Origin of the sequence: Nocardia sp. NPDC058666 (assembly GCF_042714895.1) — a bacterium.
In the GTDB taxonomy this organism is placed as follows: Bacteria; Actinomycetota; Actinomycetes; order Mycobacteriales; family Mycobacteriaceae; genus Nocardia.
Map to the genome: position 1 here is coordinate 45,859 of NZ_JBHXRY010000015.1, position 57,271 is coordinate 103,129.

Below are 57,271 nucleotides of genomic sequence, written 5' to 3' on the forward strand. Positions count from 1 at the left end.
GTGGGGGGGGGGGGGGGGGGGGAGGGAGGGGGGGGGGGGGGGGGAGGAAAAGGGAGACGAAAACTGAGGGCCCTGTTCGCTTCGGCGCCGGCTGGGGGGCGCCCCCCCCCCCCGCCGAGCGAATTGTCATCAGGCGTTGACCGGAAGGGCGATCACCACCTCCTGATCGTCGCCGGGCAGGTAGTGCACCTGGACGATCCGGCCGACCTGCACCGACGCGATTGCCGTTGGGGGAAGGTACTTTTCGGCACGGGTCTCGAACGTGGTCCCGTCGGGGCGGGTGACCACCAGGCCGAGTCCGATCTGGGTGTAACCGCCGCGGATGTGACCGGGGACGTCGAGGCTGCGGACCACGGCTTGGGCGGCGATCCCGCGTTCGGCGATGTCGAGCTTGCCTCGGGTGGTGATGCCCTTGCGGATCAGCGACTCGTTCATGGCGCGCTGAGCTGCGCCGTTGTCGCCGGAACGGTCGATCTCGACCTTGTCGGTGCGGCCAGGCAGGTAGCGGACCGGCAGGACCACGCCCGGCTGCAGCAGGGCCAGTTCGGTGAGCGGCACGATCATCTTGGCGTGCGAGTCGAAGACCTTTCCATCGGACCCCTCGACCCGGAAAGCGATCTTGACCTGCGGTTGGTCGTTCACCGAAACGCCGGTCTGCCGGTATGACGTGATGGTGCCGATGCCCACTTCGGCGTCGCGGAACTCGCCGCTGTTGCGGCCGGTGAAAGCCTCGAGGATGCCGTCGCCGGTGAAGGCGAAGACCATCGGGACGAGGGTGAGGGCGATGATCGGCAGGGCCATGTGCGGGCCGACCCAGCCGAGCATCGCGCCGGTGTATTCGTCGGGGGTGTAGGTGAGGCCGTAGTAGAGGTAGTAGCCGACTGCGAGGATTCCGAAGGCGACCGCGGTCGCACGGAGCTTGGATTTCATGACAGTTCTCCTTGTGCGACCGGGTCGCGGATGGGTCAGGCGCCGACGATGGTGGAGCAGGCGAAGGTGATGTCGAACTTCGCGGTCGACGGGCCTGCCAGCGGGTTGGTCATGTCGGCGCTGATGCCCTCGCCGGTGACGCGGTAGGTGTTGCCGTCCTTGGTCAGGGTGGCGGAACCGCCGGGCTGGCCATTGCCGTAGCCGACCGCGTACGGCATTCCGTTGGCGCCGCCCTGGCTGCCGCCGATGGCGACGGCCTGGACCTTGTCGCCCTCGATCGAGGCGCTGACCGAGAGGCTGCCGTAGGTGGGGTTGGCGGTGTCGGTCAGGGCGAGGGCCAGGGTGCCCGCCTGCTTGGCGCAGGTGGTGTCGAACTTCGCGGTGAATTCCTTGCCGTCGACGCTGGCGGTGGAGTTACCGGCCGGCGCGGAGGCCGACGAGCTCGGGGAGGTGGTGGCGGCGGGAGTGTCGCTGCAGCCGGTGACGACCAGTGCGGTGGCGGTGGCGGCGAGGGCGGCGATCAGCTTGGTGTTCATGGTGTTTCCGTTTCTCTGGAGTGGGTCTGGTTGGTAACCCGTTGAGAGAAAGGTAGAAACTTCGCGCCGCCTACCGATCCCAACTTTGGGGCGGTGCGAGGGTTTCGAACCGGGGCGCCGGTGGCCGGAAATACCTATAACCTGGTGCGATGCTCAGACCGCGCGCCATGGTTCTCGATGAGGTGTGGCGGGAGTTGGATGGGGTCGACGCGCTGAGCGGGGCCGCCGGTGGGCCGTTGCGGCGGACGGTGAAGTTGATTCTCGATCCGCTGGTGTTGCGGCCGATGCAGCATCCGGCGCTGGCGGCGAGCGTGCTCGATGCCGACGGGATCGCCCTGTTGACCGCGCTGGTGCACGCGCAGTCCGACACCCTGCGGGCGTGTGCGGCGTGGTTCACGGTGCTCAAGCAGGTGCGGCGGGCGTTGCGGATCACCGAGGGGAATGCGCAGGATCTGTACTTTCAGCGGTGCTTCGAGCTTGCGATCATGTGCGGTGCGCCCGGCGATGATGGACGGGCGCGGGCCGAGCAGACATTGCGCGAGGTCCACGAAAGTACGGGTGGGCGGACTACTGCCGCGCTGAAAAGCTATGTGACAGATAGTGATCGAGCGGCCGAGCTGAATGCACTGCTGGACGTCGCCTGGTCTCGACGGCCCCTCGCGCCGTATGGCGCTCGCGATCTGGCGGCCGAGCTGACCGAGCTACTCGAAGCGTGCACGCTGGCGCGCGAAGGTGATCCCGCCGATGCCGGGCCGCTGTTCGACGACATCGTCGACGACCGGGCCGGCACTCATCGCGGCATCGCCCTGTGGTTGGAGCATCCGGCTCATGGCGCCGATGACCTGGGGCTCACCATGCATTCGAGTCCGCGGCGACCCGAGTTGGGCGCGTCGGCGTCGACCTCGAATCTGGGGCTGCCGTTCGACCGGACCGTGTACGAGCGGGTGTTCACGGTGCTGCAGGGCAGTCTCGATCGGACCGACCTGCCGGAGATTCCGGAGCTGGTGACGCGGGAGATTTCGCGTAGTTGTTCGCCGTGGGGGTTGCTCGATGAGTCGCTGCGGGTCGCCGCGGCGGCGGGTTGTGAACTGGCGCTGGGACTCTCGCCCGTGCCTGGACTTACGGATCTCGTGTCGGGACGGCCCGTATCCGGAACGAGCACCGCCGATTTGCGGAACGTGAACTCATCCGGCATGACTTCGCGGGCGCACGAGGTGGTCAACAGTCGGTGGCGGCGTGAAGGGTATGTGCTGCAGGCGCGGCGGTATGCGGTGCATGGGGTCGACGGGGTGGGGCCGCTGGCGGTGGTGGCGGCGGAGTTACGGACGCCGTGGCGGCCGTATCTGCGCAGGTTGTGGGTGCGATTGCATGGGCGGGACGTGCGGGAGATGCCGGTGTACGAGCCGGGTGAGCTGTGGGATCTGCTCGACGGGGTCGCGCGGTCGGTGATGCTGGATCACCGTGCGCGGGTCAAACAGGTGCTCACCGCTGAGGCGGCTGTGGTGGAAGCGAGGGCCAGTTGATGACTGTTGTCGAACTTCGCCGTGTGGAACCTGGGTTGCTTGTGATCGGTGTCGACGGTGCGCCGTTGGTCACCGATGGTTCGCTTGGGCTCGACGTGCTGGTGCTCGAAGTTGTTGGTGGCCATTTGAGTTGGGTTCTCGATGGTGGAGACCTGCCTGCTGCGGTGCTCGATGATGTCGAGGCGGCGCAGGATTGGGTGTGGGCGGTTTATGGCGAAGCGGTCGCGTTGGCTGTGTCTGGAATTCATCCACAATCACTCACAGCCGTGCCTGCTCGGCCGGAACTTGTAGTTGCACTGCGGCGACTTGCGTATGCGCACTGGGCGAGTCGATGGTGGCCTGCGTCCACTATCGATGGGATTGCGTCGCTGGATGCTCGGTTGCTGTCGGATGAGATCGAATCGCTCAGCGAGACATGCGAGATGGTGCTCGGTGAGGACGGAGACGTTCCGCATGACGGCGCGGTGTCGCGAGAGGTGGCGCACGGTGACGATGCCGCTGATACGGGAGCCGGCGATGACGGGATCACTTCGAGCAGGCAGCCTTACGAAGGGGGCGGTTCGCGAGAGGGAGTGGCGCATCTCGGATCTCGGGGCCGTGCAGACGATTACGCACTGGCCGCGGGCGGTTCGGATCCGGTTGACGGGCTGACAGTCGCGCGTGGAAGTGGTGGATGGGATTGGCGACGTTGCCCGCCCGGAATTCTCGACGCGAGCGAGCACGCGGTGTCCTGGCTGGCGACGCGGGCGGCCGGGGTGTCGACGGTGCAGGTCAATGTGGTCGCCGCGCCCGATTGCCGGGGCGCCGTCCCCGAACACCTTCGGCCTTTCGCACGCGTGCGGTCGGTCGCGAGGTCGCATTCGTCGAACCCCGAGCGGGGTCATTCGTCCGCCCGAGATGATCACGCAGGGTCGCTCCCGTCTGCCGGCGTGGAGATCGCGTTGCTTCTGCGCGGGGACGTCTGGACGGGAACGGCCGAGATCCCCGGGACACCGGACACCTCGCTCGAGGTCACCGTTTTCGTTCCTGCGGTCGGGCCTGCAAATCCAGTGGACGATGTGGCAGCTCGCGAACAGGTTCGTGGGTTCGCCCGCCGCCGTCTCGGCGGTGTTGCGGGTGCGGGGTTGGACGCCGAGGTAGCGGCAGCCGAGTCGGATGAGGACTTCTGATGCGCCACGCTGAGCGTCCATTTCTCGCCACGTTGGTGCGAAATCCGACCATTGGCGCGAAGAATGTCCGTCCAGCGTGGGCGCTGGACGGGAGCACATAGATGGCAGCCACCGGCCGAACATCCGACCGGGACGACGCGCAGCTCACCGCGGGATACGCCGCCTACCAGCGGGGCGAGGTGGCTACCGCGCTGGAGATCTTCGAGAAGGCGGCCGACGGTGCGGCACCTCGGTTGCGTAGTGCGGCGCTGGTCAACGCGGCGAGTATGGCCGACGAGCTCGGGGATCATCGGCGGGCGGTGGCCCTGTTCCGGACTGCCCTCACCGAGATGTCCGCGGACGCCGCACACCAGCGACCTGGGGCTTTGGTGAACCTGTCGCAAGCCTTTCAGCATCTGGGTGAGTTCGACGCGGCGCAGGATGTGCTCGAGGAGGCGCGGGCACTGCTCGCGGACAGCACCGACCAAGGATTCCTGCGGGTGGCGTGCCTTTTGTCGCTGACGGCGGTGGCGTTGCATCGACAGCAGTGGGCACGCGCGGGCGAATTGGCCACCGAATCACTCGGCGTGACAGAGCGTTTCGCACCGGAGCTGGCCGGTCATCCGCTGATGAACCTGGCTGCCTGCTCGTTCGAAACCGGGCGCTGGGAACTCGCCGTCGACTTCGCTCGACAAAGTGTGGCCGCGTTCACCGCAGCGGGTGCCGACGACGCCGTCGCCGAGTCGCGGCAGAACCTGGCCACCATGCTGGTGCGGGCGGGGCGCTTCGACGAGGCCGAGGCGCCGTTGCGGGCCAGTCAGGCGTTCTTCGAGGCGGCTGAGCTGGGGCATCGGTGTGGGATCGGAGCGAAGACGATGGGCTTTCTCGCCGAGCGTCGAGGTGAATCAGGCGCGGCCCGTGCGCATTACGAGACCGCGCTGAAGCAGTTCGACGCCACCGGTGCCGTGGTGGACGCGGCCGACGTGCGACTGCGACTCGCCACCGTCGCCTGCGCCGAGGGTGATCTCGGCGCCGCCGAAGAACTACTCGACGTGTCGTTCGCCGTCTACGCCGCACACGGACTCGGAATGCACTGCGCCCAACTCGACTACTGGCATGCGGAACTGCTGCACGACGCGATCGAGGAAGCAGCACAACCAGATCCGGCCCTCCTCAGCCGCGTGGTCTCCCTGGCCGTGCCCGCCGCCCTCGCCATCGACGCCGTTCGCCACACACTCCCCAACGGCAACCAGCGCGAACACTGGCATCGCACCGTCGCCGAACCCGCCATGCGGCTGGCCTTCCACTGCGCCGCTCTCTCCGGCAACGGCCAGCTGGTCAGCGATCTGATCGATACGCAGTGCGCGGGAACAACTCTCGATCTCACCGCCTTCACCGAGCCGGTCGCCCCGACGCTCAGCTTCGAACTACTCGACCTCACCCTGCCCGAGGAAATTGCCGCGCCCGCACTACAACTCGGCACCGCGCTCGCCGAGGTCGCCGCAGCGGCGGGCATTCCCGTCGCACCGCCACCACGCCTGGTCGACGGTGAGCGAATAGTGCTGTCGGACTTCATCACCTACGCCGAGCAACGTTACGGCCGCCCCGTCCGCGACCAGCGAATGATCGCACTGTGAACCCACAGCCGCCGAACCGCAGACCGAACGAGACCGGCACGGAATCGGCACCGCCTGACCACGCGGTCATGCCTCCGACCTCAGAGGATGCCTCCTCAGCAGTGGCTTCGACGCCAACGAACACCCTGCCATCCGGAGCGATAACCTCGCCGACTGCCTTCCTGCGGATGGCGGACGCGGGCGACGTCTACGTATCGTGGCGGTGGGCCGATGATGCCTTGGCGCGCGGTGTCGCGGTGCTGCCTCGCGACGAGGTGCGCGAAGTGCTGCGAACGCTGGCCGGCGCGGTGCCCGATCCCGCGCGACCCGAGGATCTGCGGCGGGTCATGACCGAGGGCGCCCTCGTCGATCCCACAGCGGAAAGCGCTCTGGCACAGGCATTGTCACGCGCACTGTTGCCGTACGGATTGGCCGTGCAGCTCTACGAACTGTCCCAGCGCGGCATCCGGCCGCATCTGCGAATTCAACCGTCACCACGACTCGCACAGGTTCCGTGGGAGATCATCGCGCCCGACCCCGCGATCCGTCTGCTCGATATCGCCGATGTGAGCCTGCTGGCGCCGGTATCGGTGGTTCATTCGCCGGAGCGAATAGTGCACCGCTGGAACGAAACTCGCGACCTACCCGTAGTCGCGATACTCGATCCGCGCGTGCCCGGTTTCCGCGCGGACTCCGAACTCGGCTCGGTACTAGGCCGCCCAAACGCGGAAAGCACAGTGGCCCAACACTTCAGCCGCTACGGTGCTCGCCTGCTCCCCCACGCATCAGACCCGGTCGACCTCTTCCGCCGCACCGACACCGACCGCGACTGGCTGTCCGATGTCCTCCGCCAAGGCGCGAGCCGACTCGTCTACGTCGGCCATGTCACCTCTGCCACACCGGAATCCGGCTACAGCGAACACGCCGAACTGCACCTGAGCTGCACCGCCGACACCCGCGGCTTCGCCACCCCGAACCGCACCCACCGCCCCCTCTCGGCGAAGGATCTCCTCCTTGGCACCCATTCCCTCGACCCGACGCCGACCGCAGGCCGCGACCTCTGGCCGATGCCGAGCCGAGTCGCCCTCATCGCCTGCGAAAGCGGCGGCGACCTCCGCTTCACCGAGGCCCTCGGCCTGACCACCGCCGCCCTCTCCGCAGGCGCGGAACTCGTCACCGCCACCCGCTGGCCACTCCCCACCGACCACGCCTTCCACACCCTCACCCCCACCACCACCTACCCCCTGCAAGCCGCCATCTGCGCCGTAGACACCGCACACGATTCCCCCACACCCATCCCCACCCTCCTGACCTGGCAAAGATCCCGCCTCGCCACCTGGCAAACCACCCCCACCCTCGAAAACTCCCCCCTCCTGTGGGCCGCCTTCGCCACCGTCACCGGCTGAACTATTCGGGCAGGCCGAGGCCTGACGCGAGGGTTGGCCAGGAGCGGTAGAAGGCGTCTTGCCAGTAGCCCCAGGAGTGGGTGCCGGTGGGTTGGTGGTCGAAGGTGGCGGGGATGTTCAGGGCGGTCAGGCGGGATTCCAGGTTGCGGGTGCACCAGCTGACCGCTGCTTCGATGATGCCGCCCAGGACCAGTTGGTTGGCCAGCCCGACGGGCGTGGGGTTCATCATGTTCGGGTCGTCGATGTGGTCGTGCGGGCCGGGCAGGCCGGAGGCGTCGGAGATGTACAGCCTTGTGCCGCGCAGCTTTTCGGCGTGCACGACCGGGTCGTTGGCTACCCACGCCGGGTCGTCGTCGGGGCCGTACATGTTGCGGACGTCGCCGCCGCCGTAGGTTTCCACGACCAGTTTGGTGAACTGTTTGCCGATCGGGTCGGAGATCTGCGCGCAGCCGCTGTAGCCGGCCACCGACTGGTAGAAGCCCGGCTTCGCCTGTGCCAGTTGAAGAACCGCGGTCGCGGTCATCGAGTTGGCGGCGATGGCGTTGACGCCGTTGGTGCCAAGCGCCGCGTCGACCAGGGGCGGGAGTTCATCGAGCAGGAAGGTGCGCCATTTGTTGCGGCCCAGCGCCGGGTCGTCGTGCTGCCAGTCGGTGTAGTACGCCCAGGCGCCGCCGACCGGCATCACCACATTGACGTCCTTGGTGGCCAGGAAATTGCCGACGTCGGTGTTGCGCCACCACGTCGCACGGTCCTCGCCGCCGCCCGCACCGTTCAGCAGGTACAGGACCGGGCGTGGCACGGATGCGTCCTTGGGGCGCTGAACACGGACGGTGATGCCCTTGTTCATCGACGCGGAGAACACCAGCATCGTCAGCTCTCGACCATCGACGCGGCTGGACAGGATGTTCGAACCGTTGGCGGTGGCCGTGGACGCGAACAGTTTCTTGGATTCCACGATCGGATCGCGGCCGTCGGCCAGGCTGATGCCCGCGCCGAACGTCGCGACACACGCGGCCAGCACACTGCCGACGACACCGAAAGCCAGTGCGCGCCTGATTGTTTTGCCCATCGGCGGAAATCGTCCCCATCTATCACGTGGCGGACATCACGCAGACCGCCAGAAGACAGACAGTATCGGGCGCACCGACAGTTGGTCGAGCCTGGTTACAGGACCTGATCGAGGAAACGGCGCAGGCGGGGAGTTTGCGCGTCGTCGAACAGGGCGTCGGGGGTGCCGGTCTCCACGACCACGCCCTGATCCATGAACACGACACTGTCGGAAACCTCGCGCGCGAAACCCATTTCGTGGGTGACCACGATCATCGACATGCCGCCGGAAGCCAGGTCCGCCATCAGCGCGAGCACGCCCTTGACCAGCTCCGGGTCCAGCGCGGAGGTGGCCTCGTCGAAGAACATCAGTTCCGGTTTCATCGCCAGTGCGCGCGCGATCGCCACCCGCTGTTGCTGGCCGCCCGACAGCGAACCGGGACGCGCGTCGGCCTTGTCGGCCAGGCCGACGATCTCGAGCTGCTCCATCGCGACCGCCCTTGCCTCGTCGGCGGACAGGCCGCGCAACTTGCGGGGGCCGAGCACGATGTTGTCGGCGACGGTCTTGTGCGGGAACAGGTTGAACTGCTGGAAGACCATGCCGATGCGTTGGCGCAGCTTGTCGGGGTTGTCCTTCAGCACCGATTTGCCGTCGAGGAGCACGTCGCCGGAGTCGGGTTCGTGCAGGCGGTTGAGCACGCGCAGCAGGGTCGATTTACCCGAACCGGACGGGCCGATGACGGTGGTGGCGTGGCCCGCCTCGACGTGGATGTCGACCCCGCGCAGGATGTGGTTGTTACCGAGCGTGAGGTTCAGCCCGGTGCCGGTGAGAGATGCACTCACGCGCCTCGCCCTTCTGTGATGACGGCCTGCTCGAGCGGGTCGGCGGGGGTCGGTTTGCCGGTGCGCATGCGCTGGTCGATGTAGTTGACCAGGTGGGTGAGCGGGATGGTGAGCACTAGGTACATCAGGCCCGCGGCGACCAGCGGGGACAGGTTGCCGGTCTGCGCGTTGAGGTCGCGGCCCACTGCGAACAGTTCGCGCTGGGAGGCGAGCAGGCCGAGGAAGTAGATCAGCGACGAGTCCTTGATCAACGCGATGAACTGGTTCATCAACGCGGGCAGCACCCGGCGCACACCCTGCGGGATCACCACCAGTGTCATGGCCTGGCGGTAGCCGAAACCGATCGCGCGCGCGGCTTCGAGCTGGCCGGGCTCCACCGACTGGATGCCGGAGCGGAAGATCTCGCCGATATAGGCCGACGACAGCAGGGCAAGCGCGACCGCGCCGAGCCAGTACGGGTTGCCGCCGGTGAGATTGCGGACCACCGGGCCGATGCCGAGGCCGATCAGCAGGATGATCACCACGGCGGGCAGGCCGCGGAAGATGTCGGTGTAGACGCGGGCGGGCCAGCGCAACCAGCGGGTTCTGGAGATGCCCATCACCGCCAGCAACATGCCGATCACGGTGCCGAGAATGCCCGAAACCAGCGCCAGGATAAGAGTATTCGGCAGGCCGGTCTTGATCAGGTCGGGGAAGGCCTGACGGTACAGCGACCAGTCGAAGAAGGTGTCCTTCAACTGCTGCAGGGTCGACTTCTGCGCGACTTGTTCTGTCTCCGGGGTCTTTTCGGCTGCCAGTGCTTTGAAATCCGGAAGTTGTGGTGCCGGTGCGGCTTTCGAGCCGGGCTTCCAGCCGGGCGGGAGTTCGCGGGGGACCCAGTCGGCGTAGAGGCGGGCGTAGGTGCCGTCGGCGATCACCGCGTCCAGGCCCGAGTTCAGTGCGTCGATCAGCGGCTGGTTGTTCTTGGCCACCGCGTAGCCGACGAAGTTGTCGAGGCTGAACGTGTTCTGCGAGACCACGATTCCGTCGCCGGGCTTGATCGCGCCCTCGGCCTGCGCGGACGGCGCGACCCACGCGTCGACCTGACCGGACTTCAAGTTCGCGTACGCGGTGTTGTAATCGGGGAACTTCACCGGGTCCAGCTTCAGCTGGTTCACCACGAACTCGTCCTGCACGGTGCCCTGCACCACCGCGATGCGCGAACTGCTTGTCAGGTCGCCGAAGCCCTTGACCGCGCTGTTCTGTGGGACGACCAGGGAGAAGTAGCCGAAGTCGTAGCCGTTGGTGAAGCCGACCATTTCGCGGCGGGCGTCGGTGGTGGTGATGTTGGACGAGCCGACGTCGAAACGCTTACCCGACACCTGAGCCAGCAGGCCGGCGAACTCGGTGCCCGAGAACTCCACGCGCAGACCGAGTTTCGCGGCCATCGCGGCGAGTAGTTCGTTGTCGAAGCCGGTGAACGAGCCCTTGCTGTTGACGCAGATGCTCGGCGGGGCGTCGGACAGGGTGCCGACGCTGAGCACGCCCGGGTTGAGCAGGCCGAGTTTCGAGGTGTCGATCGTGTCGACGGGGGCCGTGGTGGCGGTGGTGTAGCGGTCGGGGCCCGCGGTTTCCCCGGCGGCGAGATTGGCCGGGGCGGCGGACGCAGCGGACGCGCCCGGCGGGGAACAGAGGTCGCGTGCGGTGCTGCTGTCGGAGCCACCGCAGCCGGTCGCCGCGACGCCGACGAGGAGCAAGAGGGCGGCGATCCGCGCCTTGGTTCGTACACCTGCCATGGCGATAAACCCTAGCCGCAACCTTACGAATCGAAGGTTACGCAGCGCGGCGGTATGACGCAGGTCCTACCGGAATCGTCGGCGGCATTGCCGATCCGTGCAGATCCGGGAGTTGCCACCAGCACAGCGCGGGCGAGAGTTCCGGACCGGCTCAGGCCAGACCCTCGAGCAGTTCGGGGTTCACCTCGTCGCGCCATTCGATCGCACGGCGAACCTCCGTGAGGTCGTACTCGGGACCCGAGACACCGACGGTGAACAGCGTGACGCCGATATCGTGCAGCGCCTTCGCACTGTCGCGCCCCTGCCACTGCACCGACCGCTCGATCCGCGCCGCGTCGGTCCCGACCTGCGCCGCGTGCTGCGCCAAGACCTCGTTCTTATGCGTCAACGTCGCCACATCGGCGAACGAATGCCAGATATCGGCGTACTCGGCGACCAAGCGCAAAGTCTTCCGTTCGCCACCACCACCGATGAGAATCGGCAGTTTCCGCACCGGCGGCGGATTCAGTTTCGCCAGACGAGCATCGATGCGCGCCAAGCTCTCCTTCAACAACGCCAATCGGCTTCCCGCAGTGCCGAATTCGTACCCGTACTCGTCATAATCCCGCTCGAACCAGCCCGCCCCGATCCCCAGAATCAGCCGACCCCCACTGATGTTGTCCACCGTGCGCGCCATATCGGCCAACAGATCAGGATTGCGATACCCACCCCCGGTAACCAACGCCCCCAACTCCACCCGCTCGGTCTGCTCCGCCCACGCCCCGAGCATCGTCCAACACTCGAAGTGCGCCCCCTCGGGATCACCGGTCAACGGAAAGAAGTGATCCCAGTTGAACACGACATCAACTCCCACCTCCTCCGCCCGCAACACCGCATCCCGAATAAGCCCGTAATCAGGCGCATGCTGAGGCTGAAGCTGAACTCCGATACGCACCGGACGACTCATACCGTTAGCTCCTCGAGGGCTCGGATCGACTCCGTGCCCGAGGCTACCCGCAGGCGTTATGAGCCGCCACAGACCAACCTGCGATGGATCTGAGCAGGCTGTCGCCCCGGCGGCTAATGTGATGGCGCTCGTAAGAGTGGAGACCCTGTACTCGGATCGTCCGGCACGTTCCTGCCGGGATGGGATGTTGATCTACGCATGGCTACTGTTACTTTCGACCGCGCTACTCGGCTTTATGCCGGTGCTACCAAACCCGCGGTCGACGCGCTCGATCTCGAGATCGCTGATGGCGAGTTCCTGGTGCTCGTCGGGCCGTCGGGGTGTGGGAAGTCCACTTCGTTGCGGATGTTGGCCGGGCTCGAAGAGGTCAATGGTGGGTGTATTCGGATCGGCGATAAAGATGTGACGAACGCCGAGCCCAAGGATCGCGATATCGCGATGGTTTTCCAGAACTATGCGCTGTACCCGCATATGTCGGTGGCGGAGAACATGGGGTTCGCGCTGAAACTGGCCAAGGTGTCCAAGGCCGAGCGCGATGAGCGGGTGTTGGAGGCGGCCAAGCTGCTCGACCTCGAGCAGTACCTGGACCGCAAGCCGAAGGCGCTGTCCGGCGGGCAGCGGCAGCGGGTCGCGATGGGGCGGGCGATCGTGCGACAGCCTCGGGTGTTCCTGATGGACGAACCGCTGTCGAACCTCGACGCCAAGCTGCGCGTGCAGACCCGTACCCAGATCGCGCAGTTGCAGCGGCGGCTGGGGACCACCACGGTGTACGTGACGCACGACCAGGTCGAGGCGATGACCATGGGCGACCGGGTCGCGGTGCTCAAAGATGGTCTGCTGCAACAGTGTGCGTCGCCGCGCGACCTCTACCGGGATCCGGCGAACATGTTCGTGGCCGGGTTCATGGGGTCGCCCGCGATGAACCTGTTCACGCTGCCCGTGCACAACGGGGCCGTCACCATCGGCGGGTACCCGGTGCGGGTGCCGCGCGGGGTGGCCGACGCGGGTCAGGGTTCGGTGGTGCTCGGCATCCGGCCCGAGCATCTCGAGGTGGGTGACGGCGGGCTCGAAATGGAGGTCGACGTGGTGGAGGAGCTGGGCTCCGACGCGTACGTCTACGGGCGCGCGCTGTCCTACGGCGCCAGCGGCCAGACCGGCGAAACCATTGTGGCGCGGGTGGATTGGCGCAACCCGCCACGCAAGGGCGAACGCCTGTCCCTGACCGTGAACCCCGAACACGTGTACTTCTTCAGCGCGGACGGCCGACGTCTGCGCTGAATCACCTTGTTGGACAGTTGATCACCACGCTGTGGTGGCGGCATCGGTCGAGTGCGGTCCGCCACCACAGCGTGGTCAGCTATCCGCCTTTCGGCGCTCGGCGCGGTGGTCGAGGTAGGGCTGGTTGACTCGGACCGCCAGGCGGTCCAGTGGGACCGCGGTTCCGTCTTCGGTGCGTAGGTCGACGGTGACCGGGGCGCCGGTTTCGGCGTCCACGCGAAGCAGGGGGGCGGGGCCCGGCTGCAGGTAGGTGTCGCCCCATTGCCATAGGGCCACTACCGCGGGGAGTAGGTCCGTGCCCATTTGCGTGAGGGTGTATTCGTGGCGGGTGCGCTGGCCTTCTTCCTGGTAGGGGCGTTTTTCCAGCAGGCCGGCGGCGGTGAGTTTGCGCAGTTGGGCGGAGGCGGCGGCGTCGGTGATGCCGACGCGGCGGGCGAAACCGTCGAAGCGGCGGGTGCCGTAGTAGGCCTCGCGCAGGATCAGCATCGCGGAGCGGGTGCCGATGAGGTCCATGGCTTTGGCGATGGAACAGCCCTCGGTGTTCCATTTGTTGAGATCGGCCAGGGGTCCCTCCATCACGGCTGCCATGCCGAACATCATAGCTCTTCTGACTTGAGTTGATCATAGTTAGCGCTTACGCTGACTATTGTCAGATAGAGTCAGCGTTGTCGAAAGAGGACTTCCCATGCGAGACGCGGTCATCGTCGAAGCGGTACGCACCCCGATCGGGCGGGGCAAGCCGAACGGCGCACTTCACGACGTTCATCCTGTGGATCTGCTGGCGCACAGCCTGCGGGCGGTGGTCGAGCGCAGCGGGATCGATCCGGTGCTGATCGACGATGTGATCGGCGGGATCGTCACCCAGGCCGGCGAACAGGGGTCGAATATGACGCGGCGGGCCGCCCTCGCCGCCGGATATCCGGAATCGGTGCCCGCCACGACGGTGGATCGGCAGTGCGGTAGTAGTCAGCAGGCGATTCACTTTGCGGCACAAGGGGTTATCGCGGGCGCCTATGACATTGTGGTGGCCGCGGGTGTGGAATCGATGGGGCGAGTTCCCATGGGGGCCAATCTTGTTGGCGCCACCGATCTGTCCGGCGTTGCTTTCGCGGAGCGCTATCCCGAGGATCTTGTCCCGCAGGGGATCAGTGCCGAGCTGATCGCTGCCAAGTGGGGGCTCACTCGTACTCAGCTCGACGAGTTCGCGCTGCGAAGTCACGAAAAGGCCGCTCGGGCAACCAAAGACGGGCTCTTCGCGGATGAGCTCGCGCCGATCAACGGGCTGAGCACGGATGAGGGGATCCGGGTCGGCAGCACCCTCGATACCCTCGCGAAACTGAAGCCGGCCTATTACGACCCCGCGATGGCGGCGCGATTCCCGCAGATCGGCTGGGAGATCACCGCCGCCTCGGCCAGTCAGGTCAGCGACGGGAGTTCGGCGGTGCTGATCATGTCCGGCGAACGCGCCGAGCAGCTCGGACTGCGGCCGTTGGCGCGGCTGCACAGCTTCTCCGTCGCGGGCGACGATCCGTTGCTGATGCTCACGGCGGTTATCCCGGCGACCGAGAAGGTTTTGCGGCGAGCGGGTCTCGATATCTCCGATATCGATCTGTTCGAGATCAACGAGGCGTTTTCGCCGGTGGTGCTGGCGTGGGCCAAGGCGACCGGGGTCGATATGAGCCGGGTGAACGTCAACGGTGGGGCGATCGCGCTCGGGCATCCGCTCGGTGCGTCCGGGGCGCGGTTGATGACGACGCTGGTCCACGCCATGCAACAGCGTGGGGCGCGTTTCGGATTGCAGACGATGTGCGAAGCGGGCGGCCTCGCCAACGCCACCATCATCGAACGGTTGTGAACCGACACGGCGGCGCTCACCGCGAGCGCCGCCGTTCGGCTCGGCGGCCCCTCGATTTCGTCGAATGGGCGCCTTTCAGCGGCAGGTAGGCGGGCCGCACGCGATCGGCGCGACCTCTACGATCGGTCGGGTGGACGCCGACCTGTTTGTGTATGCGATTCCGTTGCGGACGCGGTTTCGGGGGATCACCGTGCGCGAGGGGATGTTGATTCGCGGCGAGTTGGGGTGGGGGGAGTTCTGCGCGTTTCCCGAATATGACGATCGGGAGGCGGCCGGATGGTTGGCCACTGCCGTTGAGCAGGTGACTGTGGGGTGGCCTGCTCCGGTGCGGGATCGGATTCCGGTGAATTGCACTGTGCCTGCGGTGGATGCTGTGCGGGCTGGGCGAATTGTTCGGGAATCGGGTTGTGCCACTGCGAAAGTGAAAGTGGCTGATCATCCGGATTCTCTGGCTGAGGATTTGGCGCGGGTGGCGGCGGTGCGGGAGGCGATCGGGGAATCGGGGGCTGTTCGGGTTGATGCGAATGCGGTGTGGGATGTGGAGACCGCTGTACGGAATATCGGTGAACTCGACAGGGCCGCTGGGGGTTTGGAGTATGTCGAGCAGCCGTGTCGGACAATTGAGGAATTGGCCGAGGTTCGGCGGCGGGTTTCGGTGCCTATCGCCGCCGATGAGTCGATTCGGCGGGCCGAGGATCCGATGCGAGTCGCGGTGGCGGGGGCGGCCGACGTGGCGGTGTTGAAGTGCACGCCGCTGGGTGGGGTTCGGCGCGCGTTGGCTGTTGCCGGGGCAGCAGGGTTGCCGACCGTGGTGTCTTCGGCACTCGAGACGAGCGTGGGGTTGGCAGCACAACTCGCCCTGGCCGGTGCCCTGCCCGAACTCGAATTCGCTTGTGGATTAGGCACTCTCGCCCTGTTCGAAGGCGATCTCGTGACAGATTCACTGCGCCCGGTCGATGGCTGGATGACAGTTCCCACCAGCCCCCCAGAACCGGACCCGACCCTGATGCAGAAATACCGCCACCCCGACCCGGATCGGGTCGACTGGTGGCTACGGCGCTACGCCCGCGTCAGCGAACTGCTCGAGGACAGCTGATTCGACCCCTACCCGAACCGAACCCCACACCCACCGAACGTCGCCCGAATCAACAACCCAGCCTCCGCCCCCACCACGCCCTCTACCAATTCCACATAACGCGAACAGAATTCAGGCCCGTGCGCGGCTTCCGAGGGATCGGCCGAAAAATGGTGGGCGAGCTCATGCAGAACAACCAGCTCACGAAGCGCCCAAGACCCCGTATGCAACGGAACAGCCAACACCCCATTCGCAGGCTCATAGTGAGCGGCGGATGCACCCCCACGGGCCCGAACCCGAACCGAAACCCCGGCCCGTTCCCATTGCGCCCGAACCCAATTCAGCGCCAAAACCTTATCCACATAAACCTGCACCGACTCCACAGACGCGAACCGCCGCTCCACCGGCAACGTCAACCGCGACCCGAACACCTCCACCGTCCGATGCCCGAACTCGTCAGCCCGATCGAACACCCCACGCACCAACTGCTCACCGTCATAAACCCTGCCCCGCTGACTGTCGCGCCGAACGACCGGATCAGACATCGCCGATGATCATCCCCCAGTGAGCTTTCCGCGCGCAGCAGGCAGTTCGGCCGACGTACCCAAGCGCGCAGACCGCCCGGCCCGATCCCCCGCACGCCGAGCCGCGGCCGAGTGCCCCGTAGACGTCTGCGGCCCCCGCCACGTTCCCCGGGCCTCGGAGGTCGACTTGTAGAAGTCGGTCAACGCCACCTCCTTGTCGCGCAAAGCCAACGAAGTCCCGGTCGACTCGACAGCGGATTCCTCGGCAACCACCTCGGCTTTCACCTGCGCCAACCGAGCCCCGATCCGAGCCGCGAACGCCATCTGGAAGTTCAAGCGAGCCGTCACCCCCGCCACCGGCACCTCCACCCGACGACGAACAGTGCGCCCCAACCGCTTCTCGGCAACCACCTTCACCACCGTCGCCGCACGGTAGGCACCGGATTTGATGTAGGCGTCAGAGGCCCGAACCATCTGGATGAGCAAGCTGGCGTACAGCGCTTCGCAAGCATCGATATCGGCGGCGAACCCGTAGGCGTAAACCTGCGCGGATGTGCGGGCGACATCGCAGCGAACATCGTTGGCGGTAGCGATCGCCACGAACAGCTGCACATACGTGCGCAGGCCTTTTCGGCCGGGTTCGCCGATCGGGATGATCCGCTGCACCGGCACCGACCTGCGCTCGCGCGAGGCGACATGGGAGCGGGCCACCGCGAGGTCGATCGAGGATTTGGTCGCCAGTCGCTGGGCGGCGGCGAGAAAGGCCTCGGCCTCGTGGGCGTTGTCGGTCGACTCGGCCTTGCGCAGCAAACCACCGATGCGGGTGAGCATCCGATCAGGGGTCGCGGGACTTGTCACAACCAAAGACCCTAAGCCACCCCACCGACACGAAAACTATGTAAGTCTTTGCCCGTTCTCGGCCGCCTCGATCTGGACTGACCAGAGGGTGCGACGAAGGAGTGCCCGCCGGGAGGGAAGATCGAGGCCTCAGGGCCGAGAACACGCGGGCCCCGGCCCGCAGAAAATGCTGCGGCCTCAGGGCCGAGAACACGCGGGCCCCGGCCCGCCAACAATGCTGTATGTTGCCCTTTGCACCGCACAAGGTGTGCTGCTGCTCACGTCTTGACCCTGGAGTGTCCGCGATGGCCTTGAAGTTTGTCCCCCGCGCGACGATGGCTGCTGCCTCGATCGCGTTGCTCACCGCCACGTTCGCCAGTGGGTGCTCCAGTGACGACGCTGGCAACCCACTGGATCAGAACCTGTCGGGCCGCGGCCCCATCACCTACGTCGAGGGTAAGGACACCACCGAAACCGGTGTGGTCAAGCAGCTCATCGACCGGTGGAACGCCGCGCACCCGAACGAGCAGGTGACGTTCAAGGAGCAGTCCGCGGACGGTACCCAGCAGCACGACGACCTGGCCGAGCACTTCCGTGCCAAGCAGGACGGCTACGACGTGGTCGCGCTCGATGTGCCGTGGACCGCCGAGTTCGCCGCGAAGGGCTGGGTGCAGCCGCTCGAGGGCAACTTCGCGATCGACACCGCGCCGCTGCTCGCGCCGACCGTGGCCAGCGCCACCTACAACGGCAAGCTGTACGCGGCACCGAAGAACACCAACGGCGGCCTGCTGTACTACCGCAAGGACCTGCTGCCCAACCCGCCGAAGACCTGGACCGAGATGCTCGGTCAGTGCCAGGTGGCGCGTGAGAACAACATCGGCTGCTACGCCGGTCAGCTCGCCCCGTACGAGGGCCTGACCGTGAACACCTCGGAGGTCATCAACGCGTTCGGCGGCAGCTTCGTGGGCGCCGACGGCAAAACCCCGACCGTGAACAGCCCGGAGTCCAAGGCCGGCCTGAAGGTTCTGGTCGACGCGTACAAGAACGGCGATATCCCCAAGGAAGCCATCACCTTCAAGGAGGGTGAGAGCGCCAGCGCGTTCGAGTCGGGCAAGCTGCTGTTCCTGCGCAACTGGCCGTACCTGTACGCCCAGGCCAATGCCGACGGTTCCTCGGTGAAGGACAAGTTCGGTGTCGCCCCGCTGCCGGGCAACACCGGCGTGGGCGCCTCGACGCTGGGTGGCTACAACGCCGCGATCAGCGCGTTCTCCAAGAACAAGGCCACCGCCGCGGACTTCACCCGCTACCTGGTCAGCGAAGAGGCGCAGCAGATCATCGCCTCGGGTGCGCTGCCCCCGGTGCGCGCCTCGCTGTACGACGACCCGGCCCTGATCGCGAAGATGCCGTACCTGCCCGCGCTGAAGGAATCCATCGCAGGCGCCGTGCCGCGTCCGGTCACCCCGTTCTATCCGGCAGTGTCCAAGGCCATTCAGGACAACGCCTATGCTGCACTGACCGGCGCCAAGTCTGTCGACGACGCGGTCGCCGGCATGCAAAAGGGCATCGAGACCGCCGGTTCGTAGCAGCACGCGCAGCGGACCCGACCAGACCGTAGGAGAGTAGAAACGGTGTCGGATCCTTCGGGACCCAAGCAGCGCGGGCTAGCGCTGCAACTGCGACAATCGGGCAAGGCGTGGCTGTTCGTCGCGCCTGTGCTCGTCGCACTGGCCGTGGTCATCGGATATCCGGTGGTCGAGGCGGTCTGGATGTCCACGCAGAAGGACTCCGGGATCGACGCGGCCACCGGGATGTTCGTCGAGGGCGGCGGCGCCGGATTCAGCAACTACACGCACTGGCTGTTGCAGCGGTGCGCGACGCTGAGCGGTGAGGTGTCGTGCCCGACCGGCACGCTGGGTTCGCAGTTCTGGTCCGCGGTCGGGGTCACCCTGTTCTTCACCGTGGTGACCGTGACGATCGAGGCGACCCTCGGTCTCGGCATGGCCATGGTGATGGGCAAGACCTTCCGCGGTCGGGCGCTGTTGCGCGCGGCGGTGCTGATTCCGTGGGCGATTCCGACCGCTGTCACAGCGCGGTTGTGGGAGTTCATGTTCCAGTACGACGGTGTCGTGAACCGGCTGCTGGGCACGCACATTCTGTGGACCTCGGATGTGTGGGCGTCGCGGTTCGCGGTGGTCGTGGCCGACGTGTGGAAGACCACGCCGTTCATGGCGCTGCTGATTCTTGCTGGGCTGCAAGTGATTCCGAACGATGTGTACGAGGCGGCCAGGGTCGACGGTGCGTCGGCGTGGCAGCGGTTCGTGCACATCACGCTGCCGCTGCTCAAGCCCGCGCTGCTGGTGGCGGTGCTGTTCCGCACCATGGACGCGCTGCGCATGTACGACCTGCCCGCGATCATGACGCTGGGCAACCCGTCGACCAACACGCTGTCGATCCTGGTGGTCGAGCAGGTGCGTCAAGGTCCCAATAGTGCTGCGGCACTGTCGGTGATCACCTTCTTGCTCATCTTCGGTATCGCGTTCGTGTTGGTGAAAGTGCTCGGCGCCAATGCTGTTCGCACGCAGGAAGAACAGCGGAAGGCGAACTGATGAGCATGTCGATGACCAAAGAACCCGCGTCGAATCCGCTTCCGGTGCAGCCGGTTTCGTGGCGCAAGCGAATCGGCACGGTGCGGCTGTACCTCGGTGTCGCGATCGTGCTGATCTGGGGCCTCGGCCCGTTCTACTGGATGGCCGTTGTCGCCTTCCGCGACCCGGCGCACACCTTCGACAGCACCCCGTGGCCCACCCACGTGACGCTGGAGAACTTCCGCAACGCCTTCGACACCAGCCGCGGCAACAACTTCGGCAGGGCGCTGCTCAACAGTGTGATCATCGGTTCGGCGACCACCGCGGTCGCGCTGCTGCTGGGCGTGCTCGCGGCCTACGCGTTGGCGCGCATGACCTTCGCGGGCAAGTACCTGGTGTCGGGGCTGATCCTGTCGGCGTCGATGTTCCCGGCCGTGGTGCTGGTGACGCCGCTGTTCCAGCTGTTCACCGATCTGGGCTGGATCGGCCAGTACCAGGCGATGATCATCCCGAACATCTCCTTCGTGCTGCCGATGACGGTGTACATCCTGGCGTCGTTCTTCGCCGAATTGCCGTGGGAGCTCGAAGAAGCCGCGCGCATCGACGGTGCGAGCAAGTTCCAGGCGTTCCGGTTGATCATGCTGCCGCTGGCCGCGCCCGCGGTGTTCACCACCGCGATCCTGGCCTTCATCGCCTCGATCAACGAGTACCTGCTGGCCCGGCTGCTGTCGGGCAACGACACCAAACCGGTGACCGTGGCCATCGCCAGCTTCTCGGGCAACGATCCGCTGGTGCAGCCGTACGCGGCGATCATGGCGGCGGGCGTGATCGTCACCGTGCCGCTGGTGATCATGGTGCTGATCTTCCAGCGTCGCATCATCTCCGGTCTCACCGCTGGTGGCGTCAAGAGCTGACCTACCGGGTTCTGTCACCGCCCACGGGTAGAGTCACCTGCACCGATATCGACGTCGGTGCAGGTGAGTTCCTCTGCTCGCTCCGAAAGGAGATCGTGTGGCCTCGCAGCGCGGACGCGGGCGTTCCGAACCGGACGCGCCGTATTCGTCGATAGCCGGGTTCCGCGATCCGCTGGCCAACTCGCAGCAGCCGGTCAAAGGTGCGGCGCGACGCGCGCAGGCCGCGAAACTGGCCGCCACCGACGATCCCCCGCCGCCGCGCGACAAGGGTGCGGCGCGCAGGGCGCAGGCCGAGAAAATGGGCTTCGCCGAAGATTCCCCGCAACGCGAACCCAGCACCAGAGGTCGTCGTATTCGGCGGTTGCTCCTGGCGTTGTTCGTGCTGTTCGTGTGTGTGCCCGCGCTGTTGTTCGTGGCGGTGTACTGGAGTTCGGAGATCCCCGAACCGGCGGAGGTCGCGGTCGAACAGCCCGCCACCGTGCTGGCGTCCGACGGCACCACCGTCCTGACGAAATTCATTCCGCCGCAAGGCAATCGGATCCCGATCCCGCTCACCGATGTGCCGTACCCGGTGCGCGACGCCGTGCTGGCCGCCGAGGACCGCACCTTTTATACCAACGCCGGCTACTCCACCAGCGGCTTCCTGCGCGCCGCCCGCGACAACCTGACCGGCCAGGACAACGCCGGCGGCGGGTCCACGATCACCCAGCAGTACGTGAAGAACGCCTTCCTCAGCTCCGAACGCACCGTCACCAGGAAGATGCGCGAGCTGATCATCGCGGCGAAGATGGCGCGGCAGTGGAGCAAGGACGAGATCCTGTCCGCGTACCTGAACACCATCTACTTCGGGCGCGGGGCCTACGGGATCGCGTCCGCGGCCAAGGCCTATTTCGGCAAGCCGGTGCCGGAACTGACGCTGGCCGAAGGCGCGGTGTTGGCGGCGGTGATCCGCTCGCCCTCGGTGCTGGATCCGGAGAACCATTTCGATCAGCTGCGGGCGCGCTGGCAGTACGTGATCGACGGGATGGTCGAGATGAACGTGCTCGCGCCGGGCGACCGTGACGCGACGGTATTTCCGCCGATCATCCCGCTCGACGAGGTGGTCGAGGAAGCGGTCGCGCTCGGGCCGGAGGGGCACATTCGCACCCAGGTGCTGCGTGAGTTACGTGCGGCGGGTCTGGACGATGCCGACATCAACACTGGCGCACTGCAAATCGTCACAACTATCGACGCCGCCGCGCAGAATGGCGCGGTCAACTCTGTGCGCGAACGACTTTCGTGGCAGCCACCCCAACTGCGGTCGGCGGTGGTGTCGATCGATCCGCGCAACGGGGCGGTGCGCGCCTACTACGGCGGCGAGGACGGGACCGGCTTCGATTTCGCGCAGGCGCCACTCCAAACAGGTTCCGCGTTCAAGGTTTTCGCGTTGGTCGCCGCGCAACGGCAGGGCATTCCGGTCACGCGGGCGATGGACAGTTCGCCGATCACCGACCGCGGCACCACCATCACCAACGTCGAAGGCGAATCCTGTGGGCGCTGTTCGCTGGCCGAAGCACTCAAACGCTCACTGAACACCAGCTTCTACCGGCTGACCATGACCATGGCCGACGGGCCGCGGTCGATCGCCGAGGCCGCGCACCTGGCCGGCATCCCCGAATACATTCCGGGTGTGGAGGGCATGAGCCTGACCGAGCCCGACGGGTACCCGCTCAACGGGATCGTGCTCGGGCAGTATCTGGTGCGGCCCATCGACATGGCCTCGGCCTATGCGACGCTGGCGGCCTCGGGGATCTACCACCAGCCGTACTTCGTGCAGAAGGTGATGACCGGCGACGGGCGGGTGCTGATCGATCGCGGCGCCGAAACCAGTGTGGGCAGGCCACTTTCGGAACCCGAGCGGCGCATCACCGCCGCGATCGCCGATGCCACCACGTCGGCGATGCTGCCGATCGCCGACTACTCCAACGGGCACGGGTTGGCCGACGGCAGACCGTCGGCGGCCAAGTCGGGCACCACGCAGCTCGGGGAGAGCAAGGACAACAAGGACGCGTGGATGGTCGGGTTCACGCCGTCGCTGTCGACCGCGGTGTGGGTGGGCACCGAACACCCGCAGCCGTTGCGCACCGGACGCGGTGGGCCCATCTGGGGGTCGGGGCTGCCCGCCGACATCTGGAAGCAGACGATGGACAGCGCGCTGATGGGCAGTCCGGTCGAACAGTTCGACGTGCCGCCGCTGCCCACTCCCCCGCCGCTGATCCCGTCGCCGGGCACCAGGCGGCCACCGGGCGGGTTCGACATTCTCAATCCGCCGACCAACTCGCCGCGCAACCCGCCGCCGCTGATCATCATCCCGCCCGCGCCGACCCCGGCCGTACCCGGCGAATTGTTCCCGGGCCTGGGCGGTGAAGGGCCGCGATAGATCACGAGTTGGCGCAGCGTGGCCCGACTACCCTGCGGACATGGCAACATCGTTGCCCAGAGCACGGACCCGGCAGGGGATCCACCGATCCCGGCGCCGAACCGGTCGCACCGATGCGGGAAGATGTGCGGTCGGACCGAGCGACGAGACTAGACATAGGGGCTACGCAGGTGGATTTCAATGTCGTTGACCGTCCCGAGACGCTGATCGCGGGCACGGTGCTCCGCAGTCCCGCGCTCGCGGTGGAGGGGCCGCGCCGGGCCAAGGTGGTCGAGGCGTGGCAACACCTGCGGGCGCGGACGTTACCGGGGCCGGTCGCGACGGGTTATGTCGATTTCGCGCCGGAGATCAACTCCTACCTCACCCACATCGTCGGCTACGAGTGCAAAACGCTGGCCGACCTGCAGCCCGGCGACGTGCTGGGTCGGATACCGGCGGGACGGTACGCGCGGTTCGTGGCCAGCGGCGATGACCGCGGCGACACCATCGTGGGGCTGTGGCGCCGGATCTGGGACGCCGAAGCCTCCGGTGAATTCGTGCGCGCCTATACCGGCGACTGCGAGCAGTATCCCGACGAGCGCACCGTCGAGATCTTCGTGTCGCTGACCGAGGAGAAGGACGCCTGATGGCCGTGGATTTCGATATCGTCACCCTCGAAGACGGCCTGATCGCGGGCCTGACCGTGCCCCTGACCGGCCGCGAAGTGACCGCACGCGACCTGGACCTGGTGAACTTCACCTGGGACCGCTACCTGTCCCGCGAGAAATCGGTGCCGCGCTCGGCCGCCTACATCGGCCAGAACGATCACGCCGTGGCGGTGCTGGGCTACGAGGTCACCGGCCTGGAAGATGTCGACGAGGGCGATGTCCTCACCCGCATCCCCGCTGGCCGCTACGCCAAATTCGTAGTCTCCGACAAGCCGTACGACCTGCTGCGCACCGCATGGGCCCAGGTGATCAAAGCCGAGAACGCGGGCACCATCACCCGCTCCCACACCGCCGAACTGGAGCGCTACACCGGCCCCACCTCGGTCGAGGTCTACGTCTCTCTCGACTGAGACAAAAAGAGCCGGTGGGCACGAAAGTTCGTGCGCACCGGCTCTTTTCGTTCAGTGATTAATCGGCACCGATGATGAACGCCTCGAGCTGCGTGCGCGCGACATCGTCGGCGATCTGCTCGGGCGGGGACTTCATCAGGTAGGCCGAGGCCGGGATGACCGGTCCGCCGATGCCACGGTCCTTGGCGATCTTCGCCGCGCGCACCGCGTCGATGATGATGCCGGCCGAGTTCGGCGAATCCCACACCTCGAGCTTGTACTCCAGGCTGATCGGGGCGTCACCGAAGGCGCGACCCTCGAGGCGGACGTAGGCCCACTTGCGGTCGTCGAGCCACTCCACGTAGTCCGAGGGACCGATGTGGACGTTGCGGTCGTGGACCTTGCCGGCCAGCGAACCGGTGAGGTTCGAGGTGACGGCCTGGGTCTTGGAGACCTTCTTGGACTCGAGGCGATCGCGCTCGAGCATGTTCTTGAAGTCCATGTTGCCGCCGACATTGAGCTGGTAGGTGCGGTCAAGCACCACGCCGCGGTCTTCGAACAGTTTGGCCATCACGCGGTGGGTGATGGTCGCGCCGACCTGGGACTTGATGTCGTCGCCGACGATCGGGACACCGGCGTCGGTGAACTTCTTCGCCCAGACCGGGTCCGACGCGATGAACACCGGCAGCGCGTTGACGAACGCGACATCGGCGTCGATCGCGCACTGCGCGTAGAACTTGTCGGCCTCTTCCGAACCCACGGGCAGGTAGGAGACCAGCACGTCGACCTTGGCATCCTTGAGCGCCTTGACCACGTCCACGGCCGGAGCTTCGGACTGCTCGATGGTCATCGCGTAGTACTTGCCGATGCCGTCCAGGGTCGGGCCACGCAGGACCGTCACGCCGGTGGGCGGCACATCGGAGATCTTGATGGTGTTGTTCTCGCTGGCGAAGATGGCCTCGGCCAGGTCGAAGCCGACCTTCTTCGCGTCGACATCGAACGCGGCCACGAACTTCACGTCACGCACGTGGTAGGTACCGAACTTCACGTGCATGAGGCCGGGGACGACCGCGTTCTCGTCGGCGTCCTGGTAGTACTGCACGCCCTGCACGAGCGACGATGCGCAGTTGCCCACACCGACGATCGCTACGCGGACTTCGCCGGATCCAACCTTGTTGTCATCACTCATGGCCGCTGCTTCCCTCTTTCTGTGGTGCCGCCTTCGTTGATTGCTCCGCCGCAATCAACTCGTTGAGCCAGCGCACTTCGCGCTCGCTTGATTCCAATCCGAGCTGGTGGAGCTGCTTGGTGTAGCGATCCAGAGACCCGCTGGCCTTCTTGATCGCTTCCCGCAGGCCCTCTCGGCGCTCCTCGACCTGACGCCGCCTGCCTTCCAGAATCCGCATTCTCGCCTCGGCGGGAGTGCGACTGAAGAAGGCCAGGTGAACGCCGAAGCCGTCATCGGTGTAGTTCTGCGGACCGGTGTCGGCAAGGAGTTCGGAGAACCGTTCCCGGCCGACCGGTGTGAGCCGGTAGACGCGGCGCGCACGACGCGCGAGCGCGCCGTCCGGAAGCTCCTCGGCGATCAACCCGTCGGACTGCATCCTGCGCAGCGTCGGGTAGAGCGAACCGTAGGAGAAGGCCCGGAACGCTCCGAGCAGGCCCGTCAACCGCTTGCGCAGCTCGTAACCGTGCATGGGCGCGTCGAGGAGCAGGCCGAGAATCGCCAATTCGAGCATGCCGACCTCACTCCCTGACTATGACGACCTGACAGGCCGAACGGACCTAACCGTGGATGCGAGTTCCCACTATATCGGAGCGATACATCTGTGGATAGGCAGATCACACAACAAGCGGCGCGAGGATGGCGCAGATCACTGACGGCGACCAAGGCACCGGCAACGGAAATCAATCCCCGCTACTCTGGTGATCGTGCGAATTCAGCGGCAGGTGGTGGACTATGCGCTCCGGCGCAGGTCACTGCTGGCCGATGTCTCCGCGGGGCGGGTCGGTGTCGCGGAAGTGTGCGACGCCAATCCCTATCTGCTCAAGGCCGCGAAATTTCACGGCCGGGGCAGTGAGGTGACCTGCCCGATCTGTCGAAAAGAGCAGCTGACGTTGGTTTCCTGGGTGTTCGGCGACGGGCTGGGCCAAGCGGCCGGGTCGGCGCGCACACCCGAGGAATTGACGCGGATGGCAGAGTCGAACGAAGAGTTCTCGGTGCACGTGGTCGAGGTCTGTCGTTCGTGCAGCTGGAACCATCTGGTGCAGTCCTACGTACTCGGCACAGCGCCGGCACCGGCTTCGCGACGAACCAGTTCACGAGTCCGGCGCTCTGCTGCCGAGTGAAGAAGTGCTCGCACAAGTGATGGTGGCCACCGCGTGCTGCGCCACTGTTCGGGGTGCACCTCATCCGCGCCGGTTCTCCGGCGCGGATGTCATGTGCGGCGTTGAACCTTACAAGTTATGGAGATCTGGTCAGTGAGTTCGCCCTACGAATCCTCCCCCCACGGCGATGATCCGCGCGGCGGCCGTCCGGCACGCGGCGCACAGCCGGGTCTCCCCCCACAGTCGGGTGATCGACGCGGTGGTCCGCCGCCGCGGCTGCCGGGCAATGGCGGTCCGCAGGGCGGGCCCGTGCAGGGTGGTCGGCCGCAGGGTGGTCCGGTGCCCGGTGGGCGTGGTCCGCAGGGGCCGCCGCCCGGGCGTGGGCAGGCCCCGCCGCCGGGTGGGGTGCCGCCGCGTCGACCTGGTCCGCCGCCACAGCGTCCGGGTGCGCCGCAGGGTGGGCCCGTGCAGGGCAGGCCGCCGCAGGGCAGGCCCGGTCAGCCGGGTCGTCCGGTGCCGCCGCCCGCTGCCGATGCCACTCAGAAACTTCCGCGTCCCGGTAGCCCCGAGGAGCCGACCGTGCGCTCGGGTGATCGAACCGTGCGCGCAGGTGGTGCGGCTGCTGCCGCGCGTGCCGGTGCGGCTCGTCGTCCCGGCGGTCCTGTCTCCGGTGAACGTCGCGCGACCGCGGGTGGTCCGACCACCGGCGAACGTCGCGCGTCCGCTGCGGGTGGTCCGCTCGCGGGCGAACGTCGTGGCACCGGTCCGGGTCGCCCCGGCGGGCCCCCGCCGAGTGGCCCACGTAACCGTCGCGACGGTGGCGGGGGCGACGATGGCTCCGGTAGTGATGGTGCGGTGAAGAAATCGCCGTGGCGACTTGTTCGCCGGACCGTCTACGTCCTGATGGCACTGGCCATCGTGGTGCCCAGCGCCGTGTTCCTGGTCGCCTACACCGCGGTGTCGGTGCCCAAGCCCGGTGATCTGCAGACCAACCAGGTCGCGACGATCTTCGCCGCCGACGGCACCACCGAGATCAGCAAAGTCGTTCCGCCGCAAGGCAACCGCACCGAGGTGTCGATCGATCAGATCCCGCCGCACGTGCGCAACGCGGTGATCGCCGCCGAGGACCGCGACTTCTACACCAACCCCGGCTTCTCGGTGTCGGGCTTCGCCCGGGCCGCGCGCGACAACATCCTCGGCAAGGAAAGCGCCGGTGGTGGTTCCACGATCACCCAGCAGTACGTGAAGAACGCGCTGGTCGGCGACGAACGGTCGATGACCCGCAAGATGCACGAGCTGGTGATCTCGGCGAAGATGGCGCGGCAGTGGAGCAAAGAAGACATCCTCGCCGCCTACCTCAACACCATCTACTTCGGTCGTGGCGCGTACGGCATCGACGCCGCCGCCAAGGCGTACTTCGGCAAGCCGGTGCAGGAACTGACCGTGTCCGAGGGCGCGGTGCTGGCCGCCACGATTCAGCTGCCGTCGCTGCTGGACCCGGAGAAGAACCCCGACGGCGCGCGGTCGCGCTGGAACTACGTGCTCGACGGCATGGTCGCGGAGAACAACCTGCCCGCCACCGAACGCGCGTCGATGCAGTACCCGCAGGTGGTCACGCTGGAATCGCTGGGCGAGAAGGCCGGTGACAGCGGGCCGGAGGGTCTGGTGAAGAACCAGGTGCTCAAGGAGCTGTCCGAAGCGGGCATCAGCGAGCAGCAGCTCAACACCGAGGGCCTGCAGATCACCACCACCATCGACAAGAAGGCGCAGGACGCCGCGATCAAGGCCGCGCAGGGCAAGCTGGAGGGTGAGCCCGAGAACCTGCGCACCGCGGTGGTGTCCATCGACCCGCGCAGCGGTGCGGTGCGTGCCTACTACGGCGGCGCCGACGGGCAGGGCTACGACTTCGCCAATGCCGGTCTGCCGACCGGTTCTTCGTTCAAGGCGATCGGTCTGGCCGCCAATCTCGAACAGGGCGTTCCGCTTTCGCAGCTGTACGACAGCTCGCCGATCACCGTCAACGGCATTCAGATCGGCAATGTCGAGGGCGAGGGTTGCGGCATGTGCACCATCGCCGAGGCGATGAAGCGCTCGCTGAACACCAGCTTCTACCGGATGCAGCTGGACATGCAGAACGGTCCGCAGAAGATCGCCGACATGGGCCACAAGCTCGGCATCGCCAAGGAACTGCCCGGCATCGGCCCCACGCTGACCGAGCCCGGCGGCGTGGGCCCCAACAACGGCATCGTGCTCGGCCAGTACCAGTCGCGCCCGCTGGATATGGCCTCGGCCTACGCCACGTTCGCGGCGTCGGGTGTCTATCACGCACCGCATTTCGTGCAGCGCGTGGTCACGGCCAAGGGTGAGGTGCTGCTCGACCGCGGCGAGCCCGCCGGTGAACAGCGCATCAGCGCGGCCGTGGCCGACAACGTCACCGCGGCGATGAAGCCGATCGCGGCCTACTCGCGCAACCACAACCTCGCGGGCGGCCGGGAGTCCGCGGCCAAGACCGGCACTCACCAGCTCGGCGACACCGGCAACAACCGCGACGCCTGGATGGTCGGGTACACCCCGTCGCTGTCGACCGCGGTGTGGATCGGTACCGAGCAGGGCGAGGCGATCAAGAACTACGGCGGCAGCATCATCTACGGTTCCGGACTGCCGTCCGATATCTGGAAGTCGGCGATGGACGGCGCGCTGTCGGGCACGCCGAACGAGTCGTTCCCCAAGCCCGCCCCGATCAAGGGCCAGGCCGGTGTGCCGGAGTGGTCGGCGCCGTACACCGCGCCCGAGACCACCGCGCCGGTGCTCGTGCCGCCGGTGATCGTGCCTTCGGAAGTGGAGATCCTGCCCGGCGTCCGGATTCCGGTGCCCGGCATCCAGCAGCCCGCCGTGCCGCAGTCGCAGCAGGCTCCCGAGACCGGTGCGGGGCCGCTGCCGGGCCAGCCGACGGCGGGACCGGGCACACCGGGCAACGGCAACGGCGGCACCCCCAGACCGGGCGGTGGCGCCACCGGCAACGACGACGAGAGCAGCGGCGCGGGAACCACACCGACCCGATCCCGGTAGCCACCGGTAGCCTCGGATGTCGTGACCGATCAGCAACTCACGGAATCCCCGGCGACCAGCAGTATCAGGCCGGGCCGTGGGGTGGGGTATGTGGCGCCTGCCCCACTGGCACCGGACCTGCGGTCGATCGACGCCCGCGACCTGCCAAGCCGCAACGACTCGCTGACCGCGCAGCTGTCCACCGTGATCGGCGGCCCGGTCGGCGAGCACGCGCTGATCGGGCGGGTGCGGTTCTGGACGCCGCTGCGGGTGCTATTCGCGTTCACGGTGATCTTCCTGGCGCTGGGCTGGACCGCCAAGGCCGGCTGCATCCAACAGACCGACGACGGCAACGGCGGGCTGACACTGGACTGGAACAACGGCCGCCAATACGTGGCCATGTGCTACTCCGACACGGTGCCGCTGTACGGCGCCGAACGGCTCAACGAGGGCGCGTTCCCGTACAAGAAGTCCTGGACCGAATCCACGCCCGACGGCGGCACCGAGACCAGATACATGGAGTATCCGGTACTTTCGGGGCTGTACCAGTACGTGGCGATGCAGATCGGCAATGTGTGGGACCACCTGCCGTTGCCGGGTGCGATGTCGGTGGTGGTGTATTTCAATGTGGTGGCGCTGGGTCTGTGCGTCGGGTGGTTGATCACGGTGTGGGCAACCTCGCGATTAGCCGGGCGGCGGGTGTGGGATGCGGCGTTGGTCGCGGTGTCGCCGTTGGTGATCGTGCACATGTTCACCAACTTCGATGCTCTCGCAACGGCTTTCGCGGCCACCGGGTTGTTGGCGTGGGCTCGGCGTAAGCCGGTGCTGGCGGGGGTGCTGCTGGGCTTGGGTGGGGCGGCGAAGTTGTATCCGCTGTTGCTGCTGGGTCCGATTGTGGTGCTGTGCTTGCGGATTTCGCCCGCGGGGCTGCGGTTGCGCGATATCGACAGTGTCGAGGCTGCGCGGACCTGGTTACGTGGGACGCCTTTAGGTGCGGCTACGTTGGCCGTGGTCGCCGCGTTGGGGACGTGGGCGGCGGTGAACCTGCCGATCGCCGCGCTGTACCCGGAAGGGTGGCGAGAGTTCTTCCGGCTCAACACCACTCGGCACGCGGACCCCGATTCGATCTACAACGTGATCACCTCGTTCACCGGGTGGGCCGGGTTCGACGGGTCGATCGGACACGGTGAACCGCCGACCATTCTCAACGCGGTGTCGTTGCTGGCCTTCCTCGCCGCCTGCCTGGGCATCGCCTATCTGGCGCTCACGGCGCCGCGTCGCCCCCGGCTGACCCAGCTCTGTTTCCTGGTGGTGGCGGCGTTCCTGCTCACCAACAAGGTGTGGAGTCCGCAGTACTCGCTATGGTTGGTGCCGCTGGCAGTACTCGCATTGCCGCATCGGCGAATTCTGTTGGCGTGGATGACTATTGACGCGCTGGTGTGGGTGCCTCGGATGTACTACTACCTCGGCGAGGACAACAAGGGGCTGCCCGAGCAGTGGTTCACCGGGACCGTTGTGCTGCGCGACCTGGCGGTGCTGGGGTTGTGCGCGCTGATCGTTTACGAGATCCTGCGCCCGCAAGATGATCTGGTGCGACGCGACTTCGTCGACGACCCCGCCGGCGGCATTCTGGATCGCGCTCCCGATCCGCTGCTGCCGTGGCTGCCGCAGTTCCTGCGGCCGAAGGAGGCCAGGGTCAGTTCGCGGCCCGCGTGCGTGCCGGACTGATGCCGCCTTACATGCGCAGGTAGCGGGCCTGTAGTTCGGGTTCGGCGGGGAGCATGTCCAGGTCGAGTTCCCAGGCGTTGCCGGTCCAGGGGTCGAACAGGGGGGTGCCGGGCATGGTGGGTAGGTGGCGGCAGGATTGGGCCAGTAGGTCTACCGGGCCGTCGCCGGAATCGCCGGTGCCGCTGCCGACGATGAGTAGGGACAGGCCGATCAGGTCGCCGCGGACCATCAGTTGGCCTAGGCGGATCACGTCGCTGGCCTGGTAGCCGTGGGGGAAGTCGGCGGCGACCAGGATGCGGTGTTCGGTCGGTGGGACGGCTTGTCCACTGTTGTAAGCGATTTCGGCCAGTTCGGCGGCGTGGGACAGTGCGCCCAGGCGGGCGGAGATGTCGCCGTGGTCGGTGATCACCGGGCCCGCCAGCAGCGGGGTCAAGGGGGTGGCGATGGCGCGTAGGCCGCCGGTGAGGTCGATCAGGTCGACCCTGGTCGGCTTGTCGGGGATGGCGGCGACCAGGCGGGCAACCAGTGCGCCGACCACGCGCGAGGCCGCGGCGGAGGATTCGGTGTCGACCCACAGTGGCCGATTCAGCGGTACCGGAACGCAATACGGCACACGAAGGCCGCCGCGGTCCATGGCGTGCAGCTCGCCGAGACGGATGCCGTCGCTGCGGGCGGCGCGGGCGGTCCAGGCGGGGGCCAGCCAGGAAGCCAACGCGGCGGGCATGACGGCGTCGGCTTCGGCGATCTCGTGGCCTAGGTGGTCACTGTCGCGGCGGTGGTCGGCGTCGGCCACGGCTACCAGTTCGTCGTGGCGGCGCTGGGCGGCGGCGCGGGCCGCGTCGGCGGCGGGGGTGTTGCGGGTGGCCGGGTTCGACACCGCTTCGGACAGTTCTTGATCCAGGCGTTTGGTCGCGTAGTCGCGCGCGGAGACCAGCGCGGCGGCGGAGCGGGCGGCGTCTTCGAAGATCATCCACATGCGCTGCAGGCCGTGGTCGACTTCCAGTGGTGCGCCCGATGCGGGAACGGGTCGCGCGACCGTCTCCGTGGGTGCGCTCGCCGGCGCCAGTGGTGCGGGCTGCCATGCCTGTGCCGGAACAGGTTCGGGGGCGGTGACGCCGTGCGTGGTCAGCAGCTGTGTCGCCCCGCCCGCGTAGCCCTGGCCCAGTGCGCGCAACTTCCAGCCGCCGTTGCGGCGGTACACCTCGAGGCAGATCAGCGCGCTCTCACCCGCGGTCGGCGCGATCACGAATTCTGCTGTGGCCCTGCCGTTTTCGAACAGTGATGCGGTGACGGCGGGAAGTGTTCTGCCCGCCGTCACGAACAACAGCACAGCGTGCGCGTCCGAACGCACCTGCGACAGCGTCAGATCCACCGCGGCGCCGGCGAAACTCACCCCCGGCGCCGCGGGTCGCGACGCGCACACGTGATCGTGCACGTCGCGAACCCGCAGATCCTCGCCGACCACCAGCGCCGCCAGTTCGACGGTGCCGGTGGTCTGCGCGGTGAAGCGCACGGAATCAGCGGTCAGAGCAGTGTTCTGCCCGGCCTTCAGGTGAATCACGGTGTCTGCCCTGCTCTGTCGCGCGTTCGGAGTGTGGTGCCTTGTTCAGTTGCCGCCGAGGAACCGGCCCAGCTGCGGCACCGCTTCGCCGGGATGCTTGGCGTTGAAACCCTCGCCCAGCGCCTGCATCTTCCAGTCACCGCCCACCCGGTAGACCTTCGCCATCGCCATCGCGGTGAACGGCATACCGCCCGCGAGGGTGTAGCGGGCCAGTTCGGCGTTGGTGGTGCCGTCGATCAGGCGGCTGAACGCGTTCTGCACCTGTTCGAAGGAATGGCCCTTGTACGAGGTGACGATGAACAGCAGCGTGGTGATGTGCGCGGGGATCCGGGTCAGGTCGACCAGGATCATCTCGTCGTCGCCGTCGCCTTCGCCGGTGAGGTTGTCACCCTGGTGGCGCACGGAACCGTCCTTCGACGACAGCTGGCCGTAGTAGGCCACGTCGACGAGGTTCTGGTCGGCGAACAGGCAGACCGAGGCGTCCAGGTCGATGTCGACGGTGCGGTTGCCGAACATGCCGCGCGTGCGCACCGGGTCCCAGCCCAGGCCCATCTTCACGAAGGTCAGCGCGGCGCCGCCCTCCTTGCGCAGCGTGACGCGCTGGCCCTTCTGCAGGCTGACCGGGCGATCCTTGCTCAGGCTGATCTCACCGGCGGGCTGCGGCGGCGCGGGCGGCGCGTAGCCGGGCGCGCCCTGGGCGGCCGGATAGGCCGGTCCGGGCGGCGGTGGCGGGTACCCACCGGCGGGCTGTGGCGGCGGCGGGTAGCCACCGAAGGCGGGCGCGGGCGGCGGGTAGTTCGGCGCGGGCGGCGGCGGGGGCGGCGGAGCCTGCTGCGGGGCGGCGGCCTGGGCGGGCGAATCATCCACCTGCACACCGTGATCGGTGACCAGCGCGGCGAAACCACCCGCGTAACCCTGACCGACCGCACGCACCTTCCAGCTGCCCTGACGGCGGTACAGCTCGAGCGCGATCACGATCGACTCGGTGGTCAGGCCCTCGATCGTGTAGCTGAACAGCTGATTGCCCGACGCGTCGGACACGATCGCCGTCGGCGGGGCGAAACGGCCGAAATTGCTGGTCGCGTCGTCGAGGGTGATCACCGCGCGGATCTGATCGATATCGGCAGGCACCGCCGACAACGACACCGCAAGCGACGCAGGCTGACCCGCGGGCCCGGGGCGCAAATCGACACCCGGACCGCTCGGCTGGTTGTAGAAGACGAAATCAGCGTCGGTGCGGACCTTGCCCTGCTCGGTCACGAGCAGCGCGGAAAGGTCGGCCGGGGCGGTGACCTGGAGCGAGATCACCACGTCACTGACGGCCAACGGGCCGTTCTGGCCCTTGGCGAGTGTTGCAGACAAGTTCGACCCTTCGCTTGTCGTTGTTGGTGTCGATGAGACTCGCCTGTCACTCTACGAGAAAGCGGGCCGGTGCGTCCGGGCTCTGTGACGGGAGCACAGATCGGACTACGTCGCGCGCACATTGTTTCGGTGCCGCGGGCGCGGTTTCGCCTGATCGGTTACAGCGCATCCGGAATCTCAGATGGTTTCGGATGCCGCCCTTCTCGGACGTCCCTCAGCTCACGCCACAGCAGTGACGCAAACCTCGGTTCCTGCGTCTACCAGGACGGTTTCACCAACATTGGAATGTCGGTCAGCGCCTTCCTGTCGGCGGGCATTGGTAACCCGGCCTCCTGCTGGGAGGTCCGGGGATCGTGACAAGTCTTTGTTCAAGGTGGGCCAGTGGGCGAGGTTGACCGCCGCGTTCAGGTCCCGGTCGGCCCGGTGCCCGCATCTGCACACGAACACTCGATCCGCCAACGACAACCCTGGTGTGATCGCTCCGCACGCCGAGCAGCGTTTACTCGACGGGAACCAGCGGTCAGCGACCGCGACTTCGCCGCCTCGCCACGCCTGCTTGTAAGTGAGCAAGCGGGCGAAATCCGACCACCCCACATCGGCGATCGCGCGCGCGAGACGGGGATTGCCCAGCATGCCCGCTACATTCAGGTCCTCGATCACGAGCCGGTCGTGGGTTTTGACCAACTGGTTTGCGGCCTGATGCAGACAGTGGCGACGAATATTCCGGACCCGGTGATGGTGTCGGGTCAACCGTGCCGCTGCCTGTTGATGATGGGCCGAGCCTCGCTGTTTGCGAGAAACCGCCTTCGCAAGGCGTCGTTGCCGAACCAGTCCAGCAGCTAAGGGTTTCGGGGCCTGGACGCGAGCGACTTCGGTGCCGTCGGTGGTGGCCGCGACTAGGAACGCGATCAACCCGCGATCCACACCTACCCAACCACCCTCACCGCGTTCACTGGGACGGTGATGGTGGGCGGGGTGCAGGTCGGCGGCTTGCACTGTCAGCCCGATCCACCACCGGCCCGCCCGTAGGGTGACCGTGGCCTGGACGATTTTCGCGCGGCCTCCTGCGATCATTCGCCGTAACCTGCGGGTGTCGTCGCGGACTGCGATGGTGCCTAGCCCGGGCAGGGTCACTGACCGTACGTGGACACTGTCCCCGACTCGGATTGCCGACCGCCCGTTCTTGGCATGCGTGTTGCGCAGTCGGAACGCCGGGACAGCCTTGTTCTTCTTCTTGAACCGGGGAAACCCGACCCGTTTACCAGCGCGTTTGCCGGTGCGGAAGTCAGTAAACGCGGCCAGCCCGCGTGCGCAGTCCACGGCGGCTTCTTCGAAGACCTGCTGATGAATCTGGCCACGCCAAGCCAACCCGGTCACTACGATTTCGGCGGTACCGGCGGAATCGACCGTGAACAGCCTGCCAGCGGCCTCGGTCTTCTTCCACGCGTTGAACGCGTTGATCAGGTCGAACCGGGTCCACGGAACCCGCACGTCGGGATGATTGTTGCGTTGCGTTAGTGCGATTTTCACCATGCCGAGACATTGGTTGAACGCGAAACGAGCCGCCCCGGCATGTCGGGTGAGCACGCCGGACTGGTCGACTGTGGGGTCGAGGCAGTAGCGGAATGTGGTGTGGCGGCTCATCATTGGCCATACTAGTCATAGCCGAGCAGCGTTGATAATGACTTAGGTCACATCCACTAGGTTGAGCCTGGTGCTCGGATGCGCTGTTAGGGTGGCGTCGCAGTCGCAACCGGCGGACATCCGCCCACGCAGAGGAGCCACACACCTGATGGCGCAATTGTTCGAGAAGTCCAAGAAGGTGATCGAGGCGCACCTCGCGGGGACCAGTATCCGCGCGATCTCCGGCTCGATGGTGGCCTACGAAGGCAACGTGCAGTTCAAATCGGCCGGGTTCGGCGGCGGCGAGGGCGTGCTCAACGGGCTCAAACGCCGCGCCACCGGCGAGAAGCTGTCGCTGATGGAATGCAACGGCAACGGCAAGGTGTTCTTCGCGGTCAACGGCCAGAACGTGACCGTGGTGGACCTGAACAACGACACCCTGCAGGTCGAGTCGCAGCAGTTGCTGGCCTTCGCGGGCAACCTGCGCACCGATGTGCGGTTCGCCGGTGTGGGCGGAATGTCTGCCGGCAGTGGCCTTTTCACCACCACGGTCAGCGGGCAGGGTCAGGTGGCGCTGCTGTCGGCCGGTGGGCCGCTGATCCACCTCGAGGTGTCCCCGCAGTTTCCGCTGATCGTGGATCCTGACGCGTTCGTCGCCTCGCGCGGCAACCTCAATCAGTCGTTCATCACCGATGTCTCGTGGCGCACGGCGGTCGGACAGGATGCGGGCGAAGCCTTTTCGCTGCGGTTCGACGGCCAGGGCGTGGTGTTGATCCAGCCGGCGGAACGGTAAGGGCGGGCGATGTTCGAAACTGTCAACAGCAAGGTCGTCAAGGTCGATGTCGGGCAGGCGGGCGGGGTTGTCGCGCGCTCGGGCGCGATGCTGTTCTACACCGGCCAGGTGGCGTTCGCGCCGCACCAGATCCCCGGCGGCGGTGGGGGAATGGGCGGCGGTGGGCTGATGCGGATGGCCGGATCGATGATGGCCGGTGAGCACCAGCGGACGATGCTCGCGCGCGGAAACGGTGTTGTCCATTACGGATTCGCCGGACTGGAAGTGCACGTGGTGCACATGCAGCCGGGTGCGGTGATGCGCGTGGAGGCTTCGCGGTTGCTCGCGCAAACGGCCGGATTGCAGGCTTCCGTTGTGTCCGTTGCCAGTTCGGGTGGCGGGGGTGGCGGTGGTGGCGGGCTGATGGGTGCGCTGCGCGGTGCCGCGGCGGGTGTCGCGACCGGCACCGGCATGTTCACCACGCAGCTCAGCGGTCAGGGTTCGGCGGTGCTGCTCGCGCACGGTGGTTTCCTGGAACTGCCTGTGGGAGGCGCGAATCCGATCGTGGTCGACCCGCAGGCGTTCGTCGCCGCGTACGGCAATGTGCAGACCGAACTGAAGTCGGCGATGGGGTGGCGCGACGCAGTGGGTCGCGGTGCGGGCGAGGCGATGCAATTGCATTGTCACGGACAGGGTGTGGTGTACGTGCAGGCCTCCGAAGAGAAGTTGTGAACCGATGAGCGACATCCTGTCCCCGAACAATCTCGGGCCGAGCGACAACATTCCGGGCAACAGCTACGCCTACTGCATCGACCTGACCGGGCCCTGGTTCATGCGCAAGGGCGCGATGATCGCCTACTACGGGCAGATCGAGTTCCAGATGCTCACGCACGGGCTGCAGGGCAACCTCATGCACATGGTGAGCAGCCAGTTCTCCGCGCCGCTGTTCGCCGGCGAGTACGTGGTGGCGCAGGGGCACGGGAAGCTGATCATCGGCGACCGCGGATACGACATCAACTCCTTCGACCTCGAAGACGGCAACCTCACCATTCGTGGGGCGAACCTGCTGGCCTTCGAACCGGGGCTGGCGTTGAAGCAGTCGATCGTGCCGGGGTTCCTCACACTGATCGGGACCGGGAAGTTCCTCGCGTCGTCGAACGGGCCGGTGATGTTCGCCGAACCGCCGCTGCGAGTGGACCCGGAATCGCTGGTCGGATGGGCTGATTGCCCGTCGCCTTCGCACCACTACGACCAGGGGTGGATCGGCAGTTTCCTGGCGGCAGGGGCAGCCCGGATGGGTGCCAATTCCGGTGAGGAGCGGCAGTTCGACTTCACCGGTGCGGGGACTGTGCTGATCCAGTCGACCGAGAAGATCATGAGTGACAATGCGCTGGTGCGCACCATCGAGGGGCAGTTGCAAAGTGGTGTCACTGTTGGTGGGCTGCAGCGGATTCAGGGTGTGATCGCGCAGCAGTTGGCTGGTCAGCAGCAGCACTACTGATCGCGCCGGAACCCGGGTGCCGTTGGTGCACCCGGGTTTTCGCGTGTCAGGCCGGTTCTGTGACCGGCACCGCGGCGTGGAACCAGTCGAGGATTTCCTCGCCTGCCAGGATGCCGGTGGCGGTGGTGATCGTGAGGTTGGGCGCGGTGAAGTTCAGGTCGTGCAGTTCACCGTGGGCCGGGCGGATCGCGGCGTCGGCTGCTTTCAGCATTTCGGCGTCGAGAGCGCCGTCGCCTGCGGTGAACAGTGTTGCGGTGCTGGCTAATTCGCCTGCGTCTGTCAGCCTTGTGCGGACTTCGCCTACGGCGAGACTCTTACAGACCGCGTCGGGCATCGTGTAGATCTTGCGGCCCTGTTGGGACGCGGACCAGCCGTTGGCGCGGCACCAGGTGTCCCATTCGGCGAGGAAGCCCGAGGGGACCTCGTCGGGGCGGACCACCAGGTAGCAGAACAGTTCGTCGGCCTCGCGGTACTTGGTGACCCAGGAATCGTCGATGCGCGAACGCAATTCGGCGCCGACATCGGCCAGGGTGGCACCGCTGGCGCGGACCTGGTCGTCGATGGCGAGGCGCCAGGCCGGATCGGGGATGCCGTCGACGAGGATGTTGCCGCCGTTGCTGGTGATGGCGTACTTCCACGGGGCGCCGGGCAGGGCGATGCGCTGGAACTGCTCGATGGTGCGGGTGGTCGTCGGGATCACCGGGGCGAGCGCGGCCAGCTCGCGCAGGCGGGCGAGCGCGGTGGTGGTCATGTACGACAGGGGTTCACCCTCGTAGTACTCCACGCACTCCTTCTCCACAGCCTCGGCGCCACCGAAGCCGTTGCGGGAGAAGATCATTGTTCTGTCGAGATCGGTAGCGAATAACGCCTCGGCGGTCACCGGGAAAGCTCCTTGATCAGGCCCATGCAGGAGTAGGCCAGGTCGGGAACCACTTCCACCGGGACATTGCGCGCCGCGGCGAGCAGGCGGATGTGGGCGTGCTCGGGGGCATCCGCCTCGCGAACCAGCACCCGCCACGGTACTCGGCGCAACAGCACGCGAGTGGTCTCGCCGACGCCCGGTTTCACGAAATTGACTGTGCTGATGTCGTATTCGGCGCGCACCTTCTCCACCGACGCCCAACCGGACCAGTCCGGGGTGCGGTCGGAGTTCTGGATCTGCGCTACCTCGACGGGGACCTTGTCGCCGATCTTCTCGAAAGCTGCTGCGACGGTGTCGATCAGCTTGTTCGACACGTCGACGTCGATCAGGTCGCGGTAGAACTTGGCGCCGTGGAATTCGCCGGGGCCGATCAGGGTGTCGTTGAGGACTGTTCGCGAAACCAGGCCGGAGACAGTGGAATTCAGGCAGGCGGAGGCGATGAGGAAGTCGTCGCGGGTGCCGTAGGTGCGCACACAGTTGGCCGGGTCGGCCAGCACTACGAGCTCGTCGTTGAACCTGGCGCCGCCTGCCGCGTGGTAGGCGTCCAGGGCGGCGGTGAGTTCGTGGGTGATCGCGCCCTTGCCGGTCCAGCCGTCGACGAACACGATCGAGGACGGATCGTGGTGGTGGGCAAGGTAATCCAGGGCTACGGCGTCGATGCCGCGGTCGCGCACGATCGAGACGGCGTAGTGCGGGACGTGCAGCTTCGCGCGGCCGATCCCGCTGGCGAGCCAGCGGCGCATGAGCACGCCGATGGGGGTGCCCGCCCTGGCCAGGGAGACCAGCACGATGTTCTCGCCGCGTTCGGCGACCACGAGTTCGGCCACGGTCGCCACTGCCAGTGCCAGGCGTTCGGCGCTGTCAGCGAGGACGCGGTCGAACAGCTCGCGATATTCGGCGTCGGGCTGGAACTCCACCGGGAGTGATTCGGCGTAGTGGGCCTCGCCGGCCTGGATGCGCTGCTCGCGTTCGGTCACGTCGGCTTCGAGATCGGCGTCGGAGAGATCCTTGAGCAACCACGAAACATCTTCGGGCGCATAGGAACCGAACTCGGGGCCGTGCAGGGCTGCCGGGAGTCGGATGTCGCCTGAATCGCCGCGGCCGGGGGTGTCGGTTTCCGCTACCCCTGCGGAGTCGCCGTGGGCCACCGTCGGTGCTACCGATTCGGCGGTGCGGGCGGCGTGTAATGCACGGGGGTCCGCGCCGGGCACTACGGCGATCAGCACATCGGCACCCGATGCGGTGAGTACGTCGACCAGTCCGCCGGGGGCGACGAGTTCGGGGGTGTCGGCGGGGGGATCGATGACGACCAGCAGGACCGGGTCGGCGTCGGGCCACTGCGCGTTGTAGAGGTAGCGGGCGGCGGTGGGGTCGGGCTCCGGGGCGGTGAAGCGGAAGCCTCGGCGCAGGGGGTAGCCGGGTTCGTCGAGGACGTATGCCGGTGAGCGGGTGGTGGTTTGGAAGCGGGCGGGGGTGCCTGCGTCGGCGAGGTCGGCGGCTAGGCGCACGGGCAGGTACATGAGTTCTTCGTGGCCGATGACGATCACGGGGCGGCCCGCGAACTCGACGTCGAGACGTGCGCTCACCTCGTTGGCGATCGACTTCACCGCGATATCGAAGGGCGCGTTGTCCGAACGCAGGGTGCCGTGGCGACCGCCCTCGGGAACGTCTGCGGGCCAATTCAATTCGATGCGATCGTACGAACCCGGCTGGGGCGCTACCGGATTCAGCTGCGGGTCCGGTAGGGCAGTAACGGTACCGATCAGACCGGCGGGCAGGTCGGTGCGGCCCGAGGCCAGGCAGACCGTGTCGATGCGTGCGCCGAGTTCGGCTGCGGCAGCTTCGAATTTGATTCGATCGGCGGGGGTTCGCATGTCCACCAGGGAGGCCAGGACGTAGTGCGAGCGGGGCGCGAAGGCGTGCAGGGCGCGCACGGCGTCGATGGCGGTGTCGCCGGTGGAGATCTCGTCGTCGACCAGCACCAGCGGCAGGTCGTTGGCGAAGATCGCGGCGGGCGCGGGCTGCAGCAGGTGGGAAGTGGCGTGTGAGTGGCCCTCTTCGAAACCGGTCAGCGTGGTGGCGCGCGGCTCGTGGCGGCGGGTGGAGTGCAGGTAGACGCCCGCGTCGATGCGCGCGGCCACACAGTGACCCAAACCTGTTGCGGTCTCGGCGAATCCGAGCACGACGGCTTCCTGATCGCCGAGCACCTCGCGCACGAGATCGGCGAGTCGGTTACCCGCACCGATCACCACGCGCGGGTCGGTCGGCAGGTGCTTGCCCAACACCGTGGACACCAGCAGATGGGCCCGGCGCGGATTGCGACGCAGACCCGGCTGCACCAGCTCACCGATCGAAAGTTGGCCCGTCAGAACACTTTCAGCGGACAGCACCGAGAACCCGCCGTCGACGAAGGCGCCCTCAGTCGCCGTCACGTCCGCATTGGACGTCGGGGCGACCACCGCAGCCAGCAAGTCACCCTCGGCCGAGCGTGCACCGAAGGACTCACCGTGATGCAGCTCGATGCCCAGATTCACCGTCGCCCAAGGCTTTACGAACGCATTCATTCGGCGATCATCGCTGTCAGCAAATCCACGAAGGACACTCCCTTGTTCGCGACCCCGAACGCACGAGCCCGAACCAGCGTCTGGCGGGCCCAACTGCGGTGCGGGCGCATCTCGTTCATCTTGTTGCGGTATTCCGAGGCGGCCACGCCACCGACATCGGCGGACAGGATGTCCAGCGCGTCGGCGTACTCCTCGTGCGTGACCACCTGCAGCGCGTGCACCACCGGCACGTGCGACGGGTGGATCACCGTTTTGCCCTGGATGCCGTTGGCGCGGTCGAGGGTGATCTCGCGCAGCAGACCGTCCAGGTCGCGGCTGACCAGGTACTGGCGGAACTTCACCGCGTCGGATTCCTCGAACGGCGCGCTGCGCAGTTGCGGGCGGAACATCCGCTCGTGGTCGGCGAAGTACTCCCAGACCGGGCCGGTGATGATGAAACCGGTGCCGTCCACGCGGCCGAGGTAGTTGACGATGTCGGCGATCACGTCGGCGATCACTCGCACGTCGTAGATCGTGAGGTCACGGTCGCGGCGGATGCCGAACGTGGAGCACATGTCGGTGGCGCCGATGCGCACGGCCAGCACGTGTTCGCGGCGGGCGGCGAGCATGTCGGCGATGCGCGACAACTGCTCGTCGCGGGTCTGCCGGTGCACCAGGTTCGCCGATTCCAGCACCGGCATCGCGTAGACGGGACGGCCGAGCACGCGGTTCGCGTCGTCGAGCGCGTCGAGGTAGGCGGGGCCGGTGTCGGCGTCGAACTTGGGGAACACGAAGCCGGTGAGCACGTCGGCGCCGGGGCCCAGCGCTGCGACCAGCTCGGCGACCGAGGCGGCGTCGCGCACCCGGATGAACAGCAGCGGGTTGGCGTCGTCGCTGCGCGCGAGCAGGTCCAGGGCGGCCACCGCGTGCTGCTTGGCGGCTTCGACCTGGTGATCGGCGACGGCGTCCTCGAGGTCGATCACCATCGAGCAGACCCCGCGCGCGGCGCGTCGGCGGATGGTCTCGGTGAGATCGGGGCGGGTCGCGGGCACGTACAGCGTGGCGCCCAGCGCGGTGGCCAGCAGCTCACGGTCGAGGTGTCCCTGGATGGGTTCGGGCTCGACCAGGAACAGCTCCCGGCTGCGCGGACCCTGTAGCTGTTGAAAATGACGCAACGGTGTCTGCTTGCGCATACACACTTGCGTCGCGACGGCGTAGCCCGCGGTCATTGCCCCCACCTCATCTGTCGACCCATGTCATTTCTACTTCTCTGCGACGTTTTTTCTGATCCGCTCGACCACCCCGGCGATGAACTGCGCGACAGTGTCCAACTCCGTCACGTATGCCCAATAATCCGGATGTCTACCTGTCAGTCCCGCGGTGATGCGGTCGAGGCGTTCTGCTTGTGCATCGAGAACCGAGCCCCACTCGGCGACCAGTCCTCGGTCGACCGCGAGCATCTGCGCGTCCCGCAGCCGGAATCGTACGGTGCGCGCTCGAGCGTCGGGATCGGTGCGTACCTCTCGCAACAATTCCAGGCGCGCGGTGACGGCGTCGACCAGCTGCTCGGCCTGCGCGAGATGCTCGCGTGCGGTGGCGGTCAAGTCAAGGGCGGTCTCCGGATTCCGATCGGCTGCCGCGACGCGCGCGCCGACCAGCGCCTCGTCGGCGGCGTCTATGCCGCGACGGCTTTCCCGCTCATTGTTGGTCAAGTCCGCTGAACTCGCAGCGCTGAACTCCCGCAGCAGACTCGAGTAGGCGGGTCCGAGGGCATCGGCGCGGTTGCGCACCGCGGCCAGCCGGGTGGTCACCGAGGCGATCGCGTTCTTCGCCGCCGACACTCGAGAAGGGGCCTGCGCCAACGCATTCGACAGTTCCGCGGTGGTCTCCTGCACCAGGTTCGCCGCCTCGCGCGCGCGGGCGACAGCAGTGCCCGGATCCACCGAAGACGCTGTGATCAGAGCCTCATTCAGGGCCCTTACACCCCCCTCGATCGAGGGGTAATGCGCGAAATCCGACGACGCCGCCGCGACCAGCACCTGTTCGGCCTCGGCGCGCACGTGAGTGAGCAACTGCGGCACGGTATTTCGCACCGTCGCCGCTTCGGCCAGACCTTCGCGGTGCGCGTGATAGAACTCGTCCACCCCGCGAGCGGCGTCGTCGAGCTGCCTGACCAGCGCGTCCGCCCGCGCCGGACCATCCGCGATCGGCGTGCCCGCGGCTTCGGCGGCATCGAGCTGCTCGGTGAAACTCAGGTACGCACCCGCCGCGGCATAGCACCGTGCGCGCACCGGCTCCCAGAGCGCGCCGACGCGGCGGTCGGGGAACACCGCCGTACTGGCCACCACACCCGCCTCCGCTGCCGATTGCCGTCGATCCATGTCGAGAAAGGCCGCCGACGTCGCGGCCCTTGCCCCGCTGATCCACTCATGATCCGCCCCCGATCTGAACCATCCGCGTCTGCGAGGTGTCACCGGCACGTCCCCTTTCCGAACCGCGCTACCCGCCGCCCGTGCATGTGGTCGATGGTAGGAGATTCCCCCGGTTAACCTGGGCTGCAGACCGTTCCTACGCAAGATCCACGAAACCTATTACTGTCGTAGCGGTACCCGGCGATTCGGACATGCTTTCGGATATGCCGGGAAACGACACACCGGACTAACCGAAGGGATTCCCGCATGGGTGTCAGTCTGTCCAAGGGCGGCAACGTCTCGCTGACCAAAGAGGCCCCGAACCTGACCGCGGTCGCGGTCGGCCTGGGCTGGGACGTGCGTTCCACCACCGGCACCGACTTCGACCTCGACGCGAGCGCGATCGCGACCGGCGCCGACAAGAAGGTCGTGTCGGACAAGCACTTCGTGTTCTTCAACAACCTCAAGTCCCCCGAAGGTGCCATCGAGCACACCGGCGACAACACCACCGGTGAGGGCGACGGCGACGACGAGGTCATCAAGGTCGACCTCGCCAACACCCCGCCGACCATCGAGAGCATCTTCTTCCCGGTCTCGATCTACGACGCCGAGACCAGGGCGCAGTCGTTCGGCCAGGTGCGCAACGCGTACATCCGCGTGGTCGACCAGGCCAACGGCACCGAGCTCGCCCGCTACGACCTGTCCGAGGACGCCTCGACCGAGACCGCGATGGTGTTCGGCGAGCTGTACCGCAACGGTGCAGAATGGAAGTTCCGCGCTGTCGGTCAGGGCTACGCCTCCGGACTGAGCGGCATCGCCCGCGACTACGGCGTCAACGTCTAGTCATCATCGCGAACAGGGGGCTGCGCACATCGAGCCCCCTGTTTGTGCGAAACAGAAAGGTCCCTCCGCGTGATAACGCGCATCTTCGGCCTGTCCATCGTCATCACGGTGGTCTCGCTGGTCGTGGCCTACCTCTACGGCGGCCTGACCGCACTCGCGCTGTGCGCGATCCTCGGCATCCTCGAGGTGTCGCTGTCGTTCGACAACGCCGTCATCAATGCCACCGTCCTGGAACGGATGAGCGAGTTCTGGCAGCGGATCTTCCTGACCATCGGCGTGCTGATCGCCGTGTTCGGTATGCGTCTGGTGTTCCCGCTCGCGATCGTGTGGGTCACCGCCGGACTGAATCCGGTGCAGGCGTTCGACCTGGCACTGAACCCGCCGGCCAACGACGCGGCGACCTTCCCCGACGGCAGCCCCAGCTACGAGACCCTGCTCACCGACGCGCACCCGCAGATCGCGGCGTTCGGTGGCATGTTCCTGGCGCTGCTGTTCCTGAACTTCATCTTCGAAGAGCGTGACATCACCTGGCTGAGCTGGCTCGAGAAGCCACTGGCCAAGGCCGGCAAGCTCGACATGCTGTCGGTGGTCGTGTCCGGTACCGGTCTGGTGCTGGTCGCGGAGTTCCTGGCCAAGGACGCGGATCGTTCGACCGTGCTGGTCGCGGGTCTGCTCGGCATGATCGTCTACATCCTGGTCGACGGCCTCGGCTCGATGTTCCACACCGAGGAATTCGAAGACGGCCCGCAGGGTGGCCCGTCCACGCTGGTCAAGGCCACCGGTAAGGCCGCGTTCTTCCTGTTCCTGTACCTGGAAGTGCTCGACGCCTCGTTCTCCTTCGACGGTGTCATCGGCGCGTTCGCGATCACCTCGGACCCGATCATCATCGCGTTGGGCCTTGGCCTGATCGGTGCGATGTTCGTTCGATCCATCACGGTGTACCTGGTTCGCCAGGGCACGCTGTCGGATTACGTCTACCTCGAGCACGGCGCCCACTGGGCGATCGGTGCGCTGGCGGCGATCCTGCTGGTGTCGATCGGCGTGCACGTCAACGAGCTCATCACGGGCCTGGTCGGCGTGGCGTTCATCGGCGCGGCGCTGATCTCCAGCATCCTGCGCAACCGCAAGGCTGAGCCGGACGCGGTGGCCGACGCCAAGGAGACCACTCCGGTCGGCTGATCCACTTCCGCTTCACCGGCGGCGAGTCCTCTTTTCGAGGGTTCGCCGCCGTTGTCGTTTACGCGGGTTGTAGCTGGCGCACCGGCGCGGTGATCGGTTCGGTCCTGCGCGCTCTCGCCCGCAGGAAAACGAAGAACAGGGCCACGAGCAGCGCCGTTCGAAGCCACACGCCGAACTGGACGATGCCCTCCATCAGGTCCACGCCCTCCCCCTCGCCCAACGCCGCGAAGTACCGGAACACCCCGACACCCACCGCCGCGTCGGCCACCAGGTACGCCGCGACCATCGACCACGGCACCTCCAGCAGCACCAGGAACGGGATGATCCACAGGGTGTACTGGGGTGAATGGACCTTGTGGAACAGCATGAACACCGCCAACATCGCCGCACTCACCCCCACCCACGGGTACGCCGACGTCGGGGTCCAGCGTCGCCAACCCAGCCACAGCGCCAGCGCGAAACCGCCGAAGATCAACGCGGGCGACACGATCGCGACCGCGTCATGCCAGGTCTGGGTCGTTTCCGCGGCGCGACCGAAGATCGCCTGGTGACCCCAGTACCAGATCGAGTTGGTGGTGATGTCGGCCTGACGCAACTGCTGGAAGGTGATCGAAGCCCGCCAGCCCTCCACTCCGGCCAGCACGAACGGCGCGTTGATCGCCGCGACCGTGCCCATCGCGGCCAGCAAAGTCTGTGCGGCACCGGCGATATCGAGTTCGCTGATCCGTCGTCGATCGCGCGGGACACCCTCGGTGAGCACGTAAAGGGCCAGCGGCAGCACGAAGATTCCCGGATACAGCTTGAGACAGAAACCCAGCGCGAGCAGCACCGCGGCGATGATCCCGCGGGTGCGCACCGACAGCCCGGTCAGCATCGCCATCACATAGACCGCGGCCACCGCCGTGCACACCACCGGCAGTTCCCAGTTGTGGAACGCGTAGAACACCAGCGGCGGACCGATCGCCCACAGCAGGGCCGCCGGGCCCGCGAGTCTGGCCAGCATCCACGCGGTGAGCAGGGCGAACGGTGCCAGCAGCAGGGCCGAACGCCACAGGAAGTCGGCGTCGTTGTCGACCCCGATCGCACCCGCCCACATCAGCACACCCGACAGCACCGGGTATTCCACCGCGCCGCCGGTCAGCGCGCCGTCGGCGGTGATGTCGCCGTCCACATACGGGAACACGTGATTGTCGATATCGCGGCCCAGCCACAGGAATTGGATGTCGGAGTAGCAGACATCGGTGTCCTTACGCTGCTCGAAGACCAGGCTGCGACCCGATTCGTCGATCGCGCCACCGGCGCACCTGGCCTTGTTCGCGTAGGCCAGCGCCAAGGTGAAACCGCACAGCAGCAGCACCAACACGGCCAGCGCCGCGCCGCGTCGGGTCGCGTGCCGCTGCGGGCCGCCGGTGGTCATGGCGACCACATTAAGCGGCGACACCGACAACACCCGCGCACACCCGCGGCAGGCATCGATTTCGCTGGTCACCACCGGCTCATGTAGCCTTGGCGGGTTGCTGACGCAACGAACCCTCCTGCCATGGAGAGTCCATGGCCGTTTCCTAGTCCACAGGAGGTGATTGGTCCGTGCGTCAATATGAAGTAATGGTCATCCTCGACCCGAGCCTGGACGAGCGCATCGTCGGGCAGTCCCTGGATACTCTGCTCACGGTCGTCAAGACCGAGGGCGGCAACGTCGACAAGGTCGACATCTGGGGCCGCCGCCGGCTCGCCTACGAAATCGCCAAGCAGGCCGAAGGTATCTACGCGATCGTCAACCTGACCGCGACCCCGGCCACCGTGAGCGAACTCGACCGCCAGCTGGGCCTGAACGAGACGGTGCTGCGCACCAAGGTTCTGCGCAACGACAAGTAGTCCACACCTCGTATTTGTCAGAGCCTGGCTTTAGGCTCGTGCGCAAATCCCGAGGATGCGGACTGCACCCCGAGCAGGAGGAACCCCATGGCAGGCGACACGGTCATTACCGTCATCGGAAACTTGACGGCAGACCCCGAGCTTCGTTTCACGCCCGCAGGCGCAGCGGTGGCTAATTTCACCGTCGCGTCGACTCCCCGTGTGTTCGATCGCAATTCGAACGAATGGAAAGACGGCGAGGCACTGTTCCTGCGCTGCAATATCTGGCGCGAAGCAGCGGAAAACGTCGCCGAGTCTCTGACCCGAGGCGCCCGCGTGATCGTCAGCGGTCGGCTCAAGCAGCGCTCTTACGAAACCCGCGAGGGCGAGAAGCGCACTGTGGTCGAGCTCGAAGTCGATGAGGTCGGTCCCTCGTTGCGTTACGCAACCGCGAAGGTCTCCAAGGCCGGTCGTGGTGGCGGAGGCGGCGGTGGCGGCTTCAGTGGTGGTTCCGGCAATGCCGGTGGTGGGTCAAGCGCAGGCGGCTACAACGCCAACGCCAACAATGGCGGCGGACGTCCGGCCGGTGGCAGCAATGCCGGTGGCGAAGACGATCCGTGGGGTAGCGCGCCCGCGGCCGGCTCCTTCGGGGGCGGCGGCCGCATGGATGACGAACCGCCGTTCTGATCGAACGGCACTCATAGTACGGAGAGAAACACCATGCCTAAAGCGCCCGCGCGCGAAAAGGTACTGAAGAAGAAGGCCTGTGCTTTCTGCAAGGAAGCAAAGTCCGGAATCGTCAATATCGATTACAAGGACACCACGCTGCTGCGTAAGTACGTCAGCGATCGCGGCAAGATCCGTGCTCGCCGCGTCACCGGCAACTGCGTCCAGCACCAGCGTGACATCGCTGTCGCCGTCAAGAACTCGCGTGAGGTGGCTCTGCTTCCTTACGTGTCGACCGCTCGCTGAGAAAGGGAGTCACACAGATGAAGCTCATCCTCACCGCTGATGTCGACAACCTCGGCGCCCCCGGCGACCTCGTCGAGGTCAAGGACGGCTACGGCCGCAACTTCCTGCTGCCCCGCGGAATGGCCATCCCGGCCACCCGTGGCGCCCAGAAGCAGGTCGAAGGAATCCGTCGCGCACAGGACACCCGCAAGGTGCGCGACCTCGATCACGCCAACGAACTGAAGCAGGCCATCGAGGGCCTCGCCGCGGTCTCGCTGGCCGTGAAGACCGCCGACAGCGGCAAGCTGTTCGGTTCGGTCACCGCCTCCGACGTGGCCTCGGCCATCAAGGCGGCCGGTGGTCCGGTGGTCGACAAGCGCAGCATCGAGCTGCCGAAGTCGCACATCAAGGCGACCGGCAAGCACGGCATCGTGGTGCACCTGCACCCCGATGTGGTTGCCAAGTTCGACCTCGTGGTCGCTGCGAACTGAGTTCGTAAGAAACCACCCCTGTGCGTGCACAGGGGTGGTTTCTGCTTGCCCTTTTACAGCTTGTTGTGCCGATAACTGATCGGTAGCCGACTTTTCGGTTCCCGCAGGTCGTGTTACGTGGCTCACTGCCGGTAACTGCTTGACCTCCGGTTATTCACCCTGTGGATGACCGACGAAACCGACCGGCAGATTTGTGACTCCACGTCATAGCGTGCACCATCGCCGTTTACCGAACACGCCCGGTTGTTCACCTTGGCCGACACGCCGCAACTTCTTTTATCCACAGGGTGAAAGTTGGATAAATCACCGCCTAGCAGGGCGTTCCACGGCACTGACCTGGGTTTTCCCCATGTTTTCCACAGGTAGTGCACAACAACAGGTGAACTACTCCCAAGTTATCCACAGTTGTGTGCACATGTCGGCTTGGCGAGTCCCGAAAACGTCGCCTAGGTTCGTCGCAACGCCGCGCGTACGCCCCCCGGAATCACGCAGGCAACCGATTGCTGACGTTGCTGTCGGTGCCCGGGAGTACAACGAGTACATCGATGTGTAACCCCCGGTTCTGCGGGCAGAGAGGACTCCCCTGGTGACAACCACCGGTGACCGCGCGCAAACCGAGTTCACGCCTGAACCCCCCGGCGAGGACTTCGGTCGGCAGCCCCCGCACGACATGGCCGCTGAGCAGTCCGTTCTCGGCGGCATGCTGCTGAGCAAGGACGCCATCGCCGACGTGATCGAGGTGCTGCGCCCCGGCGATTTCTACCGCCCCGCGCACCAGGCCGTCTACGACACGATCCTGGATCTCTACAGCCGTGGCGAACCCGCCGACCCCGTCACCGTCTCCGCGGGGCTGGACCGTCGCGGCGAGCTCAAGCGCATCGGTGGCCCGCCCTACCTGGTCACTCTCACCCAAACCGTGCCCACCGCGGCCAATGCCGGCTTCTACGCCGAGATCGTCGCGGAAAAGGCGATCCTGCGCCGCCTGGTCGAAGCGGGCACCCGCATCGTCCAGTTCGGTTACGCCGGTGCCGACGGCCAGGATGTGGCCGAGGTGGTCGACCGCGCGCAGGCCGAGATCTACGAGGTCACCGAACGTCGCACCACCGAGGACTTCACCCCGCTGGAAGAACTGTTGCAGCCCACGATGGACGAGATCGACTCCATCGCCTCGCGCGGCGGCATCTCGCTCGGCGTGCCCACCGGGTTCACCGAACTCGACGAACTCACCAACGGTCTGCACCCCGGCCAGATGATCATCGTCGCGGCGCGACCCGGTGTGGGTAAGGCGCTGGCGCTGGACACTCCCCTGCCCACGCCCGGCGCGTGGACCACCATGGGTGAGGTCCGGGTCGGCGACGAACTGCTCGGCGCCGACGGCAGGCCCACCAGGGTCGTCGCGGCCACCGAGGAAATGATCGACCGGCCTTGCTACGAGGTCGAATTCTCCGACGGCACCGTCATCACCGCCGACGAAGAACATCAGTGGACCACCTTCGCGCCCACCCTGGCACCGCACCCGGTGGTGCGCACCACCGGCGAGATCGCCCACAGCCTGCGCACCCCCCGCGACAATTTCGCCCACATGGTGCCCAGGTCCGTCCGCTCGGCCGCCCGCCAGATCGTCGACGTCCGCAAGATCGACCCGGTGCCCGTGCGCTGCGTCGAGGTGGACAACGCCGATCACATGTACCTGGCAGGTCGCACGATGGTCCCCACCCACAACTCCACGCTGGGCATGGATTTCATGCGCAGCTGCTCGATCAAACACGGCATGGCCAGCGTCATCTTCTCGCTGGAAATGAGCCGCACCGAAATCGTCATGCGCCTGCTGTCCGCCGAAGCGAAGATCAAACTCGGCGACATGCGCTCGGGCCGCATGAGCGACGACGACTGGACCAAACTGGCCCGCCGCATGAGCGAGATCAGCGAAGCACCGCTGTTCGTCGACGATTCCCCGAACTTGACGATGATGGAAATCCGCGCCAAGGCCCGCCGCCTCAAGCAACGCCACGACCTGAAACTCGTTGTGGTGGACTACCTGCAGCTGATGAGCTCGGGCAAAAAGGTCGAATCGCGTCAGCAGGAAGTTTCGGAATTCTCCCGTCATCTGAAACTGCTGGCCAAGGAACTCGAAGTTCCCGTCATCGCGATCTCCCAGCTGAACCGTGGTCCGGAACAGCGAACCGACAAGCGACCGATGGTCTCCGACCTTCGCGAGTCGGGCAGCCTCGAGCAGGATGCGGACATGGTCATCCTGCTGCACCGCCCCGACGCCATCGAACGCGACGACCCCCGCGGCGGCGAGGCCGACCTCATCGTCGGCAAACACCGTAACGGCCCGACCGCCACGATCACCGTCGCGCACCAGCTGCATTTGAGCCGGTTCGTGGACATGGCCCGCGGCTGACGCCAGGAAAGCGGATACAGATCGGAATCAGGGTGGGGAAGAAGTCGGGGATGTTGGTCAATCCCGTGGTGTTCGTTTACTGGGTGGTGTCGGCGGTGGCGGCCGTGCTGTATTTCTCGGGCACGATGCGGGCGGGGGTCTTCGGCGTTTCCTTGGTCGATGAATCCTTGGGGCCGGTGTTCGGTTTGCTCGGTGGGGTGCTGCTCGGGCTCGTCACGTGGCCGTTCGTGTTGATGGTGGTGTGGTGGGGTCGGCGGGCGTATCTGCGGAGGGTCGGGACGCCGGTTACCGCGACGGTGATCGAGTCCGGGCGTCGTGTGACGACAACGGAGAACAATCCGTTCGCCACTCATCGGGTGCGCCTGAAGGTGACATTCACGCACCCGAGTACCGGGGTCGAGTACTGGGCGAAAAAGGAATTCGCGATGGCGGAGTTCCGCCGATCCACGGCGAAAGCGATGCTGCACCAGTTCCCGATCGGCGCCGAGATGCCGATGCTGGTGCGTGGACGGGCCGGCGGATTCGACGTGCAACATCGACCGCAATGGGTCGAACTGTGGTGAGGACGGCGATGCTCCGGGTGCCCGTGGTTCTGATGGTGTTGGCAATTGTCACCTCCTGCGGAACGTCGTCGATCGAACAACCACCGACCACCACCACCTCGCCGTCGACAAGTAGCCAGCCCCGAGCCGGCTACTCGTGCGATGCGAGGGGAGCGACCGGGCGGGTGTTCACCCTCGACCGCTCCGGCGAGTACCCGTTCGATGTGCATCTGCCGGAATTGCCGGGCTGGGTACGCAACGAGGTCCCTGGCGTGCGGTCCGGCGGTCTGTCGCTGTGGCGCCGCGACCAGCTTCCGAACGATTTCCGCAAGCCGACGGCGATGATCACCGTCACGGCTTCCAGCCGGTTCCCGACGGAGGCAGACGCGCTGGAAAGCCTACGTCGCAACCGGCATGACGTGCACGACTGGCGATCCCGCGTCGACGAACAACTGACCGCCTGCGGTCGGAGCAGTCGGCGCGTCGTCGGCACTTTCACCAGCTCCACGCAGGAATGGTGGGAAGACCGCCGCGAAGTCATGTGTGTCTGCGGCGGCTCTGTTTATACGGTCCAGGTGGCGGGGCGAGCCGAGGTGATCGACCTGAACAGGCTGGGGCCCGACCTCACCGCCATCCTCGACGGGCTGCAGATCATTGCGTGACGCCTTCTGCGTCAGGCCGACACGGCCTACAGACACGTGGTCAGACCCACAGCCCACCGACGCCGACCGCCCCGTCCGCGCCAGTGAAATCGATCCGCAAATCATCGCGAGTTGCCGTATACGGCACCAATACATCGATCGGCGGAGTTCCGCCGATCGACGGCGAAAGCGATGCTGCACCAGTTCCCGATCGGCGCCGAGATGCCGATGCTGGTGCGTGGACGGGCCAGCGGATTCGACGTGCAACATCGACCGCAATGGGTCGAACTGTGGTGAGAACGGACCGCCGAGATTATCCGCGCGGGTCCGAAAGTCGGGCGCGGGCGACGTGGTGGAAACGGTCCGCCGGTGTCAGCTCGCGTTTCGGATCAGTACCTCGTCGAGGATTGCGGGGAGCGGCGTCTCGAGTACCTGGCCCAGCGCGACGAGGACCATCAGCGTGGGGTTTGCCGGGGTCCTCGGTTTACGGGTGCGCAGGCCGGCTTCCAGCAGTTGGTAGTAGTTCGTACTGATCCCCGCGGCGAGAGCGACGCGCTCCTGGGAGAGGCCCTTGTCTTTACGCAGCTCTCTCAGATGCTGGCCGAGAATCGCCGCGAGCTGCATCTCTACGGCGGATTCGGGCACATCATTGAGGCTTCCGAGGTGCTCGAGCCACGTCGACCACATATAGATGGCTTTTCGGCCGAACCGCCAAGGCGACGCCGATAAGTCATCGGCGCCCGCTGCCTCCCGCGCAAGAGGGCGTACCGTCGCGAACCTTGCCCGACAGTGGACAGAAGTTGTCGGAAGTCGTTGTCTGCGTGGGGAAGTGGCGTGCGGCTCGGCACGGTAAGCTCGCGGCGTCGCATTGGGAACGAGGGGGATTGCATGTCGTTGGAAGAAGTTCGGCGGGAGATCGATGTGATCGACGCGCAGATCGTGGCGTTGCTCGGGCAGCGGCAGCCGTTGGTGTTGCAGGCTGCGCAGTTCAAGCGTGATGCGCCGAAGCGGCGGGCGGAAATGGCAGCGCGGCTGACCGAGTTGGCGGAGGAGCACGGACTGGCGCCGAAGCTGGTGCTGAGTGTTTTCGACACCATGGTCGACGAATTCATCGAGATCCAGCGGCAGCATCACGCCGTCGGCCAGTGAGGCAGTGGGGTCGGACTCGTTCTGATCACGAAGCGCCCTGCGCCGACAGCAACCGACTCCGCCGATCATCGGCGTCGACTGACGGTTCTCCATAGCAACAGCGCATGACCCCGGAAATGGGGGCGGTGGGTTCTGTTCCGGGTAGTAACGATCTGGCTGATGGGCGCGACATTGTTCGTGACATGCGGCCCTTCGGGGGGCCTGCCCACCTGTAGGTCGTTCGGACGGGACATCACATGAATGTGCGTGAGTTTCTTGCGAAACATCGCATCGCTTCGGCAGTTGCCGCTCCGGCGGCGTTGGGAGTCGCGGCTGTTGTGGCCGCTTCGTTCGCTGTGACTTCGCAGCCCGCGTCGCCTGTTTATGAGCTGACGACGTCGGTGACCGAGTGTCGCGAGATGGTGACCATCTCGGTGGCGGGGCGCAATGACACGCCGGTCGCGGGCACTACCGCGATGCTGCTGGATGCGCACGGGAATCCGCTGCCCGCGGCGTTGTCGGGGGATCACAGCAGTGTGTGGGTGGATCCGGTGGTGAACGCGCCGCGCGATGACGTGGCCGAGGGTGACTACGCGGCGGTGTATATCGCGTACCCGGCCGATCTGGCGTCGTACGAGGACGCGGTGAACGCGGGTGTGGCCAACACGCAGCAGGTGATGCGGGAGATCTCGGCAGCGTGCCCGGACACCAAGTTCTCGATCGTGGGGTACAGCGAGGGCGCGGATGTGGCGCGTCGGGTCGCGGAGGGCATCGGCAACGACGATCCCGCCGACGGGTACACCACGGTGAACCCGGACGACGTGCTCGGCGTGGTGATGTTCGCCGACCCCGGTCGCAAGGCCGGTGACGGCACCTTCCTCGGCGCCGCGGACCCCAACCGCCCGGACAACTTCGACCAGAACTACTCCAACGGCGGCAAGCCGGTCTCGGGTTCGGGCATCACCACGGGCGCCGATTTCGGTGCGCTGAACGGCAAGATCGCGTCGTTCTGCTCCGAGGGTGACCTGACCTGCGCGGCCCCGGAGAACATCTCGCTGCTGCAGCTGGCCGCCAATGTGGGTCGCCAGATCAATATCGACGAACTCGAGCGCGCCGACCTCGAGCGCAACGGCCTGGCCGGCATCACCCCGGCGATGGGTCAGGACATGGCGTTCATGCTGGGTCGGATGGCGATGGCCGCGTTCGCCGATATCGGGTCGAACCCGAACTGGATGGCCAGCGACGAGACCTTCCTCGACGTGATGCTGAAGGTCTCCGACCCGGACTACAAGCCGGGCCAGACCACCACGCCGGTGAAGGCCGACGCGATCGCCGGTGAGCAGGTCTCGGCGCTGGCGTACCTGCCGCAGAAGATCTTCAACGAGATCGTCGGGCTGATCGTGACCAACCAGAACACGATTCCGGTGATCATGAACGACCCGTACCAGCTCACGCTGGGCCCCAACGGCACCGGTCACCACTTCGACTACTGGCGTGACTCCGACGCCGCGAACGGCAAGCCGCTGACCTCGGCGGAGTACGCGGCGGCGTGGCTGACCAACATGGCCAAGCAGGCGCAGGCCGGCGAGACCGTCGACACCAAGGCCGCGCCCGACGACGCGTCGGTGGCAGCCGCGCTGGCCGCGCCGACCAAGCCGGCGACGACTACGACGGCACCGTCGACCACGTCGAAGGCGACCACGACTACGCCGAAGCCGACCACGTCGAAGTCCACCACCACGAAACCGTCGACCACCACGCCGTCCACGACGGTGGCGCCGACGACGACCGCACCGGTGGTGACCGAGCCCCCGACCAAGAAGGCCGCCGAGCCGACAACCACGGTCGCCCCGACGACGACCGTGCCGCCCACCACGACCGTCGCCCCGACCACCACGGTCGCGCCGACCACCACAGTTGCTCCGACAACCACTCCGTCGGCCAACTAGTCACGAAGAAACCCCGGCGGGTCGGCATTGCGCTGGCCCGCCGGGGTTTTCTGTATGCGACTGGCGTAATCGACCAATTCGACCGCCTTCGGCCCGAATATCGGTCAATAGGGCCGCACATTGGTCGATTACGCCAGTCAGCACCCGGTGGGCATCACGTCACGGCTGCCCGATGACTCGGATATCGCACCGCTGGTCGACGTCGAGCACCGCGCCCGCGCACCGAACTTCGGGTGCGACGCGCCGATCATGGTGACTGTTGCGGGTACCGGTGCAATGATCGCTGGGTGACTCAGTGGCTTCCCCTCCTCGGCTCGCTCCCCGTCGCCGGTGCAGTTCTGGTCGGCGTGCTGGCCAACAACCGAACACACCGTGACGGCATCGCGGCCGCGGACGAGCGCGGGCGGCAGGCGCTGGATGCCGCGCAGCGCCATGTCGAGCTGTCGAACATGGTGGGTGACCAGCGCGATCACCAGGCGTGGCGGCGGGAGGCCGTGTTGGCCGCGGTCGCTTCGATTCTGGAGACCTCGGCGTCGGTGCGCGCGGATCTGACCACCTGCGGTGAGTGGGATCTGGTGACCGTCGATGAGATCGATCGGGTCGGGGCGCAGATTCACAAGGTGATCTGGGAGGGGCCCAACAGCATGCTGACGCGCCTTCGGGTGGTGGCGCATCGTCGGATTCCGAACAAGTGTGAAGACCTGCTGCGCACGTTGACTGCCGCCCAGCACATCACGATGCAGCGGCTCAAGCTGCACATCGACGTGGAGGCGACCGTCGATGAGCTCGAGGAGATGGCGTCGCTGTGGCAGAAGGCGATGCGTCATGCGGCCGAGCAGGAGCGGGCGTTGGTGGAGATCACGCGGATCGAGCTGGGGATCGAGATCGCGTCGAAGGGTGTCGAGGCTGTTGCGGTGCGGCAGCCGGTGGTAGCTGACACTCGTTCGGAGGAGGTCGAATTCGCGGAGGTCACCCCGGAGCGCCCGACTCAGCCGGCCGCACCCAGGGGGTACGCCGAGCCTGAACAGCCGGCCGAGCCTCAGCAAAACGCCGAATCTGAGCGATACGCCGAGCCGCAGCAGTCGGCCGAGCCCCAGCAGTCGGCCCAGCCCCAGCAGTCGGCCCAGCAGCAGTACACCGAGCCTCAGCAGCCGACCCAGCAGCAGCCGATCGAGCCTCAGCAGCACCCAGAGA

General features: G+C 66.5%; 52 protein-coding genes (1 of these 52 cut by a window edge). 32 read left to right on the forward strand and 20 right to left on the reverse strand.

From position 1 onward, the window contains the following. Positions 1-129: 129 nt before the first annotated feature. Positions 130-930 (reverse strand): hypothetical protein, encoded by an 801-nt coding sequence (locus ACFWVD_RS24830; protein WP_379246656.1) that lies wholly within the window; start codon positions 928-930, stop codon positions 130-132. Between the two features lie 35 nt (positions 931-965). After that, positions 966-1,466: a lipoprotein LpqH gene (locus ACFWVD_RS24835; protein ID WP_379246658.1), complete on the reverse strand. Its 501-nt coding sequence runs from the start codon at positions 1,464-1,466 to the stop codon at positions 966-968. 167 nt (positions 1,467-1,633) lie between these two features. On the opposite strand from ACFWVD_RS24835, the gene ACFWVD_RS24840 reads away from it, so the two are divergent. The 4 genes from ACFWVD_RS24840 (at position 1,634) to ACFWVD_RS24855 (ending at position 7,159) form a co-directional block, all read left to right on the forward strand. Further along, positions 1,634-2,989 carry a hypothetical protein gene (locus tag ACFWVD_RS24840; protein ID WP_379246756.1) on the forward strand — a complete coding sequence of 452 codons (1,356 nt, stop codon included), beginning with the start codon at positions 1,634-1,636 and terminating at the stop codon, positions 2,987-2,989. Beyond that, positions 2,989-4,158 (forward strand): hypothetical protein, encoded by a 1,170-nt coding sequence (locus tag ACFWVD_RS24845; protein WP_379246660.1) that lies wholly within the window; start codon positions 2,989-2,991, stop codon positions 4,156-4,158. Before ACFWVD_RS24840 ends, ACFWVD_RS24845 begins: the two co-directional genes overlap by 1 nt. A 101-nt stretch (positions 4,159-4,259) precedes the next feature. Next, positions 4,260-5,774, forward strand: coding sequence for a tetratricopeptide repeat protein (locus tag ACFWVD_RS24850; RefSeq protein ID WP_379246662.1), 1,515 nt, complete (start codon positions 4,260-4,262; stop codon positions 5,772-5,774). Between the two features lie 167 nt (positions 5,775-5,941). Beyond that, positions 5,942-7,159: a CHAT domain-containing protein gene (locus ACFWVD_RS24855; RefSeq protein ID WP_379246664.1), complete on the forward strand. Its 1,218-nt coding sequence runs from the start codon at positions 5,942-5,944 to the stop codon at positions 7,157-7,159. Between the two features lies 1 nt (position 7,160). On the opposite strand, the gene ACFWVD_RS24860 is transcribed toward ACFWVD_RS24855, so the two are convergent. The 4 genes from ACFWVD_RS24860 to ACFWVD_RS24875 all read right to left on the reverse strand — a co-directional run bounded on the left by ACFWVD_RS24860 (position 7,161) and on the right by ACFWVD_RS24875 (position 11,770). Then, positions 7,161-8,228, reverse strand: coding sequence for an alpha/beta hydrolase (locus ACFWVD_RS24860; RefSeq protein WP_379246666.1), 1,068 nt, complete (start codon positions 8,226-8,228; stop codon positions 7,161-7,163). A gap of 95 nt (positions 8,229-8,323) precedes the next feature. Continuing rightward, positions 8,324-9,049: an amino acid ABC transporter ATP-binding protein gene (locus ACFWVD_RS24865; RefSeq protein ID WP_379246668.1), complete on the reverse strand. Its 726-nt coding sequence runs from the start codon at positions 9,047-9,049 to the stop codon at positions 8,324-8,326. Continuing rightward, positions 9,046-10,824, reverse strand: coding sequence for an ABC transporter substrate-binding protein/permease (locus ACFWVD_RS24870; protein ID WP_379246670.1), 1,779 nt, complete (start codon positions 10,822-10,824; stop codon positions 9,046-9,048). Before ACFWVD_RS24870 ends, ACFWVD_RS24865 begins: the two co-directional genes overlap by 4 nt. A gap of 151 nt (positions 10,825-10,975) precedes the next feature. After that, positions 10,976-11,770, reverse strand: coding sequence for an LLM class F420-dependent oxidoreductase (locus tag ACFWVD_RS24875; RefSeq protein ID WP_379246672.1), 795 nt, complete (start codon positions 11,768-11,770; stop codon positions 10,976-10,978). A 198-nt stretch (positions 11,771-11,968) separates the two neighbouring features. Between ACFWVD_RS24875 and ACFWVD_RS24880 the strand changes: the two genes are divergently transcribed. Continuing rightward, the gene (locus tag ACFWVD_RS24880; protein WP_379246674.1) at positions 11,969-13,048 is read left to right on the forward strand and encodes an ABC transporter ATP-binding protein; all 1,080 of its coding nucleotides are present in this window, start codon (positions 11,969-11,971) and stop codon (positions 13,046-13,048) included. A 75-nt stretch (positions 13,049-13,123) separates the two neighbouring features. On the opposite strand, the gene ACFWVD_RS24885 is transcribed toward ACFWVD_RS24880, so the two are convergent. Beyond that, positions 13,124-13,636, reverse strand: a complete 513-nt coding sequence (locus ACFWVD_RS24885) for a winged helix-turn-helix transcriptional regulator (RefSeq protein ID WP_379246676.1) — start codon at positions 13,634-13,636, stop codon at positions 13,124-13,126. 97 nt (positions 13,637-13,733) lie between these two features. Here ACFWVD_RS24885 and ACFWVD_RS24890 point away from each other — a divergent pair, with 97 nt between their 5' ends. Both ACFWVD_RS24890 and ACFWVD_RS24895 read left to right on the forward strand, forming a co-directional pair. Then, positions 13,734-14,903, forward strand: a complete 1,170-nt coding sequence (locus ACFWVD_RS24890) for a thiolase family protein (protein ID WP_379246678.1) — start codon at positions 13,734-13,736, stop codon at positions 14,901-14,903. 64 nt (positions 14,904-14,967) lie between these two features. Next, a complete protein-coding gene (locus ACFWVD_RS24895; RefSeq protein WP_379246680.1) occupies positions 14,968-15,999 on the forward strand; it encodes an o-succinylbenzoate synthase in 1,032 nt (343 codons plus the stop codon). 8 nt (positions 16,000-16,007) lie between these two features. On the opposite strand, the gene ACFWVD_RS24900 is transcribed toward ACFWVD_RS24895, so the two are convergent. Together ACFWVD_RS24900 and ACFWVD_RS24905 are read right to left on the reverse strand one after the other, a co-directional pair. Continuing rightward, a complete protein-coding gene (locus ACFWVD_RS24900; RefSeq protein ID WP_379246682.1) occupies positions 16,008-16,523 on the reverse strand; it encodes a TIGR04338 family metallohydrolase in 516 nt (171 codons plus the stop codon). A gap of 9 nt (positions 16,524-16,532) precedes the next feature. Then, positions 16,533-17,333, reverse strand: coding sequence for a DUF2786 domain-containing protein (locus ACFWVD_RS24905; RefSeq protein ID WP_379246758.1), 801 nt, complete (start codon positions 17,331-17,333; stop codon positions 16,533-16,535). 311 nt (positions 17,334-17,644) lie between these two features. On the opposite strand from ACFWVD_RS24905, the gene ACFWVD_RS24910 reads away from it, so the two are divergent. The 6 genes from ACFWVD_RS24910 to ACFWVD_RS24935 all read left to right on the forward strand — a co-directional run bounded on the left by ACFWVD_RS24910 (position 17,645) and on the right by ACFWVD_RS24935 (position 24,314). Continuing rightward, complete coding sequence (locus tag ACFWVD_RS24910) at positions 17,645-18,922, forward strand: ABC transporter substrate-binding protein (protein ID WP_379246684.1); 1,278 nt, start codon at positions 17,645-17,647, stop codon at positions 18,920-18,922. 90 nt (positions 18,923-19,012) lie between these two features. Continuing rightward, positions 19,013-19,945 (forward strand): carbohydrate ABC transporter permease, encoded by a 933-nt coding sequence (locus ACFWVD_RS24915; RefSeq protein WP_379246760.1) that lies wholly within the window; start codon positions 19,013-19,015, stop codon positions 19,943-19,945. An 11-nt stretch (positions 19,946-19,956) separates the two neighbouring features. Then, positions 19,957-20,838, forward strand: coding sequence for a carbohydrate ABC transporter permease (locus ACFWVD_RS24920; protein ID WP_379246686.1), 882 nt, complete (start codon positions 19,957-19,959; stop codon positions 20,836-20,838). Between the two features lie 298 nt (positions 20,839-21,136). Then, entirely contained in the window at positions 21,137-23,257 is a 2,121-nt protein-coding gene (locus tag ACFWVD_RS24925) for a transglycosylase domain-containing protein (RefSeq protein ID WP_379246762.1), read from the forward strand. Positions 23,258-23,427: 170 nt separating this feature from the next. Beyond that, positions 23,428-23,883: a GyrI-like domain-containing protein gene (locus ACFWVD_RS24930; protein ID WP_379246688.1), complete on the forward strand. Its 456-nt coding sequence runs from the start codon at positions 23,428-23,430 to the stop codon at positions 23,881-23,883. Then, entirely contained in the window at positions 23,883-24,314 is a 432-nt protein-coding gene (locus ACFWVD_RS24935; RefSeq protein ID WP_379246690.1) for a GyrI-like domain-containing protein, read from the forward strand. The genes ACFWVD_RS24930 and ACFWVD_RS24935 overlap by 1 nt, the downstream gene beginning before the upstream one ends. Positions 24,315-24,372: 58 nt before the next feature. Here the strand turns inward: ACFWVD_RS24935 and ACFWVD_RS24940 are convergent, their stop codons facing one another. Together ACFWVD_RS24940 and ACFWVD_RS24945 are read right to left on the reverse strand one after the other, a co-directional pair. Next, positions 24,373-25,482: an inositol-3-phosphate synthase gene (locus ACFWVD_RS24940; protein ID WP_379246692.1), complete on the reverse strand. Its 1,110-nt coding sequence runs from the start codon at positions 25,480-25,482 to the stop codon at positions 24,373-24,375. Then, entirely contained in the window at positions 25,475-26,032 is a 558-nt protein-coding gene (locus ACFWVD_RS24945; protein WP_379246694.1) for a PadR family transcriptional regulator, read from the reverse strand. The genes ACFWVD_RS24940 and ACFWVD_RS24945 overlap by 8 nt, the downstream gene beginning before the upstream one ends. Positions 26,033-26,219: 187 nt before the next feature. Here ACFWVD_RS24945 and ACFWVD_RS24950 point away from each other — a divergent pair, with 187 nt between their 5' ends. From ACFWVD_RS24950 to ACFWVD_RS24960, 3 genes are all read left to right on the forward strand, one after another. Beyond that, entirely contained in the window at positions 26,220-26,642 is a 423-nt protein-coding gene (locus ACFWVD_RS24950) for a DUF5318 domain-containing protein (protein ID WP_379246696.1), read from the forward strand. An 882-nt stretch (positions 26,643-27,524) separates the two neighbouring features. Then, on the forward strand, positions 27,525-29,690 hold the full coding sequence (locus ACFWVD_RS24955; protein ID WP_379246764.1) for a transglycosylase domain-containing protein: 2,166 nt from the start codon (positions 27,525-27,527) through the stop codon (positions 29,688-29,690). 81 nt (positions 29,691-29,771) lie between these two features. Beyond that, entirely contained in the window at positions 29,772-31,397 is a 1,626-nt protein-coding gene (locus tag ACFWVD_RS24960) for a glycosyltransferase family 87 protein (protein WP_379246766.1), read from the forward strand. Positions 31,398-31,404: 7 nt separating this feature from the next. On the opposite strand, the gene ACFWVD_RS24965 is transcribed toward ACFWVD_RS24960, so the two are convergent. From ACFWVD_RS24965 to ACFWVD_RS24975, 3 genes are all read right to left on the reverse strand, one after another. After that, on the reverse strand, positions 31,405-32,958 hold the full coding sequence (locus ACFWVD_RS24965; RefSeq protein ID WP_379246698.1) for a TerD family protein: 1,554 nt from the start codon (positions 32,956-32,958) through the stop codon (positions 31,405-31,407). Positions 32,959-33,003: 45 nt separating this feature from the next. Beyond that, on the reverse strand, positions 33,004-34,320 hold the full coding sequence (locus tag ACFWVD_RS24970; protein ID WP_379246700.1) for a TerD family protein: 1,317 nt from the start codon (positions 34,318-34,320) through the stop codon (positions 33,004-33,006). 219 nt (positions 34,321-34,539) lie between these two features. After that, the gene (locus ACFWVD_RS24975; protein ID WP_379246702.1) at positions 34,540-35,967 is read right to left on the reverse strand and encodes an RNA-guided endonuclease TnpB family protein; all 1,428 of its coding nucleotides are present in this window, start codon (positions 35,965-35,967) and stop codon (positions 34,540-34,542) included. Between the two features lie 145 nt (positions 35,968-36,112). Between ACFWVD_RS24975 and ACFWVD_RS24980 the strand changes: the two genes are divergently transcribed. From ACFWVD_RS24980 to ACFWVD_RS24990, 3 genes are read left to right on the forward strand one after another with little or no spacing between them, the layout of a single operon-like run. Then, entirely contained in the window at positions 36,113-36,736 is a 624-nt protein-coding gene (locus ACFWVD_RS24980; RefSeq protein WP_379246704.1) for an AIM24 family protein, read from the forward strand. A gap of 9 nt (positions 36,737-36,745) precedes the next feature. Continuing rightward, a complete protein-coding gene (locus ACFWVD_RS24985; RefSeq protein WP_379246706.1) occupies positions 36,746-37,447 on the forward strand; it encodes an AIM24 family protein in 702 nt (233 codons plus the stop codon). A 4-nt stretch (positions 37,448-37,451) separates the two neighbouring features. Then, positions 37,452-38,216: an AIM24 family protein gene (locus ACFWVD_RS24990; RefSeq protein WP_379246708.1), complete on the forward strand. Its 765-nt coding sequence runs from the start codon at positions 37,452-37,454 to the stop codon at positions 38,214-38,216. Between the two features lie 46 nt (positions 38,217-38,262). Here the strand turns inward: ACFWVD_RS24990 and ACFWVD_RS24995 are convergent, their stop codons facing one another. The 4 genes from ACFWVD_RS24995 to ACFWVD_RS25010 are packed head-to-tail and all read right to left on the reverse strand — an operon-like array spanning position 38,263 to position 44,029. Further along, complete coding sequence (locus ACFWVD_RS24995) at positions 38,263-39,054, reverse strand: HAD family hydrolase (RefSeq protein ID WP_379246768.1); 792 nt, start codon at positions 39,052-39,054, stop codon at positions 38,263-38,265. Between the two features lie 38 nt (positions 39,055-39,092). Further along, positions 39,093-41,702: a phosphoribosyltransferase gene (locus ACFWVD_RS25000; RefSeq protein ID WP_379246710.1), complete on the reverse strand. Its 2,610-nt coding sequence runs from the start codon at positions 41,700-41,702 to the stop codon at positions 39,093-39,095. Further along, positions 41,699-42,910: an HpcH/HpaI aldolase/citrate lyase family protein gene (locus ACFWVD_RS25005; protein WP_379246712.1), complete on the reverse strand. Its 1,212-nt coding sequence runs from the start codon at positions 42,908-42,910 to the stop codon at positions 41,699-41,701. Before ACFWVD_RS25005 ends, ACFWVD_RS25000 begins: the two co-directional genes overlap by 4 nt. Before the next feature lie 33 nt (positions 42,911-42,943). Further along, positions 42,944-44,029 carry a hypothetical protein gene (locus tag ACFWVD_RS25010; protein ID WP_379246714.1) on the reverse strand — a complete coding sequence of 362 codons (1,086 nt, stop codon included), beginning with the start codon at positions 44,027-44,029 and terminating at the stop codon, positions 42,944-42,946. 330 nt (positions 44,030-44,359) lie between these two features. On the opposite strand from ACFWVD_RS25010, the gene ACFWVD_RS25015 reads away from it, so the two are divergent. Continuing rightward, positions 44,360-44,935, forward strand: coding sequence for a TerD family protein (locus tag ACFWVD_RS25015; RefSeq protein WP_379246716.1), 576 nt, complete (start codon positions 44,360-44,362; stop codon positions 44,933-44,935). A gap of 69 nt (positions 44,936-45,004) precedes the next feature. After that, the gene (locus ACFWVD_RS25020; RefSeq protein ID WP_379246718.1) at positions 45,005-46,114 is read left to right on the forward strand and encodes a DUF475 domain-containing protein; all 1,110 of its coding nucleotides are present in this window, start codon (positions 45,005-45,007) and stop codon (positions 46,112-46,114) included. A 58-nt stretch (positions 46,115-46,172) separates the two neighbouring features. Here ACFWVD_RS25020 and ACFWVD_RS25025 read toward each other — a convergent pair whose 3' ends face one another. Continuing rightward, positions 46,173-47,531 carry a glycosyltransferase family 87 protein gene (locus tag ACFWVD_RS25025; RefSeq protein ID WP_379246770.1) on the reverse strand — a complete coding sequence of 453 codons (1,359 nt, stop codon included), beginning with the start codon at positions 47,529-47,531 and terminating at the stop codon, positions 46,173-46,175. 170 nt (positions 47,532-47,701) lie between these two features. On the opposite strand from ACFWVD_RS25025, the gene rpsF reads away from it, so the two are divergent. The 7 genes from rpsF (at position 47,702) to ACFWVD_RS25060 (ending at position 53,021) form a co-directional block, all read left to right on the forward strand. Then, positions 47,702-47,989: a 30S ribosomal protein S6 gene (rpsF, locus tag ACFWVD_RS25030; RefSeq protein WP_056823926.1), complete on the forward strand. Its 288-nt coding sequence runs from the start codon at positions 47,702-47,704 to the stop codon at positions 47,987-47,989. Positions 47,990-48,076: 87 nt separating this feature from the next. Continuing rightward, entirely contained in the window at positions 48,077-48,655 is a 579-nt protein-coding gene (locus tag ACFWVD_RS25035; RefSeq protein WP_379246720.1) for a single-stranded DNA-binding protein, read from the forward strand. Between the two features lie 33 nt (positions 48,656-48,688). Beyond that, positions 48,689-48,940 carry a 30S ribosomal protein S18 gene (gene rpsR, locus ACFWVD_RS25040; protein ID WP_056823934.1) on the forward strand — a complete coding sequence of 84 codons (252 nt, stop codon included), beginning with the start codon at positions 48,689-48,691 and terminating at the stop codon, positions 48,938-48,940. A 17-nt stretch (positions 48,941-48,957) separates the two neighbouring features. Further along, the gene (gene rplI, locus ACFWVD_RS25045) at positions 48,958-49,410 is read left to right on the forward strand and encodes a 50S ribosomal protein L9 (protein ID WP_379246722.1); all 453 of its coding nucleotides are present in this window, start codon (positions 48,958-48,960) and stop codon (positions 49,408-49,410) included. Between the two features lie 700 nt (positions 49,411-50,110). After that, the gene (dnaB, locus tag ACFWVD_RS25050) at positions 50,111-51,817 is read left to right on the forward strand and encodes a replicative DNA helicase (RefSeq protein ID WP_379246772.1); all 1,707 of its coding nucleotides are present in this window, start codon (positions 50,111-50,113) and stop codon (positions 51,815-51,817) included. 50 nt (positions 51,818-51,867) lie between these two features. Then, the gene (locus ACFWVD_RS25055) at positions 51,868-52,380 is read left to right on the forward strand and encodes a hypothetical protein (RefSeq protein ID WP_379246724.1); all 513 of its coding nucleotides are present in this window, start codon (positions 51,868-51,870) and stop codon (positions 52,378-52,380) included. Between the two features lie 164 nt (positions 52,381-52,544). Beyond that, on the forward strand, positions 52,545-53,021 hold the full coding sequence (locus tag ACFWVD_RS25060) for a hypothetical protein (RefSeq protein WP_379246726.1): 477 nt from the start codon (positions 52,545-52,547) through the stop codon (positions 53,019-53,021). Between the two features lie 351 nt (positions 53,022-53,372). Here ACFWVD_RS25060 and ACFWVD_RS25065 read toward each other — a convergent pair whose 3' ends face one another. Then, positions 53,373-53,645, reverse strand: coding sequence for a helix-turn-helix domain-containing protein (locus tag ACFWVD_RS25065; RefSeq protein WP_379246728.1), 273 nt, complete (start codon positions 53,643-53,645; stop codon positions 53,373-53,375). A 243-nt stretch (positions 53,646-53,888) separates the two neighbouring features. Here ACFWVD_RS25065 and ACFWVD_RS25070 point away from each other — a divergent pair, with 243 nt between their 5' ends. The 4 genes from ACFWVD_RS25070 to ACFWVD_RS25085 form a co-directional block, all read left to right on the forward strand. Continuing rightward, positions 53,889-54,149, forward strand: a complete 261-nt coding sequence (locus ACFWVD_RS25070; RefSeq protein WP_379246730.1) for a chorismate mutase — start codon at positions 53,889-53,891, stop codon at positions 54,147-54,149. A 236-nt stretch (positions 54,150-54,385) separates the two neighbouring features. Further along, a complete protein-coding gene (locus ACFWVD_RS25075) occupies positions 54,386-56,077 on the forward strand; it encodes a cutinase family protein (RefSeq protein WP_379246732.1) in 1,692 nt (563 codons plus the stop codon). A 147-nt stretch (positions 56,078-56,224) separates the two neighbouring features. Next, the gene (locus ACFWVD_RS25080; RefSeq protein ID WP_379246734.1) at positions 56,225-56,368 is read left to right on the forward strand and encodes a hypothetical protein; all 144 of its coding nucleotides are present in this window, start codon (positions 56,225-56,227) and stop codon (positions 56,366-56,368) included. Beyond that, on the forward strand, positions 56,365-57,271 hold the 5' portion of the coding sequence (locus tag ACFWVD_RS25085) for a hypothetical protein (protein ID WP_379246736.1). Its footprint extends 92 nt past the window's final position; only the first 907 of its 999 coding nucleotides appear in the window; its start codon is at positions 56,365-56,367; the stop codon falls past the right edge of the window. Before ACFWVD_RS25080 ends, ACFWVD_RS25085 begins: the two co-directional genes overlap by 4 nt.

Coding starts and splice junctions, on each gene's coding strand:
- ACFWVD_RS24830 (WP_379246656.1), bottom strand. CDS start 930: ATGAAATCCAAGCTCCGTGCGACCGCGGTCGCCTTCGGAATCCTCGCA.
- ACFWVD_RS24835 (WP_379246658.1), bottom strand. CDS start 1,466: ATGAACACCAAGCTGATCGCCGCCCTCGCCGCCACCGCCACCGCACTG.
- ACFWVD_RS24840 (WP_379246756.1), top strand. CDS start 1,634: ATGGTTCTCGATGAGGTGTGGCGGGAGTTGGATGGGGTCGACGCGCTG.
- ACFWVD_RS24845 (WP_379246660.1), top strand. CDS start 2,989: ATGACTGTTGTCGAACTTCGCCGTGTGGAACCTGGGTTGCTTGTGATC.
- ACFWVD_RS24850 (WP_379246662.1), top strand. CDS start 4,260: ATGGCAGCCACCGGCCGAACATCCGACCGGGACGACGCGCAGCTCACC.
- ACFWVD_RS24855 (WP_379246664.1), top strand. CDS start 5,942: ATGGCGGACGCGGGCGACGTCTACGTATCGTGGCGGTGGGCCGATGAT.
- ACFWVD_RS24860 (WP_379246666.1), bottom strand. CDS start 8,228: ATGGGCAAAACAATCAGGCGCGCACTGGCTTTCGGTGTCGTCGGCAGT.
- ACFWVD_RS24870 (WP_379246670.1), bottom strand. CDS start 10,824: ATGGCAGGTGTACGAACCAAGGCGCGGATCGCCGCCCTCTTGCTCCTC.
- ACFWVD_RS24875 (WP_379246672.1), bottom strand. CDS start 11,770: ATGAGTCGTCCGGTGCGTATCGGAGTTCAGCTTCAGCCTCAGCATGCG.
- ACFWVD_RS24880 (WP_379246674.1), top strand. CDS start 11,969: ATGGCTACTGTTACTTTCGACCGCGCTACTCGGCTTTATGCCGGTGCT.
- ACFWVD_RS24885 (WP_379246676.1), bottom strand. CDS start 13,636: ATGGCAGCCGTGATGGAGGGACCCCTGGCCGATCTCAACAAATGGAAC.
- ACFWVD_RS24890 (WP_379246678.1), top strand. CDS start 13,734: ATGCGAGACGCGGTCATCGTCGAAGCGGTACGCACCCCGATCGGGCGG.
- ACFWVD_RS24895 (WP_379246680.1), top strand. CDS start 14,968: ATGGGCGCCTTTCAGCGGCAGGTAGGCGGGCCGCACGCGATCGGCGCG.
- ACFWVD_RS24900 (WP_379246682.1), bottom strand. CDS start 16,523: ATGTCTGATCCGGTCGTTCGGCGCGACAGTCAGCGGGGCAGGGTTTAT.
- ACFWVD_RS24905 (WP_379246758.1), bottom strand. CDS start 17,333: ATGCTCACCCGCATCGGTGGTTTGCTGCGCAAGGCCGAGTCGACCGAC.
- ACFWVD_RS24910 (WP_379246684.1), top strand. CDS start 17,645: ATGGCCTTGAAGTTTGTCCCCCGCGCGACGATGGCTGCTGCCTCGATC.
- ACFWVD_RS24920 (WP_379246686.1), top strand. CDS start 19,957: ATGACCAAAGAACCCGCGTCGAATCCGCTTCCGGTGCAGCCGGTTTCG.
- ACFWVD_RS24925 (WP_379246762.1), top strand. CDS start 21,137: ATGGGCTTCGCCGAAGATTCCCCGCAACGCGAACCCAGCACCAGAGGT.
- ACFWVD_RS24935 (WP_379246690.1), top strand. CDS start 23,883: ATGGCCGTGGATTTCGATATCGTCACCCTCGAAGACGGCCTGATCGCG.
- ACFWVD_RS24940 (WP_379246692.1), bottom strand. CDS start 25,482: ATGAGTGATGACAACAAGGTTGGATCCGGCGAAGTCCGCGTAGCGATC.
- ACFWVD_RS24945 (WP_379246694.1), bottom strand. CDS start 26,032: ATGCTCGAATTGGCGATTCTCGGCCTGCTCCTCGACGCGCCCATGCAC.
- ACFWVD_RS24955 (WP_379246764.1), top strand. CDS start 27,525: ATGGCACTGGCCATCGTGGTGCCCAGCGCCGTGTTCCTGGTCGCCTAC.
- ACFWVD_RS24975 (WP_379246702.1), bottom strand. CDS start 35,967: ATGATGAGCCGCCACACCACATTCCGCTACTGCCTCGACCCCACAGTC.
- ACFWVD_RS24980 (WP_379246704.1), top strand. CDS start 36,113: ATGGCGCAATTGTTCGAGAAGTCCAAGAAGGTGATCGAGGCGCACCTC.
- ACFWVD_RS24985 (WP_379246706.1), top strand. CDS start 36,746: ATGTTCGAAACTGTCAACAGCAAGGTCGTCAAGGTCGATGTCGGGCAG.
- ACFWVD_RS24990 (WP_379246708.1), top strand. CDS start 37,452: ATGAGCGACATCCTGTCCCCGAACAATCTCGGGCCGAGCGACAACATT.
- ACFWVD_RS24995 (WP_379246768.1), bottom strand. CDS start 39,054: ATGATCTTCTCCCGCAACGGCTTCGGTGGCGCCGAGGCTGTGGAGAAG.
- ACFWVD_RS25000 (WP_379246710.1), bottom strand. CDS start 41,702: ATGAATGCGTTCGTAAAGCCTTGGGCGACGGTGAATCTGGGCATCGAG.
- ACFWVD_RS25005 (WP_379246712.1), bottom strand. CDS start 42,910: ATGACCGCGGGCTACGCCGTCGCGACGCAAGTGTGTATGCGCAAGCAG.
- ACFWVD_RS25015 (WP_379246716.1), top strand. CDS start 44,360: ATGGGTGTCAGTCTGTCCAAGGGCGGCAACGTCTCGCTGACCAAAGAG.
- ACFWVD_RS25025 (WP_379246770.1), bottom strand. CDS start 47,531: ATGACCACCGGCGGCCCGCAGCGGCACGCGACCCGACGCGGCGCGGCG.
- ACFWVD_RS25035 (WP_379246720.1), top strand. CDS start 48,077: ATGGCAGGCGACACGGTCATTACCGTCATCGGAAACTTGACGGCAGAC.
- rpsR (WP_056823934.1), top strand. CDS start 48,689: ATGCCTAAAGCGCCCGCGCGCGAAAAGGTACTGAAGAAGAAGGCCTGT.
- rplI (WP_379246722.1), top strand. CDS start 48,958: ATGAAGCTCATCCTCACCGCTGATGTCGACAACCTCGGCGCCCCCGGC.
- dnaB (WP_379246772.1), top strand. CDS start 50,111: ATGCTGCTGAGCAAGGACGCCATCGCCGACGTGATCGAGGTGCTGCGC.
- ACFWVD_RS25055 (WP_379246724.1), top strand. CDS start 51,868: ATGTTGGTCAATCCCGTGGTGTTCGTTTACTGGGTGGTGTCGGCGGTG.
- ACFWVD_RS25070 (WP_379246730.1), top strand. CDS start 53,889: ATGTCGTTGGAAGAAGTTCGGCGGGAGATCGATGTGATCGACGCGCAG.
- ACFWVD_RS25075 (WP_379246732.1), top strand. CDS start 54,386: ATGAATGTGCGTGAGTTTCTTGCGAAACATCGCATCGCTTCGGCAGTT.